Annotated in this window: 51 protein-coding genes, 2 tRNA genes, 2 pseudogenes and 2 riboswitches (1 of these 57 only partly in view); of the genes and pseudogenes, 37 read left to right on the forward strand and 18 right to left on the reverse strand. The window is 64.6% G+C overall.

The window, feature by feature from the left end:
* Positions 1 to 103: 103 nt before the first annotated feature.
* Positions 104 to 1,129, reverse strand: a complete 1,026-nt coding sequence (locus RHIZ70P_RS19330) for a hypothetical protein (protein ID WP_115672103.1) — start codon at positions 1,127 to 1,129, stop codon at positions 104 to 106.
* A gap of 91 nt (positions 1,130 to 1,220) precedes the next feature.
* Positions 1,221 to 1,310: transfer RNA gene (locus tag RHIZ70P_RS19335), tRNA-Ser, on the reverse strand.
* A gap of 297 nt (positions 1,311 to 1,607) precedes the next feature.
* Here RHIZ70P_RS19335 and rplU point away from each other — a divergent pair.
* From rplU to RHIZ70P_RS22835, 15 genes are all read left to right on the forward strand, one after another.
* On the forward strand, positions 1,608 to 1,922 hold the full coding sequence (rplU, locus tag RHIZ70P_RS19340; protein WP_028737292.1) for a 50S ribosomal protein L21: 315 nt from the start codon (positions 1,608 to 1,610) through the stop codon (positions 1,920 to 1,922).
* Between the two features lie 37 nt (positions 1,923 to 1,959).
* Entirely contained in the window at positions 1,960 to 2,232 is a 273-nt protein-coding gene (rpmA, locus tag RHIZ70P_RS19345) for a 50S ribosomal protein L27 (RefSeq protein WP_028737293.1), read from the forward strand.
* 135 nt (positions 2,233 to 2,367) lie between these two features.
* The gene (locus RHIZ70P_RS19350; protein WP_115672104.1) at positions 2,368 to 3,003 is read left to right on the forward strand and encodes a GNAT family N-acetyltransferase; all 636 of its coding nucleotides are present in this window, start codon (positions 2,368 to 2,370) and stop codon (positions 3,001 to 3,003) included.
* Entirely contained in the window at positions 3,003 to 3,572 is a 570-nt protein-coding gene (locus RHIZ70P_RS19355) for a GNAT family N-acetyltransferase (RefSeq protein WP_115672105.1), read from the forward strand. The genes RHIZ70P_RS19350 and RHIZ70P_RS19355 overlap by 1 nt, the downstream gene beginning before the upstream one ends.
* 190 nt (positions 3,573 to 3,762) lie before the next feature.
* Positions 3,763 to 4,824 (forward strand): GTPase ObgE, encoded by a 1,062-nt coding sequence (gene obgE, locus RHIZ70P_RS19360; protein WP_115672106.1) that lies wholly within the window; start codon positions 3,763 to 3,765, stop codon positions 4,822 to 4,824.
* Positions 4,825 to 6,003, forward strand: a complete 1,179-nt coding sequence (proB, locus tag RHIZ70P_RS19365) for a glutamate 5-kinase (RefSeq protein WP_115672107.1) — start codon at positions 4,825 to 4,827, stop codon at positions 6,001 to 6,003.
* Positions 5,996 to 7,282 carry a glutamate-5-semialdehyde dehydrogenase gene (locus RHIZ70P_RS19370; RefSeq protein WP_115672108.1) on the forward strand — a complete coding sequence of 429 codons (1,287 nt, stop codon included), beginning with the start codon at positions 5,996 to 5,998 and terminating at the stop codon, positions 7,280 to 7,282. The genes proB and RHIZ70P_RS19370 overlap by 8 nt, the downstream gene beginning before the upstream one ends.
* Positions 7,283 to 7,319: 37 nt before the next feature.
* Positions 7,320 to 7,907, forward strand: coding sequence for a nicotinate-nucleotide adenylyltransferase (locus RHIZ70P_RS19375; RefSeq protein WP_181904076.1), 588 nt, complete (start codon positions 7,320 to 7,322; stop codon positions 7,905 to 7,907).
* A gap of 58 nt (positions 7,908 to 7,965) precedes the next feature.
* Positions 7,966 to 8,451: a ribosome silencing factor gene (gene rsfS / locus RHIZ70P_RS19380; RefSeq protein ID WP_419178317.1), complete on the forward strand. Its 486-nt coding sequence runs from the start codon at positions 7,966 to 7,968 to the stop codon at positions 8,449 to 8,451.
* A gap of 118 nt (positions 8,452 to 8,569) precedes the next feature.
* Complete coding sequence (gene rlmH, locus RHIZ70P_RS19385; RefSeq protein ID WP_115672111.1) at positions 8,570 to 9,052, forward strand: 23S rRNA (pseudouridine(1915)-N(3))-methyltransferase RlmH; 483 nt, start codon at positions 8,570 to 8,572, stop codon at positions 9,050 to 9,052.
* Positions 9,053 to 9,219: 167 nt separating this feature from the next.
* A complete protein-coding gene (locus tag RHIZ70P_RS19390) occupies positions 9,220 to 10,608 on the forward strand; it encodes a murein hydrolase activator EnvC family protein (RefSeq protein WP_419178318.1) in 1,389 nt (462 codons plus the stop codon).
* Positions 10,598 to 11,920: a S41 family peptidase gene (locus RHIZ70P_RS19395; protein WP_115672112.1), complete on the forward strand. Its 1,323-nt coding sequence runs from the start codon at positions 10,598 to 10,600 to the stop codon at positions 11,918 to 11,920. Before RHIZ70P_RS19390 ends, RHIZ70P_RS19395 begins: the two co-directional genes overlap by 11 nt.
* A 66-nt stretch (positions 11,921 to 11,986) precedes the next feature.
* Positions 11,987 to 13,180 (forward strand): divergent polysaccharide deacetylase family protein, encoded by a 1,194-nt coding sequence (locus tag RHIZ70P_RS19400; RefSeq protein ID WP_235842283.1) that lies wholly within the window; start codon positions 11,987 to 11,989, stop codon positions 13,178 to 13,180.
* A gap of 9 nt (positions 13,181 to 13,189) precedes the next feature.
* The gene (locus RHIZ70P_RS19405) at positions 13,190 to 13,717 is read left to right on the forward strand and encodes an RNA pyrophosphohydrolase (protein WP_115672114.1); all 528 of its coding nucleotides are present in this window, start codon (positions 13,190 to 13,192) and stop codon (positions 13,715 to 13,717) included.
* 384 nt (positions 13,718 to 14,101) lie between these two features.
* Positions 14,102 to 14,629, forward strand: a complete 528-nt coding sequence (locus RHIZ70P_RS22835; protein ID WP_147294026.1) for a hypothetical protein — start codon at positions 14,102 to 14,104, stop codon at positions 14,627 to 14,629.
* Positions 14,630 to 14,999: 370 nt separating this feature from the next.
* Here the strand turns inward: RHIZ70P_RS22835 and bfr are convergent, their stop codons facing one another.
* From bfr to RHIZ70P_RS19430, 4 genes and pseudogenes are all read right to left on the reverse strand, one after another.
* Positions 15,000 to 15,485 (reverse strand): bacterioferritin, encoded by a 486-nt coding sequence (gene bfr / locus RHIZ70P_RS19415; protein ID WP_115672116.1) that lies wholly within the window; start codon positions 15,483 to 15,485, stop codon positions 15,000 to 15,002.
* A gap of 735 nt (positions 15,486 to 16,220) precedes the next feature.
* A pseudogene (locus RHIZ70P_RS19420) lies at positions 16,221 to 16,600 on the reverse strand ((2Fe-2S)-binding protein).
* Positions 16,601 to 16,667: 67 nt separating this feature from the next.
* Complete coding sequence (locus tag RHIZ70P_RS19425; RefSeq protein ID WP_115672118.1) at positions 16,668 to 20,006, reverse strand: error-prone DNA polymerase; 3,339 nt, start codon at positions 20,004 to 20,006, stop codon at positions 16,668 to 16,670.
* Entirely contained in the window at positions 20,003 to 21,610 is a 1,608-nt protein-coding gene (locus RHIZ70P_RS19430; RefSeq protein ID WP_115672119.1) for a Y-family DNA polymerase, read from the reverse strand. Before RHIZ70P_RS19430 ends, RHIZ70P_RS19425 begins: the two co-directional genes overlap by 4 nt.
* Positions 21,611 to 21,683: 73 nt before the next feature.
* On the opposite strand from RHIZ70P_RS19430, the gene RHIZ70P_RS22840 reads away from it, so the two are divergent.
* Complete coding sequence (locus tag RHIZ70P_RS22840) at positions 21,684 to 22,412, forward strand: hypothetical protein (RefSeq protein ID WP_147294027.1); 729 nt, start codon at positions 21,684 to 21,686, stop codon at positions 22,410 to 22,412.
* Positions 22,413 to 22,531: 119 nt separating this feature from the next.
* Positions 22,532 to 22,999 (forward strand): metallopeptidase family protein, encoded by a 468-nt coding sequence (locus RHIZ70P_RS19435; protein WP_115672120.1) that lies wholly within the window; start codon positions 22,532 to 22,534, stop codon positions 22,997 to 22,999.
* Between the two features lie 4 nt (positions 23,000 to 23,003).
* Here the strand turns inward: RHIZ70P_RS19435 and RHIZ70P_RS19440 are convergent, their stop codons facing one another.
* Positions 23,004 to 23,432, reverse strand: coding sequence for a GlcG/HbpS family heme-binding protein (locus RHIZ70P_RS19440; RefSeq protein WP_115672164.1), 429 nt, complete (start codon positions 23,430 to 23,432; stop codon positions 23,004 to 23,006).
* A gap of 250 nt (positions 23,433 to 23,682) precedes the next feature.
* Between RHIZ70P_RS19440 and RHIZ70P_RS19445 the strand changes: the two genes are divergently transcribed.
* Entirely contained in the window at positions 23,683 to 24,432 is a 750-nt protein-coding gene (locus RHIZ70P_RS19445) for an SDR family oxidoreductase (protein ID WP_115672121.1), read from the forward strand.
* A 48-nt stretch (positions 24,433 to 24,480) separates the two neighbouring features.
* Here the strand turns inward: RHIZ70P_RS19445 and RHIZ70P_RS19450 are convergent, their stop codons facing one another.
* Both RHIZ70P_RS19450 and RHIZ70P_RS19455 read right to left on the reverse strand, forming a co-directional pair.
* Positions 24,481 to 24,687 (reverse strand): DUF1737 domain-containing protein, encoded by a 207-nt coding sequence (locus tag RHIZ70P_RS19450; protein ID WP_028737317.1) that lies wholly within the window; start codon positions 24,685 to 24,687, stop codon positions 24,481 to 24,483.
* Positions 24,684 to 25,595 (reverse strand): HpcH/HpaI aldolase/citrate lyase family protein, encoded by a 912-nt coding sequence (locus RHIZ70P_RS19455; protein WP_115672165.1) that lies wholly within the window; start codon positions 25,593 to 25,595, stop codon positions 24,684 to 24,686. The genes RHIZ70P_RS19450 and RHIZ70P_RS19455 overlap by 4 nt, the downstream gene beginning before the upstream one ends.
* 112 nt (positions 25,596 to 25,707) lie before the next feature.
* On the opposite strand from RHIZ70P_RS19455, the gene RHIZ70P_RS19460 reads away from it, so the two are divergent.
* The 5 genes from RHIZ70P_RS19460 to RHIZ70P_RS19480 all read left to right on the forward strand — a co-directional run bounded on the left by RHIZ70P_RS19460 (position 25,708) and on the right by RHIZ70P_RS19480 (position 29,975).
* Positions 25,708 to 25,947, forward strand: a complete 240-nt coding sequence (locus tag RHIZ70P_RS19460; RefSeq protein ID WP_115672122.1) for a hypothetical protein — start codon at positions 25,708 to 25,710, stop codon at positions 25,945 to 25,947.
* A 140-nt stretch (positions 25,948 to 26,087) separates the two neighbouring features.
* Complete coding sequence (leuD, locus tag RHIZ70P_RS19465) at positions 26,088 to 26,693, forward strand: 3-isopropylmalate dehydratase small subunit (RefSeq protein ID WP_115672123.1); 606 nt, start codon at positions 26,088 to 26,090, stop codon at positions 26,691 to 26,693.
* 161 nt (positions 26,694 to 26,854) lie between these two features.
* Entirely contained in the window at positions 26,855 to 27,967 is a 1,113-nt protein-coding gene (gene leuB / locus RHIZ70P_RS19470; RefSeq protein ID WP_115672124.1) for a 3-isopropylmalate dehydrogenase, read from the forward strand.
* 116 nt (positions 27,968 to 28,083) lie between these two features.
* Positions 28,084 to 28,839 carry a phosphatase PAP2 family protein gene (locus tag RHIZ70P_RS19475; protein WP_235842284.1) on the forward strand — a complete coding sequence of 252 codons (756 nt, stop codon included), beginning with the start codon at positions 28,084 to 28,086 and terminating at the stop codon, positions 28,837 to 28,839.
* 260 nt (positions 28,840 to 29,099) lie between these two features.
* Positions 29,100 to 29,975, forward strand: coding sequence for an RNA polymerase factor sigma-32 (locus RHIZ70P_RS19480; RefSeq protein ID WP_115672167.1), 876 nt, complete (start codon positions 29,100 to 29,102; stop codon positions 29,973 to 29,975).
* A 45-nt stretch (positions 29,976 to 30,020) separates the two neighbouring features.
* Here the strand turns inward: RHIZ70P_RS19480 and RHIZ70P_RS19485 are convergent, their stop codons facing one another.
* The 4 genes from RHIZ70P_RS19485 to thiB form a co-directional block, all read right to left on the reverse strand.
* Positions 30,021 to 31,505 (reverse strand): M48 family metalloprotease, encoded by a 1,485-nt coding sequence (locus RHIZ70P_RS19485; RefSeq protein WP_115672168.1) that lies wholly within the window; start codon positions 31,503 to 31,505, stop codon positions 30,021 to 30,023.
* Between the two features lie 312 nt (positions 31,506 to 31,817).
* Entirely contained in the window at positions 31,818 to 32,540 is a 723-nt protein-coding gene (locus RHIZ70P_RS19490) for an ATP-binding cassette domain-containing protein (RefSeq protein WP_115672125.1), read from the reverse strand.
* Positions 32,530 to 34,176 (reverse strand): thiamine/thiamine pyrophosphate ABC transporter permease, encoded by a 1,647-nt coding sequence (gene thiP, locus RHIZ70P_RS19495; protein WP_115672126.1) that lies wholly within the window; start codon positions 34,174 to 34,176, stop codon positions 32,530 to 32,532. Before thiP ends, RHIZ70P_RS19490 begins: the two co-directional genes overlap by 11 nt.
* A 2-nt stretch (positions 34,177 to 34,178) precedes the next feature.
* Positions 34,179 to 35,204 (reverse strand): thiamine ABC transporter substrate binding subunit, encoded by a 1,026-nt coding sequence (thiB, locus tag RHIZ70P_RS19500; RefSeq protein ID WP_115672127.1) that lies wholly within the window; start codon positions 35,202 to 35,204, stop codon positions 34,179 to 34,181.
* Positions 35,205 to 35,251: 47 nt separating this feature from the next.
* A riboswitch (TPP riboswitch) is annotated at positions 35,252 to 35,368 on the reverse strand.
* A 213-nt stretch (positions 35,369 to 35,581) separates the two neighbouring features.
* On the opposite strand from thiB, the gene RHIZ70P_RS19505 reads away from it, so the two are divergent.
* On the forward strand, positions 35,582 to 37,381 hold the full coding sequence (locus tag RHIZ70P_RS19505) for an ABC transporter ATP-binding protein/permease (protein ID WP_115672128.1): 1,800 nt from the start codon (positions 35,582 to 35,584) through the stop codon (positions 37,379 to 37,381).
* A 24-nt stretch (positions 37,382 to 37,405) separates the two neighbouring features.
* Here the strand turns inward: RHIZ70P_RS19505 and RHIZ70P_RS19510 are convergent, their stop codons facing one another.
* The 3 genes from RHIZ70P_RS19510 to RHIZ70P_RS23080 all read right to left on the reverse strand — a co-directional run bounded on the left by RHIZ70P_RS19510 (position 37,406) and on the right by RHIZ70P_RS23080 (position 40,172).
* On the reverse strand, positions 37,406 to 39,238 hold the full coding sequence (locus RHIZ70P_RS19510; protein WP_115672129.1) for an ABC-F family ATP-binding cassette domain-containing protein: 1,833 nt from the start codon (positions 39,236 to 39,238) through the stop codon (positions 37,406 to 37,408).
* Positions 39,239 to 39,240: 2 nt separating this feature from the next.
* Entirely contained in the window at positions 39,241 to 39,891 is a 651-nt protein-coding gene (locus tag RHIZ70P_RS19515) for a thiamine diphosphokinase (RefSeq protein ID WP_115672169.1), read from the reverse strand.
* A 137-nt stretch (positions 39,892 to 40,028) separates the two neighbouring features.
* Positions 40,029 to 40,172: a hypothetical protein gene (locus RHIZ70P_RS23080; protein ID WP_181904074.1), complete on the reverse strand. Its 144-nt coding sequence runs from the start codon at positions 40,170 to 40,172 to the stop codon at positions 40,029 to 40,031.
* A gap of 367 nt (positions 40,173 to 40,539) precedes the next feature.
* Between RHIZ70P_RS23080 and RHIZ70P_RS19520 the strand changes: the two genes are divergently transcribed.
* The 4 genes from RHIZ70P_RS19520 (at position 40,540) to RHIZ70P_RS19535 (ending at position 44,840) form a co-directional block, all read left to right on the forward strand.
* Positions 40,540 to 41,379 carry an AAA family ATPase gene (locus RHIZ70P_RS19520; protein WP_115672130.1) on the forward strand — a complete coding sequence of 280 codons (840 nt, stop codon included), beginning with the start codon at positions 40,540 to 40,542 and terminating at the stop codon, positions 41,377 to 41,379.
* Between the two features lie 114 nt (positions 41,380 to 41,493).
* Positions 41,494 to 41,572, forward strand: a riboswitch (SAM riboswitch).
* Between the two features lie 79 nt (positions 41,573 to 41,651).
* Positions 41,652 to 42,578: a homoserine O-acetyltransferase MetA gene (gene metA / locus RHIZ70P_RS19525; RefSeq protein ID WP_115672131.1), complete on the forward strand. Its 927-nt coding sequence runs from the start codon at positions 41,652 to 41,654 to the stop codon at positions 42,576 to 42,578.
* Between the two features lie 33 nt (positions 42,579 to 42,611).
* Positions 42,612 to 43,796, forward strand: a complete 1,185-nt coding sequence (locus RHIZ70P_RS19530) for a vWA domain-containing protein (protein ID WP_115672132.1) — start codon at positions 42,612 to 42,614, stop codon at positions 43,794 to 43,796.
* 30 nt (positions 43,797 to 43,826) lie between these two features.
* Complete coding sequence (locus RHIZ70P_RS19535) at positions 43,827 to 44,840, forward strand: aldose epimerase family protein (protein ID WP_115672133.1); 1,014 nt, start codon at positions 43,827 to 43,829, stop codon at positions 44,838 to 44,840.
* An 89-nt stretch (positions 44,841 to 44,929) separates the two neighbouring features.
* Here RHIZ70P_RS19535 and RHIZ70P_RS19540 read toward each other — a convergent pair.
* A tRNA-Gly gene (locus tag RHIZ70P_RS19540) sits at positions 44,930 to 45,004 on the reverse strand.
* A 278-nt stretch (positions 45,005 to 45,282) separates the two neighbouring features.
* On the opposite strand from RHIZ70P_RS19540, the gene RHIZ70P_RS19545 reads away from it, so the two are divergent.
* From RHIZ70P_RS19545 to RHIZ70P_RS19560, 4 genes are all read left to right on the forward strand, one after another.
* Positions 45,283 to 45,789, forward strand: a complete 507-nt coding sequence (locus RHIZ70P_RS19545; protein ID WP_115672134.1) for a prolyl-tRNA synthetase associated domain-containing protein — start codon at positions 45,283 to 45,285, stop codon at positions 45,787 to 45,789.
* Between the two features lie 59 nt (positions 45,790 to 45,848).
* Complete coding sequence (gene trxA, locus RHIZ70P_RS19550) at positions 45,849 to 46,823, forward strand: thioredoxin (RefSeq protein ID WP_115672135.1); 975 nt, start codon at positions 45,849 to 45,851, stop codon at positions 46,821 to 46,823.
* 94 nt (positions 46,824 to 46,917) lie between these two features.
* The gene (locus RHIZ70P_RS19555) at positions 46,918 to 47,601 is read left to right on the forward strand and encodes an LON peptidase substrate-binding domain-containing protein (RefSeq protein WP_115672136.1); all 684 of its coding nucleotides are present in this window, start codon (positions 46,918 to 46,920) and stop codon (positions 47,599 to 47,601) included.
* Positions 47,602 to 47,615: 14 nt separating this feature from the next.
* The gene (locus RHIZ70P_RS19560; protein ID WP_115672137.1) at positions 47,616 to 47,804 is read left to right on the forward strand and encodes a Trm112 family protein; all 189 of its coding nucleotides are present in this window, start codon (positions 47,616 to 47,618) and stop codon (positions 47,802 to 47,804) included.
* Positions 47,805 to 48,190: 386 nt separating this feature from the next.
* Here RHIZ70P_RS19560 and RHIZ70P_RS19565 read toward each other — a convergent pair.
* Positions 48,191 to 49,408 (reverse strand): annotated as a pseudogene (locus RHIZ70P_RS19565) (ubiquinone biosynthesis hydroxylase); the annotation flags it as partial.
* A gap of 82 nt (positions 49,409 to 49,490) precedes the next feature.
* Here RHIZ70P_RS19565 and tesB point away from each other — a divergent pair.
* The 5 genes from tesB to RHIZ70P_RS19590 all read left to right on the forward strand — a co-directional run.
* A complete protein-coding gene (gene tesB / locus RHIZ70P_RS19570; protein WP_115672139.1) occupies positions 49,491 to 50,375 on the forward strand; it encodes an acyl-CoA thioesterase II in 885 nt (294 codons plus the stop codon).
* A gap of 223 nt (positions 50,376 to 50,598) precedes the next feature.
* On the forward strand, positions 50,599 to 50,937 hold the full coding sequence (locus RHIZ70P_RS19575) for a P-II family nitrogen regulator (RefSeq protein ID WP_115672140.1): 339 nt from the start codon (positions 50,599 to 50,601) through the stop codon (positions 50,935 to 50,937).
* Between the two features lie 27 nt (positions 50,938 to 50,964).
* Positions 50,965 to 52,398, forward strand: coding sequence for an ammonium transporter (locus RHIZ70P_RS19580; RefSeq protein WP_115672141.1), 1,434 nt, complete (start codon positions 50,965 to 50,967; stop codon positions 52,396 to 52,398).
* Positions 52,399 to 52,646: 248 nt separating this feature from the next.
* Positions 52,647 to 55,334 carry a DNA translocase FtsK gene (locus RHIZ70P_RS19585; protein WP_115672142.1) on the forward strand — a complete coding sequence of 896 codons (2,688 nt, stop codon included), beginning with the start codon at positions 52,647 to 52,649 and terminating at the stop codon, positions 55,332 to 55,334.
* Between the two features lie 123 nt (positions 55,335 to 55,457).
* Positions 55,458 to 55,740, forward strand: the beginning of a protein-coding gene (locus tag RHIZ70P_RS19590) for an outer membrane lipoprotein carrier protein LolA (protein WP_115672143.1). It continues 377 nt past the right edge of the window; the window shows 283 of its 660 coding nt (coding positions 1-283); it begins with the start codon at positions 55,458 to 55,460; its stop codon lies beyond the right edge, outside the window.

Consider the following 55,740-nt stretch of genomic DNA (forward strand, 5'->3'; position numbering starts at 1 on the left):
CTCAGTAACGCCATGTCGATCACTCCAGAGCCCCCGCTGAAACCTCGCGAGGGATGATTGAAACATGGGTCAAATCTCAGTGATAATTTCCCGCAATCCCGGGTCAGTTCTCAGTGCAAAACAACAGCCAATACTTGATGAGATCAATGAAGGCCTGAAGATCGGTTGCCGTGTAGGTGTCGATCGGGTGATCGCCGATAAGCTCGGCGAACAGGTTGAGGCGCATCTCGGCAGTGGCAATATCTTTGTTTTCCTCTGACTTGGAGGACTTTCTTTTCGCGAGATAATTGCTCGCAACGTGACTGAAGAGCGGCTTGCTTGAGGCAGGTCGCTCGACGGTACGCCGATCCAGCTGAAAGGCGGCGGGCACGTCGGCGCTGATCAAGCGCTTGTCCTTGCTGCCGGACTCGGTGTCAGGCTGAGTAAGGGGCGTGGGTTCTGGTAGAGGCGAACTTGATGGTTGATAAGGCACCGGCGAGAGCGGGGCCGATACCGAGGTGTACAGCTCCTCAGAGATAGAAACCGGCGAGGCTGCCGCCTGATATTTGGCTACATGTCGGGAAGCGATAAGTTCGGCATGGTCGGCAATCATCTCGTCATGAGGCTGGCCCGCCTGCTTAGCTGACACCTCACGTCCAATCCGCACGAGGCCGCGCATCATCTCATGCCCCTCCGCTTCGGCAGGCGTCGGCGCACGAGGAGGCTGCACGATGTCGTAGAGCGCGGCCTTGAGGAACACGCTGGCAAAATCGAAAGGCCAGTCCTCGTCAGCAACCCCATCGTCACTGGGGTCTTTTGCAGTTTTCGAATTGGGTCCCCGTTTGCCTGCCTTTCTCTTCTCGATCTCCCTGAAGAGCGTCGGTGCCAAGGCCCCAAGGGCATTGGCAAGCTCTCTCGCCTGTTGGTGCGGAAGCGCGCCCAGGCTCACCCGGATGGGTCGGGAGCCTGCACCGCCACCGATGCGTTTCGGCAGTCTGATCTGGAAGAGATAGGTTCCGCCGCTCCTCACCAGATAGAGTCCGGACGATCTCGTTTTAAGCTTGCGATTCCGTTTCTTTGCGGAAATGATTTCCGCGTCCGGCGATACATCGGACTGTACATCGTGCGATACAATGCGCGATACATTCATGACTTGAGTGCCTCTGGTTGGGGCAGTCTGTCAGGAATTCGCGAGGAAACCCAAGGGCTTGCGGGTCATTGGGGGAGAGTGACCCAATGAATGGCGGAGAGGGTGGGATTCGAACCCACGATACGGTTGCCCGTATGCCGCATTTCGAGTGCGGTGCTTTCGACCACTCAGCCACCTCTCCGCTTTGCTGGTCGGCGCAAGTTGTGCGCGGGCTGTCTCTTAGCGGGCAAATGTCGGGCTTGCAAGGGCGAAAATCCAACTATCTCGCGCTTTCATCTTGACAGTTTTTGGCCCGTCACGTATGCGAGCCTTGAATTAGACATGGGCCAACTGTGTCCTGATTTCTCCGCCCCGGCGGAACTCCACCGGCAGGCGCCGCGATCGTTTTAGATTTCAGGGCCTGCTTTCCTATCGACTGACAAGAAGACGGCCGTCTGGTTGCCAGGCAGAGCCGGAAACGAACATGAAAGGATAACCAATGTTCGCAGTCATCAAGACCGGCGGTAAGCAGTACCGCGTTAGCGCCAACGACGTGCTGACCATCGAAAAGCTGGAAGCCGAAGCAGGCGCGACTATCGAATTCACTGAAGTTCTCATGGTCGGCGTTGGTGCCGATGCCAAGATCGGCCTGCCCTTCGTGGCCGGCGCATCGGTCAAGGCAGAAGTCGTCGAGCAGAACCGTGGCAAGAAGGTGATCGCGTTCAAGAAGCGTCGTCGCCAGAATTCCAAGCGTTCGCGCGGCCACCGCCAGCACCACACCGTCGTTCGCATCACCGACATCGTCGCTGCGTAACGGTCAACGAGACAACAGGTTTTAAAGGAGAACTCCAATGGCACACAAAAAAGCTGGCGGTTCGTCGCGTAACGGTCGCGATTCGAATTCCAAGCGCCTTGGCGTGAAGAAGTTCGGCGGCGAAGCCGTCATTCCGGGCAACATCATCGTTCGTCAGCGCGGCACCCAGTGGCATCCGGACGCCAATGTCGGCATGGGCAAGGATCATACCGTATTTTCGCTCATCGAAGGCAATGTCGCTTACCGTACCAAGGCCAATGGCAAGGTGTACGTGTCGGTGATGCCGAAAGCGGCGGAAGCAGCGGAATAAAGCCGGTAACGCTCTAAACAGCCGGCGTCTCATCGACCCGGCTGGCCGTACCAGGTTCAGTCTAGAAAACAGGGGAGATGGGGCGCCATCTCCCCTTTTTCTTATGCCCTTTTTCAACCAGAAGGAGACTGAACCATGCAGATCGAACTATCGAGGGTCGACCCGTCGCGGTCACCCCAGGACCGGCTGAGGCCGGATCGGTTACGGAGCGATTGCCCCGTCTTGCTGTCGCAGAGGCTCGTCATGCGCGCGCCCCACGAGGAAGACATCGACGCCCTTGCCCATCTCGCCAACAACGCCGCCGTTGCCACCATGGTATCGCGCATGCCGCACCCCTACACGGCACGCGATGCGGCCGATTTCGTGCGACGCACGAGTGCTGGCGAGATTGGCAAATGCGTCTATGCGATCACCAAGGCCGACAACGGCGAATTCCTCGGTTGCTGCGCGCTGGAGCCGCATGTCAACGACGCCGACACGCTGGAGATCGGCTATTGGCTCGGCGAGCCGCACTGGAACAGGGGCTATGCCACGGAAGCCGCCCATGCGCTGATCGACATGGCGTTTCGCACCCGCGACATCGCCCACATCGACGCGCGCTGCCGCGTCACCAACATCGCCTCGCGCCGGGTGATCCAGAAATGCGGCTTCCAGTTCCAGGGCTCGGGCATGGTCGGCAGCCTCGCCATGGGCGGCATGATGCCGGTCGAATGGTACAGGCTCGACCGCAAGACCTGGATGTCGCTGAAGAGCTGGGGGGAGATGCGGTGATGAACGCGCCCCTGATGAAGACCTCACCCTCGATGCCCGGACCCTGCCCGGTCATCGAGACGGCGCGATTGACGCTGCGTCCGCATCGCATGAGCGACGCGTCTGCGATCGCCGAATCGCTCAACGATTACCAGGTCGTGCGCATGCTGGCGCGCGTGCCGGTTCCCTATGACCGGCAGGACGCGACCGACTGGCTGAGCCGGGCAACCTCCGGCATCACGCCCGACTGGTCGCTCGCCATCACCACCGGCGACGATGTCCATCTCGGCGTGGTCTCGATCGAACTGCGCCACGGCCTCTGGCATCTCGGCTACTGGCTGAACCGGTTCTACTGGGGCAAGGGGCTGATGAGCGAAGCGGCGGGTGCGGCGATCGAGCGCTTCTTCCGCCGCATGCCGCAGACGGAGCTTCATTCCGGCGCCTTCGCCGACAATGCGGCGTCGCTGCGCATTCAGGAAAAGCTCGGTTTTTCGATCCTGCGCTGCGGCGATCTCTACTCCCGCGCCCGCAATGCGGTGGCCCCACATATCGAAACGCGGCTGACGGAGGCGGACTTTCGCCGACCGTGACAGACCCGGCCCGGGGCGGCGCATCCTCGCCCTGGGCCTCGCCCAAGGCACTCGGCAAGCCCCGACCGGCGAAGCGCCCACAGCTGCGGGCCGAAGAATATGACGATACTCTTTGACCTCCGGCTCAACCGGCTATATCGATGGCCCAAACAATCCCGCTCATCCCGACCCGCAATCAATTGGCAGAAGCATGAAATTTCTCGACGAGGCAAAGGTCTATATCCGCTCCGGTGACGGTGGCGCCGGCAGCGTCTCCTTCCGCCGCGAAAAATTCATCGAGTTCGGCGGTCCGGACGGCGGCGATGGCGGCCGCGGCGGCGATGTCTGGGTCGAGGCCGTCAACGGCCTCAACACGCTCATCGACTTCCGCTTCCAGCAGCATTTCAAGGCCAAGACCGGTACCCACGGCATGGGCCGCAACCGTACCGGCGCCAATGGCGAAGACGTGACGCTCAAGGTGCCGGTCGGCACGCAGATCTTCGAGGAAGACAACGAGACCCTGATCGTCGACATGACGGTCGAGGGCCAGCGCTTCCGCATCGCCAAGGGCGGCAATGGCGGCTTTGGCAATGCGCATTTCAAGTCGGCGACCAACCAGGCGCCGAACTGGGCCAATCCGGGCCTCGAGGGCGAGGAAAAGACGGTCTGGCTGCGCTTGAAGCTGATCGCCGATGCCGGCCTGGTCGGCCTTCCCAATGCCGGCAAGTCGACCTTCCTCGCCGCCGTCACCCGGGCGCGGCCGAAGATCGCCAACTATCCGTTCACCACCCTGCATCCGAACCTCGGCGTCGCCACCGTCGACGAGCGCGAATTCATCCTCGCCGACATTCCGGGCCTGATCGAGGGCGCCCATGAAGGCGTCGGCATCGGCGACCGCTTCCTCGGCCATGTCGAGCGCACCCGCGTGCTTCTGCATCTCGTTTCCGCACAGGAAGAGCATGTCGGCCAGGCCTATAAGACGGTCAAGCACGAGCTCGAAGCCTACGGTGGCGGCCTGGAAGACAAGCCTGAAATCGTCGCCTTGTCGCAGATCGACGTGCTCGACGAGGAAGGCCTGAAGAAGAAGGCGCAGGAGTTGAAGAAGGCCTGCGGCAGGACGCCGCTCCTTCTCTCCGCCATCACCGGCAAGGGCATGACCGAGGCGCTCCGGCAATTGCGCGACATCATCGTCGCCGAAAGCGGCAATATCCCGCTGCCGGAAAAACGCGACCGCAATCGCAAGCGCGACCAGGAAACGGAAGGCGATGAATAAATGTCGGCCGGAGCCAAGTCGCTGACGCGCTACAAGCGCATCGTCATCAAGATCGGCTCGGCCCTGCTGGTCGATCGGGGAAGCGGCCTGAAGAAGGCCTGGCTCGACGCGATCTGCGACGACATCGCCGCGTTGAAGGCCCGCGGCGTCGACGTGCTGGTCGTCTCCTCGGGCGCGATTGCCCTTGGCCGCACCGTGCTCGACCTGCCCTCCGGCGGCCTGAAACTCGAGGAAAGCCAGGCGGCCGCGGCCGTCGGCCAGATCGCGCTGGCCCGGCACTGGTCGGAAAGCCTGTCGCGGTCGTCGATTGTCGCCGGCCAGATCCTGCTGACGCTCGGCGATACCGAGGAGCGACGCCGTTATCTGAACGCCCGCGCCACGTTGCAGCAACTCCTGAAGATCGGCGCCGTGCCGATCATCAACGAGAACGACACGGTCGCCACCACCGAGATCCGCTATGGCGACAATGATCGCCTCGCCGCTCGCGTCGCCACCATGGCCGGCGCCGACCTTCTGGTCCTGCTGTCCGACATCGACGGGCTCTACACCGCCCCGCCACATCTCGACCCCAATGCCCGCTTCCTCGACACGATCGCCGAGATCACCCCGGAAATCGAGGCCATGGCCGGGGGTGCTGCCTCCGAGCTGTCGCGCGGTGGCATGCGCACCAAGATTGACGCCGGCAAGATCGCCACTGGCGCCGGCTGCGCCATGATCATCGCCTCGGGCAAGTCCGACCATCCGCTGAAAGCCATCGAGACCGGCGCCCGCCATTCGTGGTTCGCCGCCGCGAAGACGCCGGTGACCGCCCGCAAGACCTGGATCGCCGGCCAGCTTCAGGCCGCCGGCGAACTGCATGTCGATTCAGGCGCGCAGACGGCGCTGAAGGCCGGCAAGAGCCTGCTGCCCGCCGGCGTGCGCCAGGTCGTCGGCCAGTTCAGCCGCGGCGACACCGTCTCGGTGATCGGCGTGGAGGGCCGCGAAATCGCCCGCGGACTTGCCGGATACGACGCCGAGGAGGCGCGCCGCATCACCGGGCGCAAATCCTCCGAGATCGAGGACATTCTCGGCTATGCCGGTCGCGCCGCGATGATTCATCGGGACGACCTGGTGATGACCGATCCGGCGCACAAGCACGACGCTACGCAGGCCGACAACAAGGACGAAGCCCATGCTTGACAAGGCAAAAGCCGACCTGACCGACGTCGATGCGTTGATACTGGACATCGGCCGGCGCGCCCGCGCCGCCGCCCGACCCCTGGCGATTGCTTCGACGGAAGCGAAGAACGGCGCGCTTTCCGCCATGGCCGACGCCATTCTCGCCGACGAACAGGCAATCCTCGCCGCCAATGCGATCGACCTTAAGAATGCCGATGATAGCGGCCTTGCCGCCTCCTTCGTCGACCGCCTGACGCTCGATCCGGCCCGCATCAAGGCCATCGCCGAGGGCATCCGCGCGGTTGCCGGGCTGAAGGATCCGGTGGGCGAGGTGATCGCCGCCTGGGACCGGCCGAACGGCCTCAAGATCGAACGCGTGCGCACGCCGCTCGGCGTGATCGGCGTGGTCTACGAAAGCCGCCCCAACGTGACCGCCGATGCCGGCGCGCTCTGCCTCAAATCCGGCAATGCCGTGATCCTGCGCGGCGGCTCGGATTCGCTCAATTCCTCACGCGCCATCCATGCCTGTCTGGTCAAGGGCCTGGAAAAGGCCGGCCTGCCGGCCGATGCCATCCAGCTGGTTCCCGTGCCGGACCGCGCCGCCGTCGGCGCCATGCTGACCGGTCTCGACGGGTCGATCGACGTGATCGTGCCCCGCGGCGGCAAGAGCCTCGTCGCCCGCGTGCAGACGGAGGCGCGCGTTCCGGTCTTTGCCCATCTCGAGGGTCTCTGCCACGTCTATGTCGACGCCTCCGCCGATCTTGAGATGGCCAAGCGCATCGTCGTCAACTCGAAGATGCGCAGAACCGGTATCTGCGGCGCTGCAGAGACGCTGCTGGTCGACAGCGCGGCGCTGGGCACGCATCTCATGCCGATCCTCGAGGCTCTGACCGAAGCCGGCTGCGAGATCCATGCCTCGCCGACCGTGCTGAAGATCCATCCCGGCTTCAAGCCGGCGACGGAGGAGGACTGGCGCACCGAATATCTCGATGCCATCATCGCGGTCGCCATCGTCGACGGCGTCTCCGGCGCGATCGATCACATAGCCCGCTATTCGTCCCATCACACCGAGGCGGTGATCGCCGAGGATCCGGCGGTTGTCGAGCGCTTCTTCAACGAGATCGATTCGGCCATCCTGCTGCACAATGCCTCGACCCAGTTCGCCGATGGCGGCGAATTCGGCATGGGCGCCGAGATCGGCATCGCCACCGGCAAGATGCATGCGCGCGGCCCCGTCGGCGTCGAACAGCTGACCTCGTTCAAGTATCGAGTGCACGGCACCGGACAGGTGCGACCCTAAGGTGGCTGAGGACGCGATCGCCCATCGCCATCGTTTCATGCCGCATGTCGAACCGGGCATGGTCGTCGGCCTGTTCGGCGGCTCGTTCAATCCGCCGCACCAGGGCCATGCGCTGGTTGCCGAAATCGCCCTTCGCCGCCTCGGCCTCGACCAGCTCTGGTGGATTGTCACCCCCGGCAATCCGCTGAAAAGCCGCGGCAACCTGGCGCCGCTATCCGAGCGGCTGGCAAGGTGCGAGGCGCTGGCCGAAGATCCGCGCATCAAGGTCACGGCCTTCGAGCAGACGCTCGGCACCAGCTATACGGCCAAGACGCTCGACCATGTGAAGGCACGCAACCGCGACGCCCGTTTCATCTGGATCATGGGCGCCGACAATCTGGCGAGCTTCCACCGCTGGCAGCACTGGCAACGCATCGCCATGACCTTCCCGATCGCCGTGATCGACCGGCCGGGTTCGACACTCGCCTATCTTTCCTCGAAGATGGCCCGCACCTTCGACTATGCGCGCATTGACGAAGACGACGCCGGCGTTTTGTGGAAGAAGAAGGCTCCGGCCTGGACCTTCATCCACGGCCCCCGCTCGACGCTCTCCTCGACCGCGCTGCGCGAGGCCGCCGCGACCTGAGCGCAAGGGGTGAAAAAACCCGCTCTTTCGGGCCGTCCCTTGAAAGATTAACGGATCGATGCCACCTTCCATGAGGGATTTCCGATTGTGGGAATCACCTTCGTGCTGTTCTGCAAAGAAAGGGAAAACTCTGACAACAGTACACTCCAAGGGAAAGGCGCATGTCGTCATCCCAAAAAGCCCGGAACGTGGCGCCGATGCCGCAGACCGCGCGCTTGAGCTGGTCCTCGCGAGCCTCGAGGACTCCAAGGCAGAAGATATCGTCACCATCAACATTGTCGGAAAATCCGCGCTGGGCGACTACATGGTCGTCGTCTCCGGGCGCTCGAACCGACATGTGGCGGCGATCAGCGAGCACCTGATTTCCGACCTCAAGGACGAGGGCTTCGGTTCTCCCCGCGTCGAGGGCCTGGAAGCCGGCGATTGGGTGCTGATCGATACCGGTGACATCATCGTGCATGTGTTCCGCCCCGAAATCCGCGAGTTCTACAACATCGAAAAGATGTGGGCCGCTCCGGACATCGAGGAAGGCACCCTGCACTGACACCGATGGCCCGCTGCCGCTGACACCGATCACGGCAGCAGCGAAGCCCTGACAAGCGGCAAGCGTCGCGCGCTTTGCCGCCATGAGGGTTGCGCGGCCACGAAGGAAGGATCGAGACATGCGCGTGGGTATTTATGCCGTGGGCCGGCTGAAGGCCGGACCGGAGAAGGAACTCGCGTCCCGTTATCTCGACCGTTTCGCCAAGGCCGGGCCCGCCTGCGGGCTCGAATTCCTCCGCTCGGTCGAAATCGCCGAAAGCCGTGCCTCCAATGCGGCGACCCGCAAGCGCGAGGAAGCGACGGAACTGACGAAAGCCATGCCGGAAGGCGCCCTCGTCATCATCCTCGACGAACGCGGCAAGGCACTCGACAGCCAGGAATTCGCCGACCTGATCGGCGATCACCGCGACCGCGGCCAGCGGGACCTCGCCATCGTCATCGGCGGCGCCGACGGCGTCGATCCGGACCTGCGCGAAAAGACCAAACTCGTCCTCAATCTCGGTCGCATGACCTGGCCGCATCAGCTGGTGCGCATCCTCGTCGCCGAGCAGCTTTATCGCGCCGTGACCATCCTGTCCGGCCATCCCTATCATCGCGCCTGACGCCCGCGAGCTGGCCTCCGCATCACCCGCTTTGCGTGACCGGGCAAATCAGCGTATTTTCCGCCGCGAACCGGGATAGCGCCTTGCGACACGACGATCGTCCATCCATTACAGCCAAAGCAGCCGAACGCCGGCGCAAGGTCCGCGCCGCCGTGCTGGCCTCTGCCGTGCTGTTGGGCGGTCCACTTATCGGCCTGGACGCGCCCGTGATCGCTCAAGGTCCCCCGCCCGCCATAACCGCCCCGCCGGCCCCGGTGGAGGCTGGAAATCCCGCCTCCCCGGATCCGGCAACGGATGACGCGGCCCTTGCGCTTCGCCAGAAGCGCGACGAGGTCGGCCGCGAATTGCAGGAGCTTGCCCGCTCGATGCGGGTGTCGGACGAGAAGGCCGCCGAACTCCAAGAGAGCATCGCCGCCCTTGCCAAGACCTCCGAAAGCCTCAAACAGGCCCTGATCGAATCGGCGGCGCGGCGCAAGGATCTCGAGCGCAAGATCGCCGCCGGCGAGAAGAAGCTCGCCGATCTCGGCATCAGGGAAGACGAGATCCGCGCCTCCTTCAAGGATCGCCGCGCCATCCTCGCCGAGGTGCTGGCCGCCCTGCAGCGGATGGGCCGCAATCCCCCGCCGGCCTTGCTCGTCAGCCCCGAGGATGCGCTCGCCTCGGTCCGCACCGCGATCCTGCTCGGCGCCGTCGTTCCCGGCATACGCCACGAGACGGAGAAGCTTGCCGCCGACCTCGGCGAACTGCTGCGCCTCAGGATGGAAGGCCAGAAGGAAACAGAGACGCTGGTCGCCACCATGTCCAGCCGCCAGGAGGAAGAGCGGCGCATGGACATGCTGCTGGTCGAGAACGACCGGCTGTCGCGGAAAAACACCCTTGAGCTTGCCACCGAGAAGCGCCGCGCCGAGGAACTGGCAGCGCGAGCCTCCAGCATGGAAGGGCTGATTTCCAGCCTCGAGACGGAGATCCGCTCGGTCCGCGAGGCGGCGGAAAAGGCCCGCGCCGAAGAGGAGCGACTGAAGCGGCTGAGCGAAGAGCAACGGCAGAAGGCCCGGGAGCTGGCGGCCTCGTCATCGCCCGATAAAAACCGCATTGCCCCGGCATATGCCTTTTCAGATCTGAAGCAGAAACTGGAACTGCCGGCGGCTGGCGAGATCCTGCGCCAGTTCGGCGATCCGGACGGCACGGGACACGAAGCCAAGGGCATGGTGATCGCCTCGGCACCAGGCTCGCTGGTCACCGCACCCGCGGACGGCTGGGTCGTCTATGCCGGGGAGTTCCGCAGCTACGGGCAGATGATCATCCTGAATACCGGCGATGGCTATCATATGGTCTTGTCCGGCATGGACCGTGTCAGCACCAGCCAGGGCAAGTTCGTTCTTTCCGGCGAGCCCTTGGCGGTGATGGGGGAGAAAAGAGTGGCGAGCGCGACGGCATTGGCGCTGGAAACGGATCGCCCGACCCTCTACATTGAATTTCGGAAAGATGGAAAGCCGGTCGATTCCCGCGAGTGGTGGACCGGAAGCGGCTCTGGAAAGGCACAGAATGATTCGTAGGGCTTCTCTTGTTATCGTCGGTGCGCTGATGGGCGCGACCGCGATGAGCGTTCTCTATTCGGCGGGCGTTCCTGCACAGGCCGCAGGCACCTCCACCTACAAGGAGCTGTCGATTTTCGGCGACGTGTTCGAGCGCATCCGCGCCCAATACGTTACGCCGCCGGACGAGGAAAAGCTGGTCGAGAATGCCATCAACGGCATGCTGACCTCGCTCGATCCGCATTCGGTCTACATGAACGCCAAGGATGCGGCGGACATGCAGACCCAGACGCGCGGCGAGTTCGGCGGCATCGGCATCGAGGTGACGATGGAAGATGACATGGTCAAGGTCATCACCCCGATCGACGACACGCCCGGTGCCAAGGCCGGCATTCTCGCCGGTGACTTCATCGCCGAGATCAACGGCGAATCGGTGCGCGGTCTCAAGCTCGAGGAAGCGGTCGACAAGATGCGCGGCGAGGTCAACACGCCGATCAAGCTGACCATCCTGCGCAAGGGCGCCGACAAGCCGATCGAGCTTTCCATCGTCCGCGAGATCATTCCCATCCGCGCCGTCAAGTCGCGCGTCGAAGGCGATGTCGGCTATCTCCGCGTCATTTCCTTCACCGAGAAGACCTATGACGACCTGGAAGCGGCGATCGAGAAGATCAAGGCGGACGTGCCGGCCGACAAGCTGAAGGGCTACGTCCTCGACCTGCGCCTCAATCCGGGTGGCCTGCTCGACCAGGCGATCTATGTCTCCGACGCCTTCCTTGAGCGCGGCGAAGTGGTCTCCACCCGCTCGCGCGATCCGGAAGACACCCGCCGCTTCAACGCCAGTGCAGGCGACCTCACCGACGGCAAGCCGCTCGTCGTGCTGGTCAACGGTGGCTCGGCGTCCGCGTCGGAAATCGTCGCCGGCGCCTTGCAGGACCTGAAGCGCGCCACCGTCGTCGGCACCCGTTCCTTCGGCAAGGGCTCGGTCCAGACCATCATCCCGATGGGCGAGAAGGGTGCGCTGCGTCTGACCACGGCGCTCTATTACACGCCGTCCGGCAAGTCGATCCAGGGCACCGGCATCGAGCCGGATATCAAGGTCGAACAGCCGCTGCCGGAAGAGCTTCAGGGCAAGGTCCGCGCCGAGGGCGAATCGGCGCTCAAGGGCCACATCAAGGGCCAGAACGAGAACGACGAGGGCTCCGGCTCGGTCGCCTATGTACCGCCGGAAGCCAAGGACGACCTGCAGCTCAACTACGCGCTGGACCTGCTGCGCGGGGTCAAGACCGACCCGTCCTTCCCGGCCGACCCGCAGAAGGCCGTCGTGGCAAAGTAAGAAATGGGGCGCCGGAGCAATCCGGCGCCCGCTTGCATTTGCGAGCCGACGGGAGCCGATAGAACCTTGAGCGCCGATCTCCACGCACCGCTCGGCCAGGGCCGCAAGCCGGCGAAGGGTCCGCGTCGCCGGCCGTCCGCTGCCACCGTACTCGGCAGCCTCGCGCTCGTTTCCGTTCTCGGCCTTTCCACCTATTCCGCCGTCGTTCCGCTGCCGCTGCGCCAGTTTGCCGAGACCGCGCCGCCGGAAAGCGGCGTGGAAGAGCAGACCGGTCAGGTCTCGACCGAACCGGCATCCACTGGCTCCAAAGAGAATTTCACCGCCAGCCGCCCGCTCGGCGGTGCGGTGGTCGAGCGCACGACCACCGACGACGGTTCGGTCGTCACCAAGTTCAGCCCGAAGCCGCGCGACGGCCAGGGCCCTGTCCTGATCGACAACCAGAGGCTGGGCCAGGACAGCCGCGTCGCCGCCCTTCCCAATGACGACCTGCTGGAGGACACGCCGGAAGGCCGCCTGCCGATCATCGGCCCTGATGGCCTGAGGCCGGTCGAGCAATATGCGCGCCCCTGGTCGGGGGCACGCACCACCCGTGTCGCCATCGTCGTCGGGGGCATCGGATTGAGCCAGACCGGCAGCCAGCGTGCCATTCGCGACCTGCCGGAAGAGGTGACGCTGGCCTTTGCCGCCACCGGCAACAGTCTCACGCGCTGGATGCAGGAGGCGCGCCGCAAGGGTCACGAAATCCTGCTGCAGGTTCCCTTCGAGCCCTTCGACTATCCCGCCAACAATCCCGGTCGCGGAACCCTGCTGACGAGCGATTCGCCGGCCGAATCCCTGAAGAAATTGCATCAGGCCATGGGCCGCATCACCAATTACACCGGCATCATGAACTATATGGGCGCGAAATACATGTCGGACGCTACGGCCTTCGAGCCGGTCATGCGCGACATCGGCAGCCGCGGTCTGCTGTTCCTCGACGACGGCTCGACGGCGCGATCGCTCGCCGACAGCTTCGCCAAGGCGATCGGCATGCCTTACGCCCAGGGCACGCTTTTGCTCGACGGACAACCGGAGAAGGCAGCCGTGCTGGTAAAGCTCGACGAGCTGGAACGCATCGCCCGCCGCAACGGTCAGGCCATCGGAACGGCGGCGGCCTTCGACGAGACGATCGCCGCCATCCGCCAGTGGAGCGAGGAGGCGGCCGGGCGGGGGATCGAAATCGTCGGCGTCTCCGCCCTTGCGACGGAAACCGGACAGTAAGAGGACAGGATGGAAAAGACCGTGAGCCCGAAGATCCGTGCCGAAGACCTTCCCTATCGCCCCTGCGTCGGCATCATGGTGCTCAATCCGGCGGGCCTGGTCTGGGCCGGACGGCGCCTACCCGAGGGCAATTCGGAATATGACGGTTCTCCCATGCTCTGGCAGATGCCGCAGGGCGGCATAGACGACGGCGAGGATCCGCTCCAGGCGGCGATCCGCGAACTCTATGAAGAGACCGGCATGAAGAGCGTGTCGCTGCTGGCCGAAGCGAGCCGCTGGATCAATTACGACCTGCCGGCGGAACTGATCGGTATCGGCTTGCGCGGCAAGTATCGCGGCCAGACGCAGCGCTGGTTCGCCTTCCGCTTCGAGGGCGACGAGAGCGAGATCGCCATCGACCCGCCGCCGGGCGGCCATACCGCCGAATTCGACGCCTGGGCGTGGAAGCCGATGAGCGAACTGCCCGAGCTGATCGTGCCGTTCAAGCGCAGCGTCTACGAACAGGTGGTCACCGAATTCCGCCACCTCGCCGGCTAGAGGAAAGAGCCAAGCGCGTCACCTGGAGCCCGACGGTGTCACCGCCTGCGTCCAGGCGATCGGTATTGCGTTTGCCTTCGACGAGACGACTGCCGCCGTGGGCGAATGGAGCGACGAGGCGGCTGGCCGCAGGATCGGAATCGTCGGCGTTTCCGCGCCGCACCCGGTCCAGGAAGGACCTGCGCCGGCCGCAATGGCAGCGTCTCTCGAAACTGTCCGGCCTCGCCGGCGGCTGCACGCCGATCTCCCGGCGCCGCGCGCGTGCCGGGGCACGCCCCTCCCCTTCCCGACAGGCATCGCCCGCCTCCACCCGCGACGACGCGCGCCTATAGCCTCGTCCCGCCAGGCAATGCTATGGGAGGCCGAACACAGGGGACCAGAGCCATGTCGGTTGAATTCTATGCAGATTACGTGCGGCCGCTGCGCGTCCTCCTTGCCGAGCTCGACCAGCATCCCGAGCGGTTCCAGACCTACGACGTGCACATCGAACTCGCAGCCTCCGGCAAACTCGTCGTCTACGAGACGAAGAGGCGTAAAGGCCAGGCCGACAGCCTCTATTATGGCCGCTCCGGTCCGGGCGACAGCCCGCGTCAGATCGCCCAGACGACGGCCTTCGCCGCCATCGACCATTTCATGGCCCTCAGCCAGTTCCTCGCCTTCAACGGCAAGCTGGAAAACCTGGCGGGCGAAGATGCCGCACAGAGCCTCACCATCGGCTCGCAATACCCCTCCTGCGCCGTGCGTTTCGGCTACCGCAGGAAGGGCCAGCCCAAGGCCATGTCCATGTTCATGATCTTCGTCGGCTTCAACGACGATCAGGATGCCGGGCAATATGTCGCAAAGATCGCCGACCCCGCCATCCTGGTGGACAACCGCCCGCTTCGCGCCGACAAGGTCTACGAGTGGAAGTGAGGGCCTGCGTCACCGCAAACGCTTGAGGGCGGGACCCTAACGGGGGTGGCCGAGGCGCCGACAGGTTGGGGCCGGATACCCCAACGGCGGGAGGACTACAAAACATTGCCGGCTATATATCTGGTGTCGCAGGCTACTCCGCGCCCGCCCTCATGCTGAGGTGCCCGAGCATAGCGCGGGCCTCGAAGCATCCGGCGGCGATCAGCCGTCACCGCGCCCCCCACCCGCTCTCGCCCTTGGTCGGTCTTTGGCAGGAAGAGGCCCCAGCTAGACCGGCGCCACAAGCTGCTGCAATCCTAGGGGATCGACCACCAACGAAACCTGTCGGGAATCCGGGGCCCGCCCTCTGCGGACGGACCCCGGCTCATCCTTACTCCGCAGCGTCGGCGGAATCGGCGTTCAGCTGGCCGTATTTCTGCTCGCCGATCTTCGACAGCAGATCGAGCTGGGTTTCGAGGAAGTCGATATGGCCTTCTTCGTCCACCAGCAGCTCTTCGAACAGCTTCATGCTGACATAGTCGCCGGCCTGGTAACAGATGTCGCGCGAGGCCTTGTAGGCGGTACGGGCGTCGTATTCGCCGGCCAGATCGGCCTCCAGCACTTCCTTGACATTCTGGCCGATGCGCAGCGGTGCGACCGTCTGCAGGTTCGGATGCCCTTCGAGGAAGATGATGCGATCGATCAGCTTGTCGGCGTGCTGCATTTCCTCGATCGATTCGGCACGTTCCTTCTTGGCGAGCTTGGCATAGCCCCAGTCACTCAGCAGGCGATAGTGGAGCCAATACTGGTTGACGGCACCAAGCTCCAGGAAAAGCGCTTCGTTCAGCCGTTCGATTACTTTTTGATCGCCCTTCATGATGGGTCCTTTCTCCTGCGATTATGCCTTAGAAACTAGGCCCGTTCGCGCGCGCTGTCGAGATGGACCGGCCCAGTTCGGGTGAAATCCGCTTTCGTTTCAATCTTGTGTGGTGGCGTCGGGCAAAACCCGTCCTTGACGGTGACCGGGAGAAAGGGTGGCGTCACCGCTGAGAGATCCTGCATCCCTGGCCAGCGGGAAAGGGCGCACCCGGCCGCCCCCCCGGCTCGGCTTGCTCTCGCGGACCGGGGAACGGGCGTCGGCAAGAGATCGCCTTTTGGCAGGGCATTCAGGGGAGGAGCGAACCGGGACGGGGCCTGACCGGAAGCGAACCCATCACTGCCTTATGGAATTGGGCCCGCACCAAGGGTGATGGCTCTTGCCGATCGGCGATCGCCCGGACTGATGCCTGATGATCGCGCGATGTTTGCCAGCAAGAATAGAGGGCGGTCTTCGGCCGAAAATGTCCGCCGTGGTTTTCGCCCGCAGACGTTGGAGGATGGCCAAGGGGGTTTCGTTGCTCGATCGGCAGTGGAAAGGTCACGAAACGGCGGGGCACCTGGGTCCTTTCGGCCAGAGCATTTCCGGCGAAGACGCAGAGGCCTTCAAGGCCCTGTCTCTTTGTCTTCACGCCATTCCGGACGCAAAACCGCTTCGCATTCTTGGTGGAATTGCTCGAGGCACGGCTTGCGCCGATCAGGCATGCTGCGCCGGATGGGGCAATGTCAGGCGCTGTCAGGCGACCTGGGCGGCGCGCTGGCGCCGCTCGAGGCTCGCGGCCTTCTGTTCCTCATGGAAGCGCTTCAGGCGTTCCATGAAGTCGACCACTTCCGCGCCGTCCGTCTGACGCGACGCATGATAGTCCTCGGTGGTGCGAATGATGATCTCGACGACATTGGGAAAGCAGCCGCAGCAGCGCCCACGCTTGCCCATGGCATGGTAGACCTTGGACGGGACAATCAACTGCCAACAATCTTCATCGAGGAGCGCGTTGATGACGTCCTTGATGTCCTTGTCGGTGATGTAATTGCAGCTGCAGACCAGCATGGCCCCTACGCTCTTCCAAACATGACTTCCACGCCCTCCTTTCTGCTAAACAGGATGGCCCTTGTCAAGAAAATTTCCAGGACATGCCTCCCGTGGATGCGCGGGCCGAAAACCGGGACGGATCGGCTCCTCGTTTCAATGAAAATTCCGCCCCTTCGGCATGACTTGGCGGACATCGCCGGCAAGCTCCGGCACGTCACGGATCAGCCGCGCCAGGGACCCGGTCGACTTGGTCTCATGCCGGTGCTCGTTGACGGGGCGCCGCACCTCGTCGGCATGGGCAAGACCGCCGAAATCCTTGAGCTGCTCGCGCAAGAGGCCGAGCCGTTCGCTGGCATCGACGAGATGCTCGGCAACCACATGGATCACCCCGTCCGCCTTCTGCAGCCGCCCGCGGATCTTCACCAGCCGGGCGCCCATGACGATGGCGCGGTATTGCTCGAAGGTCTTCGGCCAGACGATGATATTGGCGACGCCGGTCTCGTCCTCGATGGTCATGAAGATCACCCCCTTGGCCGATCCCGGCCGCTGGCGCACCAGGACGAGGCCCGCCACTTCGACGCGCCGTCCATTGGCCGTCTCCTCCAACGCCGAGGAGGCAAGAACGCCGGCCCGGGCGAGGTCCCCGCGCAGGAAGGAAAGCGGATGGGCCTTCAAGGAGAGCGACAGCATGCGATAATCGCTTATCACCTCTTCGCCCGCCGGCATGGGCGGCAGAGCAATCTCGGCCTCCGCCTGGATCTCCCGCCCGCCAGCCTCGGAAAACAACGGCAGATGCTCGACGGCCGCCCGATGGTCGAGCGCCTGCGCCGCCCAGAGCGCCTCGCGACGGCTGAGGCCCAGCGAGGCGAAGGCATCGGCATCCGCGAGCCGCTCGATCGCCGCCCGCGACAAACCTGTCCGCATCCAGAGGTCCCGGACAGAGGTATAGCCGCTGCCGCGCCGCGCCACGAGCAGGTTCATCTCGGCCTCGGACAGGCCCTTGACCTGGTGGAAACCGAGCCGCACCGCCCTGGTGCTGAGGATCACCCTGCGCATCGCCGCATGCCGCGGCGCGACCCGCCTGGCGTCGAAGCCATCCGCCTCCAGCTCGCTGTCCCAGGAGGAGGCATTGACATCGACCGGCCGCACCTCGACCCCGTGCTCGCGCGCGTCGCGCACCAGCTGGGCCGGCGCATAAAAACCCATCGGCTGGGAATTGAGCAGCGCCGCGCAAAAGACGTCGGGATAGAAGGTCTTGACCCAGGCAGAGGCATAGACCAGCAGCGCGAAGGAGGCCGCGTGGCTTTCCGGAAAGCCATATTCGCCGAACCCCTCGATCTGGCTGAAACAATGCTCGGCGAATTCCAGCGCATAGTCCCGCTCGAGCATGCCGTCGATGAAGCGCTGGCGGAAATTGGCGACCTGTCCGGTCCGGCGGAACGTCGCCATGGCCCGGCGCAACCGATCGGCCTCGGCCGGCGTGAAGCCGGCGGCGGTGATCGCGATCTGCATGGCCTGCTCCTGGAACAGCGGCACCCCGAGCGTCCGCTTCAGGACGGCCTCGAGCTCGGGCTTCGGATAGCTAATCGCCCGCCCCTCCTGCACCAGCTTGCGGTTCTTCAGGTAGGGATGCACCATATTGCCCTGGATCGGCCCCGGTCGGACGATCGCCACCTCGATCACCAGGTCGTAGAAGACCCGGGGTTTCAGCCGCGGCAGCATGCTCATCTGCGCCCGGCTTTCGATCTGGAAGACACCGAGCGTATCGGCCCGGCAGATCATGTCATAGACCTCCTCGCGCGGATCCTCGAAAAAACAGGCAAGCGTCATCGGCTTGTCGTAATGGCTGGCGAGCAGCTTGATCGCCTTGGCAAGACAGGTGAGCATGCCGAGCGCCAGGACATCGATCTTCAGGATCTTCAGCGTATCGAGATCGTCCTTGTTCCACTCGACCATGTAGCGACCATCCGCCGTGTTCATGATCGGCACGACCTCGTCCAGCCGGTCGCGGGTGATGACGAAGCCACCGACATGCTGCGACAGATGGCGCGGAAAGCCCATCAGGCTCGAGGCATAGTCGAGCACGCGCCGTGTCGTCGGATCATCGAGGTCGAGGCCGGCGGCCTTGGCCTCGCGCGCCGACAGATCGGCCGTCGACCAGCCCCAGATCGACCCGGACAGCGCGGTTTGCACATCCTCCGACAGACCGAAGACCTTGGCCGTCTCGCGCCCCGCCGAACGCGCCCGGTAGTTGATGACCGCAGCCGTCAGCGCCGCATGCTCGCGTCCATAGGTCTCGTAGATGAAGCGGATCACCTCCTCGCGCCGGTGATGCTCGAAGTCGACGTCGATATCCGGCGGCTCGTCGCGTTCGGTCGAGATGAAGCGATCGAACAGCAGTGTCGTCTTTTCCGGATTCACCTCGGTAATCCCGAGACAATAGCAGACGGCGGAATTGGCGGCCGATCCTCGCCCCTGGCAGAGGATGCCTTCCGAGCGGGCAAAGCCGATGATGCGATGGACGGTGAGGAAATAGGGCTCGTAGCGCTTCTCGCCGATCAGGTTCAGCTCGTATTCCAGGAGGTCGGCGATCTTTTGCGGAATGCCCTCCGGGAACCGCCGGGCCGCGCCCTCATAGGTCAGCCGCCGCAAGGCCCGATCGGGCGTCTCCCCGCCGATCGCCTCGTCGGGATATTGATGACTGAGTTCGTCGAGGGAAAAATCGAGCCGGCCGAAGAACGCGGCCGTCGCGGCGACCGCTTGCGGATAGGCACGAAAGAGCCGGGCCATTTCCGAGGGCTCCTTCAGGTGCCGTTCGGCATGGGCCTGCAGCCGGAAGCCGGCATCGGCCACCGTCACATGTTCGCGAATGGCGGTCACCACGTCGGCGAGCGGCTTGCGCTCCGGCGCGTGATAGAAGGGATCATTGCTGGCGATCAGCGGCAGCGAAAGCCCGCGTCCCATCTCCGCGATCCGGCGGAAAGCCAGGCGATCGAGGCCGTCATAGCGGGGCACGAGCGCAAGGTAGAGCCTGCCGCGGAAAGGGGCCACCAGCCGCGCAAGGCGGGCGTGATAGGCCTCGACCTGCGCATCGCTGGCAAAGCAGGGCACCATCGCCGCGACCATCAGATCCGCCGCCCATTCGACGAGATCGCTTTCGTAGAGCGTGCAGACACCCTTCTGCGAACGCAGATTACCGGCGCTCAGCATGCGGCAGAGGTGTCCCCAGCCCCGCCGGTTCATCGGATAGGCGACGAGTTCCGGCGTCCCGTCGGCAAAGACCAGCCGTGCGCCGGGACGGAAGGCCAGGCCCTTGATCTTCGCCGCCGCATGCAGGCGCACCACCCCGGCCACCGTATTGCGATCGGCAAGCCCAAGGCCGGACAGGCCGATCCGGGTGGCGGTCGCCACCATCTCCTCCGGATGCGAAGCCCCCTCCAGGAAGGAGAAATTGCTGCGGCAGCCGATTTCGAAGAAGGCCGGGGTGCTCATGCGAATATGCCCTGCATGAACCAGCTCGGCCGGGCCGATCCGCGCTCGTAGAGACCCTGGCGAAAGAGCCAGAAACGATGGCCGGCGCTGTCCTCGATGCGGAAATAGTCCCGCGGCGAGGCTTCTTCGCCGTCGATCCACCATTCCGGTGCCAGTCGCTCAGGCCCCTCGGCGCGCACGACCCGATGCTGGGCCCGGCGCCAGCGGAAACTGGCGGGCGGACCGTCGGGTACTTCGGCGGTCACCTCGACGGGTTCTGGATGGGCGAAAAGCCGGATCGGCCGTTCGCTGCGAACCGGCGGGCCTGGCTGCGTATCGGCGGGCAAGGCGGTTGCAGCGGCAAGCGGGGCAAGGCTCGAGGCCCGCTCCGGCCAATGGCTCGGCTGGGCGACGGGCAGCACGAGGCAGCCCTCGCCGAACCGCGCCGTCACCCGGTCGACGAAATCGAGCGCCGCGTCGCCTTTTTCCGCGGCCGCACCGAACCTGCCCTGGCTCTCGGCAAGCGCCTCGCTGCGCAAGACATTGAGCCGAACGATCTCGAAACCGAAACCGGCATCGAGATCGTCGTGCAGCACGGACAGCCGCTCGGCAAACAGGGCCTTGATGCGATCCCCGTCGCGAAGCGGAGAGGCCGCTCCGATCGCGATGCGAAAGACACGCCCGTCCACCCGGAAGAGCAGGAGTTCGAACAGGCGGCCACCTTCCCCCCGCGCCTCCAGCCCGGATTTCAATCCGGCCGCCAGCCGCCCGGCCAGATCGAGGATCACCTCCTCGTCGCGGATCGGCTCGGCAAGCCTACGTTCGACGGAGAGCAGGGCCACCGGCCGGCGCGGCACGATCGCCTCCCCCTCCCGCCCCAGAGCCTGGTCGAGCCGGACAAGCAGATCCGGGCCGAAGCGCCGCGTCAGGGGACCGCGCGGCGCCGCCAGGAGGTCGCCCACCTGCTTGAGCCCGACGCGCGCCAGGGCCGCGGTCACGCCGGCATCGATCCTCAACGCCTTGAGTGGCAGGGGCGACAGCACCGCGATCATCTTGCCGTCGGCCACGACGCGATCCCGGCCAAAGCGGGCGACCCCCCAGGAAAGACCCGGCGTCGAGGAGATCGCACCCCGCGCTTCGAGCCCCAATTGAAAAAGCCGCGCGAGCAGATCCTCGACCAGGGCCGCCTCGCCGCCGAACAGATGCGCACAGCCGGTAATGTCTAGCATCAGCCCGTCTGCACCATCGAGCGCCACCAGCGGCGTATAGCGGTCGCACCAGTCGGCGATCGCCTCGAGAAAGCGCCGGTCGGCCTGCGGATCGTCCTCGGCAACCTCGAGCGTCGGACAAATGGCCCGCGCCTCCGCCAGCGCCTGGCCGGCCTGCAAGCCGATCGCCTCGGCCTCCTCGTCGAGCGCGGTCAGGCGCATGGCATTGGCGACCCGGCCGGCGCAGACGACCGGCGGATGGTCAGGACGCCCGGTCGAACGCCACGACAGCCCCCAGCGCCGGCGCGCCAGCCGGTCGGTCGACAGGCGCGGCAGCCAGAGCGCCAGGACGCGCCGGCCGGAAAACGGGCCGTGCGCCGGCATGAACGGGAGTTGCGGGGTAAAATTGGCGGTCATGGCGGTTCCACTCCAGGATCAGTTCAGGGGGAGCCCCGAGCCGGCTCTTTTCCGGAACGAGGCGAAAGACGGAATGGCCGATGCTGCCGCCAAGCATCGATCCATCAGGCAGAAGCCGCGCTGCCGCCGGCGCGGGTTCGACAAGCAGGCGAAGGGAAGCGCTGCTCGCTTCCTGTTCCCCGCCTTGGCGGACAAGAAGCAGAAAACCGCCGGTGCTTTTGGCCTTCAGGCTGAGACGCCGGCTCTCCGTCAGCCCGAAGCCGCGCGGATTGCCACCGACCTCGAGCATCACCGCCGAAAAAGCCCCGCACGAGAGCGCCGCATCGGCAAGCCAGAGCGCGTCCTCCAGACGGCGCGGTACGGCATGGAGAAGTTCGCCCGGCCGCAGGCCGTAATCGGCAAGCCCTGGCGCATAGGGCAAGCCGGTTTCACGCGCGACGAAACGATCGCCGATCCACAATATCCGCTGATCTGGCCGGGCAGGCCGAGCCGACAGGCAAAGCCCCAGCCCGAAGCCGCTGACCGCGCCCGCATCGCGAAATTGTGCCCCGCGGGCCTCGATCATCGCGCCTTTGGGAAAACCCTCCGGCAGAAGGTTTTCGAGGCGCGCCGGCTCCGCTCTGGCGGACGGGCAAGGTTCGGGCTGCTCGTCGCGGAGTTCGGGGACCGGTTCGAGCCCGCCGGAAAGCGGCTTGCCCTCGATCCTGGCTATGGCCTCGCGCAAGGCAAAAAGCCTCTCCTGCGCCAGAGCGGTCGCGCCCATGACGTCTCTCCTGTCGGAATGTTCTCTATATGTTCCTAGAGATTCCAGAGCTTGCCGGAAGAGTCAACCGGATTCAGTGTGAATTTATTCCTTGACAGGATTCCCACTCGAAAAGCCCGGCCAAAGGTCCTATATGGAAGCGAAGTCAAGGAGTACCGATGGCCCGTATCGACCAGACCGAAGATTGGCGCGAACGCCATGCCCCGACGATCAGCACCTTCGAGTCGCTGGCCATCGAGGCCTATGGTCATCTGCCGGAGGAATTCCGCGCGCTGACCGGCAATCTGATCATCGAGATTTCCGATTTTCCGACCGACGAAGTGTTCGAGGACATGGCGCTCGAAACGCCGTTCGACCTGCTCGGCCTGTTCGAGGGCCGCGGCATTTCCGAGCGTTTCACCATGGAAACCGGCGAAATGCCGAACCGCATCACGCTCTATCGCCGGCCGATCCTCGACTACTGGGCCGAGAACGAAGAAACCCTGGGCGACATCATCACCCATGTGCTGATCCACGAGATCGGCCATCATTTCGGCCTGTCCGACGACGACATGGAGCGCATCGAGGAAAGCGCCGAAGATGCCGCCGCGGAATCCGACGGCATGTCCGCCTCGCTGAAGGACTAATTCCTCAATCGCCGCGCGTCGCGAGGAAATGGGCAATGCCCGCCTCCGCGCAGCTGAGATCCTGCGCCGGCGTGCCCGAGCTGATGCCGATGCCGCCGACCACCTCGCCGTCGATGACGACCGGCAGGCCGCCGCCCACCACCATCAGCCGTCCGCCGATCGCCGAATGAATGCCGAAGGCCGGGCTGCCCGGCTGGCTGGCCGCGCCATATTCATGGGTCGCCTTTTTCGCCGCCGCCGCGGTGAACGCCTTGTCGATGGCGATCGTCGTGCTGGTCACCTTGCCGCCGTCCATGCGCTCGAAGGCGACGAGCTGGCCGCTCTCGTCGGTGATGGCGATGCACATCGGCACGCCGATCTCGCGGGCCTTGTCGGCCGCGCCGGCAATCAGCAGGCGGGCATCGGAAATGTCGAGACGACGGATGGTAAGCACGGGCATTCTCCTGCGATGCGTGGGGGCTCGGGCACCGCCATATCTTTCGGCAGAGGCGCCCGGCCCGGACTATGGCGTCAATCGCCCTCGAAGGACAATGTCGCCCGGCGGAAAAACATCTGTGCGCAGTACGGCATATCGAACGGCCGCCAGGCACGCGGCTTGCGGCGCGCGTGCCGCGTCCGAAAACGGGTGGCTGCCGCCCCATCCCCTCCTCTATCCCTTGGCCTCCGACACAAAGGAGGTTTCCATGACAAGCTTGAACGACAAGGTCGCCATCATCACCGGAGCATCGTCCGGCATCGGCCGCGCCACCGCCCTTCTGTTTGCCGCAGAGGGCGCATCGCTGGTGCTCAATGCCAGGGGCGGTGAGGCTCTCGACGAGGTCGTCGACCGCGTGCGCCGCGCGGGCGGCAAGGCCCAGGCCGTGCGGGGTGATGTCGCCTTGGCCGAAACCCATGAAATGCTGGTGGATGCGGCGGTCAGCCACTACGGCGGCCTCGACATCGCCGTCAACAATACCGGTGCCGTCGGCCCGATCAAGCCGATAGCCGACGTCACCCTGCCCGAATGGCAGGACACGCTCGCCGCAAACCTGACCTCTGCCTTTCTCGCCGCCCGGCTCCAGGTCCCGGCCATGCTGGAGCACGGTTCGGGCGCCCTCGTCTTCGTCTCCACCTTCGTCGGGACGAGCGTCGGCATTCCCGGAATGGGCGCCTATGCCGCCTCCAAGGCTGGCATCATGGGCCTGGTGAAGGCCATCACTGCGGATTACGGCAGCCGGAACATCCGGGCAAACGCGCTGCTGCCGGGCGGCACTGATACGCCAATGGCCGGCGACCAGGCGCAGAAGGACTGGGCGGCAGGCCTGCATGCGCTGAAGCGCATCGCAAAGCCGGAAGAGATCGCCCAGGCCGCCCTGTTTCTGGCCGGCCCGATGGGCAGTTTCGTCGCCGGCTCCGCCCTCTACGCCGACGGCGGCAATTCCGCCGTCAAATGACACGAGGCACCGGGGCGCCCGCCGCACACGACAGGCGCCCCGAGCCTGTCATTGTTCGCCGAGCTTCATGCTCGGATCGTAGTCCTTGCCGTGCACGGTCTTCACCACGGCCTGCCCGCAATGCATCTGGTTGGTCGCGGCATTGAAGGACAGGCTCGGCGCGCCGTGCAACTCCCAGCCCTTGTTGAGCGCATCGGTGACACGATGGCAAAAGGCCGCGTCGTCCGGGCCGGTAAGGAAACGATAGACTTTCATGCTGTCCTGCCTTCTCTTGCTTCGATGACCTGAGCCTTGGCGAGAAGCCGCTCGGCCTGTTCCAGATGCAGCCGCTCGACCATGCGGCCGTCAAGGTTGATGACGTTGAGGTCGACCGTCGCCGGATCGGCAAAGGCGGCGACGATCGTCTTCGCCTCGGCCAGCGCCTGAGGCGAAAAGCCGAAATGCCGGTTGGCGCCGTCGATCTGCGCCGGATGGATCAGCATCTTGCCGTCAAAACCCATGGCGTGGCCTTGCGCGCATTCCGCCTCGTAGGCGTCCAGCGCCTTGAATTCGTTCGACACGCTGTCGATCGCGTCGAGGCCGTAGGCGCGGGCGGCCAGGATCACCTGCATCAGGAACGGCACGAGATAGGTCCGTCCCGGCTCGGGTGCCACGCCGGTCTCCTTGCGCAGATCGTTCAGCCCGACGACGAAGCAATCGAGCAGGCCGCCGGCGGTCCGCCCCGAGCCGGCGATCGCCGCGGCGTTCAACACCCCGCGCGGCGTCTCGATCATCGCCCAGATCCTGAGACTTTCCGTCGCATCCGACTCGGCCAGAAGATCGGCGACATGCTGGATATCGTCCGGCGCGTCCACCTTGGGCAAGAGCACCGCATCCGGCCGGCAGGCGATGACGGCCGCCATGTCGTCGGCGAAGAATTCCGTCTCGAGCCCGTTCACCCGGATGATCGCCTCACGGCCCTGAAGCGGCGTCTCGGCGAAGAAACGCTTGAGATTCTCCCGCGCTTCGGCCTTTTTCTCCGGCGCGACCGAATCCTCGAGATCGAAAATGACGGCATCGCAGGCAAGGCCATGCGTCTTTTCGAGCGCCCGTACATTGATCGCCGGAACGCTGAGGACCGAGCGGCGCAGCCGCGCCGGATGATGGGAATTGATCGCTTTCATGGCCATGAGTTCTGCCAATCTTTGCGCGCCCACGCAAGGCGACATTTGCCGGAAGGCCCTTGCATTTCGAGGGGAGAAGGACCACCTTGGCAGACGAGAAAGGATATCCATCATGCAGAATTTCCGTTCCCTCGCCATTGCCGCCGCCGGTATCGTCGTGCTGGCCATCGCCGCCGTCTTCACCGTCTCGCTGACGCTGATCGCCGGGGCCGTGCTGACGCTGACCCTTGCCGCCCGCATGCTGACCTTGCGGCCGAAGAAGGCTCCGGTTTATGCAAGGGCGAAGACTCAAGGCCAGGCCCGCGAGATTCGCGTATGGAACGACGGCCGCGGCACGATCATCGATCTTTGAGGCGAACCGCCGGCAGGCCCGGAAAAACTGACGCTTCGGCGTCCGAGCGTACCCGTTTGACCAATATAGGCCTTCAAATCCGCGCTATTTTCCTCTAAGGGCTGCTGGAATTCGCCAATTGCATTCCGAAGGCAGGTCTGATGGAAAAGTTCACAAAGCTCACCGGCGTCGCAGCACCGCTTCCGGTCGTCAACGTCGACACCGACATGATCATCCCGAAGGACTATCTGAAGACCATCAAGCGCACCGGTCTCGGCCAGGGCCTGTTCGCCGAGGCGCGCTACAAGGAAGACGGCTCGGAAAACCCCGATTTCGTCCTCAACAAGCCGGCCTATCGCAATGCCCAGATCCTCGTTGCCGGCGACAATTTCGGCTGCGGCTCCTCGCGCGAGCACGCCCCCTGGGCGCTTCTCGACTTCGGCATCCGTTGCGTGATCTCCACCTCGTTTGCCGACATCTTCTACAACAACTGCTTCAAGAACGGCATCCTGCCGATCGTCGTCAGCCCGGAAGATCTGGACAAGCTGATGGACGACGCCAATCGCGGCTCCAATGCCGTTCTGTCGGTTGACCTTGAATCGCAGGAAATCACCGGTCCGGACGGCGGTCGCATCAAGTTCGACATCGACGCCTTCAAGCGCCACTGCCTGCTGAACGGCCTCGACGACATCGGCCTCACGCTGGAAAAGGCCGCAAGCATCGCCGCCTTCGAAAAGACCAACGCCCAGACCCATCCCTGGGCCTGATCGAATGTTGACCGGCGCGACGATGGCTTGCCCGTCTTCGCGCCGAAAACACCCGCTACGGCTGCCTCCCACCGTACCGTTCTGCCGCTGAGTGTCCTTGAAATGCGGGTTTTTGCCCGATAGAAGGCGGCAACTCTTTTCCAAAGCCAGGGAGGCTTCCCATGACACAGCGCAATCTCTTCCTTCTGCCCGGCGACGGCATCGGCCCCGAAGCCATGGGCGAGGTCCGCAAGATCATCGCCTACATGAACGCCGAGCAGGGCGCAGGCTTCGAAACCGACGAAGGTCTGGTCGGCGGATCGGCCTACGACGCCCACGGCGCGGCGATCTCCGAAGGCGACATGGCCAAGGCGATGAATGCCGATGCCGTGCTGTTCGGCGCCGTCGGCGGCCCGAAATGGGACGACGTGCCTTACGAGGTTCGCCCCGAAGCCGGCCTGCTGCGCCTGCGCAAGGATCTCGAACTGTTCGCCAACCTGCGCCCGGCGATCTGCTATCCGGCGCTGGCCTCCGCTTCCTCGTTGAAGCCGGAACTGGTCGAAGGCCTCGACATCCTGATCGTGCGCGAACTGACCGGCGGCGTCTATTTCGGCGAGCCGAAGACCATCACCGATCTCGGCAACGGCCAGAAGCGCGCGATCGACACCCAGGTCTACGACACCTACGAGATCGAGCGCATCGCCTCGGTCGCCTTCGAACTGGCGCGTACCCGCAAGAACCGCGTCTGCTCGATGGAAAAGCGCAACGTCATGAAGTCGGGCGTGTTGTGGAACCAGGTGGTCACCGAAACCCACAAGGCCAAGTATCCGGACGTCCAGCTCGAGCATATGCTCGCCGATGCCGGCGGCATGCAACTCGTTCGTGCGCCAAAACAGTTCGACGTCATCGTCACCGACAACCTGTTCGGCGACATGCTCTCCGACGTCGCGGCCATGCTGACCGGCTCGCTCGGCATGCTGCCCTCGGCCTCGCTCGGCGCCCCGGATGCCAAGACCGGCAAGCGCAAGGCGCTCTACGAGCCGGTGCACGGTTCGGCCCCGGACATCGCCGGCAAGGGCATCGCCAACCCCATCGCCATGATCGCCTCCTTCGCCATGTGCCTTCGCTACTCCTTCAACATGGTGAAGGAAGCCGACAACCTGGAAAAGGCGATCGCCGCCGTGCTCGACAAGGGCATCCGCACCGCCGACATCATGAGCGACGGCGCAACCAAGGTCGGCACCACCGAAATGGGCGACGCCATCCTCGCCGAGTTCAAGGCGCTGTCGGCCTGACGGGCACTTGCATTTGAAAGCCGCGGCAACCATCTTGCCGCGGCTGCATGCCGTTCGTGGAAGCCGTTCCGGCCTGTCCTTCGCCCGGCAAGCTGGAATGAAGCGGAAGGCGATACGTGAGCGGCATCGACAAGATCAGAACCTGGCTGAAGCGGCGCCGTGACCACAACCGTCACCCGCCTGCGCCGCACTACTGGCAGATCTTCGCCATCGTCGCCGCCAATCTGGTCATCCTGTCCTTCCTCATCTTCGACGAGGCGGTCGGCGCCTCGCGCCACCGGGACATCTTCACCCGCTCGCTCGGCCGGATGATCACGGAGTTCGGCAGTTCGGGCTGGATCCTGATGGCCTCGGCCATGCTGGCGCTTACGGGATTCGCCTCGTGGCGGCTGTCGCGCGGCGCAAGGCAGCGCTTCCGCGCCCTCTATCTCGGCCAGATCGGTGCCTATGCCTTCCTCGCCGTGGCGCTCTCCGGCATCCTCGCCAATCTCATCAAGCGGGTCATCGGGCGCGCCCGCCCGCCCCAGTTCGAGGACTGGGGGGCGTTCGGCTTCTCCGCCTTCAGCGGTTCGAAATTCGAGAGCTTTCCCTCCGGTCATGCGACCACGGTGGGCGCCATCTTCATGGTGCTGATCCTGCTTCTGCCGCGCTACCGGCTTGCCTTCATGCTTTTGGCATTGTGGATGGGTTTCAGCCGCGTCATGGTCGGTGCGCATTATCCGAGCGACGTCATTGCCGGGCTGTCCTTCGGCGCCTGGTTCACGCTGCTGCTCGCCAATGTCTTTGCCCGCTACCGCCTGGTCTTCATGCCCGACGCCAAGGGCTGGCCGGTGCCACGGCTGGCGCCCTTGCATCGATCCCCCACCCTCTGAACCACACCGCCTCCGTCGGCTAGAAAGCGCAACGCTTCATCACAACTGCGTGAGAAGACGGCGGCAAGCCGGCATTTGCCATGCGCGTGTCGAACCGGATGCCCATCTTCCCCGTAGTACCTTTTGAACGTGCCGCATTCGGAACCCTTGCCTTTGGGAAACTTCGTCCTACGCGCGATGGAACCCGAATGGCTCTTGCCCGTTCATGCATGAGTGCCGGGACAACACCCATCCTGATCGTACCGCCGATGGAGAAACCGATGAAAGCCATGTCCGCCGACAGACACATCATCCGATTTGCGATGGCCCAACCCTATCTGGAGCGCCAGGAGGAACTGGATCTCGCCAACCGCTGGAAGGACGACAACGATCAGGATGCGCGCAACCGCATCGCCCACGCCCACATGCGCCTGGTGATCGCCATGGCCTCGAAGTTCCGCGGCTTCGGCCTGCCGCTCAACGACCTGATCCAGGAAGGTTATATCGGCCTGCTGGAGGCGGCGGCCCGGTTCGAGCCGGCCCGCGAGGTGCGTTTCTCCACCTATGCCGGCTGGTGGATTCGCGCCTCCATGCAGGATTATATCCTGCGCAACTGGTCGATCGTGCGCGGCGGCACGAGTTCGTCGCAAAAGGCGCTGTTCTTCAACCTGCGCCGCCTGCGCGCCAAGCTCGCTCAGGGCGACAATCGGCTGAGCGACCAGGCCATTCACCAGGAGATCGCCTCGGCGCTCGGCGTCAGCCTGGCCGATGTCCAGTCGATGGATGCCCGGCTCTCGGGCAATGACGCCTCGCTGCAGGCGCCGATCAAGGGCCGCGACGGCGATGGCAGCGAACAGCTGGAAATGCTGGAAAGCGAGGACCTTCCGCCGGACGAGCAGGTGAGCGGCATCATCGACGGAGAACGCTGGCGCGGCTGGCTGAACAACGCCATGACCGAACTCAACGACCGGGAAAACCGCATCATCAAGGCCCGCCGCCTGAGCGAGGACGGCGCGACGCTGGAAGAACTGGGCGCCGAACTCGGCATCTCGAAGGAACGCGTGCGCCAGATCGAGACCCGGGCCCTGGAAAAACTGAAGACCGCGCTCACCCATTACGGCCCGAAGCCGGAGCAGGTCCGCGAAATGGCCTTCTGAGGCCCGCATCGCAATGCCGAAGGGCCGGTTTATCCGGCCCTTTTCTCATTCCGAGATGATCTTGACCTTGGCACCCGGAGACACTGTCGATGTCGGCCCGAGCGCATTGATCAGGCGAAAAAGCTCGAGCTTGCGATCCGTGCCCATCATGCGGGCCGAAAGCGTGGCGATCGTATCGCCTGGCCCCACGGTGACGACACGCACGCGCAGCGGTTTCAGCGTGGCCGCCTCCTGCGGCGTGATGCGCCTGAAGCTCGCCCGCAGTTTTTCCGCGGTCGGCTCCAGCACCGCGCTGCCCTTGGGCACCGCCGTCAGGAAGCGGAAGATCTGCGGACCGATGCGGATGACGGTGATGTCGAAATCCCAGCGCTCGGCCGAGGCGCGCGCCGTGGCCGCCTCCAGCCCGTTGACGGTGATCTCGCGGATCGTTTCCGGCAGGAGCCCCGTCACCCAGCCACTGGAGATGTAATTCGCCAGGCTGCGACGCTCGGCATCGGCCACGCCGTCGAAGCGGATCGCCACATCGCCGGGTCCGGTGGCCAGCACCGCCTCCACCTTGTTGTCGATCTGGAACCCCTCCGGCACCTCGAAGCGGATGCCCAGGCTTCCATGCAGGAAGGTCTGGCCGCGGACATAGCCCTCCTGCGGACTGTCGCCGTAGAGCAAGCCGTCAATGCCCCTGAGATAGTATTCCCGTCCCGATTCGCCATACGTGCCTTCCGGCCCGAAGGCCCGTGCGTGGCGGCGCGCCAGTTCGACGCGCTGCGGCGCGTTCGGATGGCTCGACAGGAAGTCCAGGCTCTGGTCGGCGTCGGGATCGACCGAGGTGAAATGGCTGTAGCGCGCCATCGAATCGAGGAAACGGGCCGCCGCGTAAGGATCGTAGCGGGCCTCGCCAAGCGTGCGCACGCCGATCACGTCGGCCTGCAGTTCCTGCTGCCGGGAAAAGGCCGCGAGGCGAAGCTTGCCGCGCGCCAGCGCCTGCTTGCCGGCCAGATCGCTCGACAGAACTTCGGCGACGACCCGGCTGGCAATGACTTCCGCCTCCTCGCGGCGCTGCCGCTCGATCCCGTGGTTTGCGGTCACATGGGCCATCTCATGGCTGAGCACCGCCGCAACTTCCGATGCGTCATTGGCCAGCGCCAGAAGGCCGCGCGTCACGTAGAGATAGCCGCCGGGCAGGGCAAAGGCATTGATCGCCGGGGAATTGAGAATGGTGATGCGATAGGACTGGTTCGGGTTTTCCGAAACCGCCGTCAGCGCGCCGGTGATCCGGGCCACCAGCTTCTCGGTCTTGTCGTCGTGATATTCGCCGCCATAGCTTGCCACGATCCGCGGATGTTCGCGCGCGCCCATCTGGGCACGCGGGTCGTCCTTCTGCACCTCGTCGACGATCTGCGGATTGTCGGAAGGACCGACGGTCGGCACATAGGCCTGCTCGAACAGCGTCTGGCACGAACTGAGCGCCAGCGACGCGGCAAGCATCGCGACGACCCCGCGCGCGGCGCCGGAACGGCGGCGCAGTCGCATCCGATCGACCGGCAATTGGTCCTTACCGCCCATGACGTACATCCTGCACCGACACCAACGCGCTTCCGAACCCCCTTTTGAAATGCTCGACCCTTCCGCGCAACCGGAAACCGTTCCGGACGACGAAACCTCGCTTCAGTGTGGCCCTTTTAACATCATTCTTTAGATATGGATAAAATTGCATGAGGAAAAAGGGGGAAGCTGAATTGGAAGCAATGAAAGGATAAACTGGCCGACAGGAACCGCGCATGCGACATGCCATTGCTGCACGTCCAAAATAAGGCATGGCTCGGCGCCCGCGGCGAATTGGCCCTAACGATGGCCGAGGAATTCGGCGAGCGAGGCGGGGCCCTCCGCGGCGAAAAACGCCGCCTTTGGCGCACCAAGGACAATGCGCCCGCCCTCGAGGAACAGCACGTCGTTCGCCAGCCGCTCCACCTCCTGCGGATCATGGCTGACGATGACGATCGTGTGACCCGTCTCGCGGTGCAGTTCGAGAAGCAGATCGGCCATGACAGTGCGCAAACCGGGATCGAGCGCGGCAAAGGGCTCGTCCAGCAGCATGACCGGCTTGCGCCGCACCAGGGCGCGGGCAAAGGCCGCCCGTTGCCGTTCGCCACCCGAAAGCGTCGCCGGCAGCCGTTTCTCGAAGCCGCCGAGCCCGACGCGCGAAAGCGCTCGCGACACGGCCTGTCGGTCCGCCGGCTTCAGCCTCAGCGCCGGATCGATGCCGAGCCCGATATTGGTGAAGAGGTCGAGATGGGCAAAGAGATTATTGTCCTGGAACACCAGCGAGACGGGCCGGTAGGCCGGCAAAAGCCGGCTCACCTCCTCGCCTGCGATCAGCACGCGCCCATGATCCGGCTGCTCGAAGCCGGCGATCAGGTTGAGCAGCGTCGACTTGCCTGAACCCGACGGCCCGGCAATCGCGGTGATCGCCCCTTGCGCGATGGCGCAATCGAAATGGAAATCGGCCGAGCCGAGCCGGAGCGAGACATTGTCGAGAACGATGGCGCCTTGTCTTTCAGCCGGCATAGGGGCTCTCCTTCTTCGAAAGCCCGGGCGTCCCCGCCAGCGCCAGCAGCAGGCAGACCAGACCGAGAATGAGCGCCAGCCCGTCCGCATCCTGGCTGCGATAGGCGCCCATCCGGCTGTAGATCAGCCAGGGCAGGGTGACAAGATTCTCCGAACCGAACAGCGCCACCGCGCCGAGATCGCCGAGCGACAGCGCCATGGCAAAGGACAGCGCCGTCAGGATCGGCCGGTGCAGCACCGGCCAGTCGATCAGGCGAAACCGCGCCAGACCGATAATGCCGAGACTGTCGGCCAGCCGGGCGGTGCGCCGGCGGTGCTCCTCGAAAGCGGGCGAAAGGACCCGCATGGCAAAGGGAAGCGCCATCAGCGCATTGATGCAGACGACAACCGCCGGGGCAAAGCGCGCGACGTCACCCTGGGCCCTCAGCACCAGGAACCAGCCCGTGCCGAGCACGGCGGTCGGCACCAGGAGCACGAGCGAGGACACGGCCGCAAGTCCGGCCGAGATCACGCCGGCAAGCGGCAGTGGGCGGCGCCCGGCGCCGAGCGCCGCCTGGGCCCGGATTGCCGCGATACCGACCACCACCGAAACGATCGCGGCCGAAAGGCCGATGGCAAGACTGGTTGCCGCGGCGTCCAGCACCGCCCCGTCCGACAGGAGCCGGCCGAGTTCGGACTTCAGGCCGGCGACGAGCACCTGCCCGAGCGGCAGGCCGAGAAAGAGCGCCGCGGCGACAATCAAGAACCCGTCGCCGATCCGGGTGGACAGCGCCCGTGCGTCGAACCGCCGTGTCGCGCCGCCGAGCGTCGCGCCGGGATCGTCGGGCGCCGGAAACAGCGCCATCGCCCCGAGGATCGCCGCCGTCACGAAGATTTGCAGGAAGGCAAGCGACACGGCACGGGCCGGCTCGAAATCGAGCCGCAGTGCCTGGTAGATCGCCACTTCGATCGTCGTCGCCGCCGGCCCGCCGCCAAGCACAAGGACCAGGGTGAAACTGGTGGCGCAGAGCATGAAGATCAGCCCGGCTATCCCCGGAATGATGCGCCAGAGCACCGGCCATTCGATGAAGCGGAAGACCGCGAAGCCTCCCATGCCGAGGCTGGCGCTGGTGCGCCAGTATTCGGCCGGGATCCGCTCCAGACCCGCCAGCATCAGTCGCGCGGCAAGCGGCATGTTGAAGAACACATGGGCGAGCAGGATGCCCGAAAGCCCGTATATGCTGAACCGCTCGGAAAGTCCGAGTGCGGTCAGACCATCATTCACCAGACCCTGGCGGCCCCAGATGCCGATGATCCCGAGCGCGCCGATCAAGACCGGCAGCCCCATGGGCACCGCCATCAGGCGGATCAGAAACTTGCGGCCGAAAAACTGCGGCTGGCGGGCGAGCGCGCGGGCCACCGGGACGGCCGCCACGACCGAGAGCAGGGTCGACAGCAAGGCCTGCTCGAGCGTGAACCACAGAACCCGGCGTACCACAGGATCGCCGGCAATCGACAGGCCGGACGTCTCGCCACCGACCGAAAGCAGCGAGACGATCGCGGTGCCGATGAAGAAGGCGATCAGGCCGAAGACGAAAAGGCCGCCGGCAATTGCCGGCAGCCTGTCGTTGCTCCGAGATCGCCGCGACAAGGCCATGCTCAGTTGAGGGTCATGGCGGCGAGCCATTCGTCGATCCAGGCCTTGCGATGCGTCGCCACCTCGTCCGGGCTCATCAGGAAGGTCTTCTCCGGCGCAACCAGCTTGCCGAAGGCGTCCGGCAGCGGCTCGGACGTCGCCGCCGCCGGCATCATCCAGTTGTTGGTGGGGATCGTGTCCTGGAAACCGGGGCTGACCATGAAGGCCATGAACTGCCGCGCCAGTTCCTTCTGCGGCGCCGTCCTCAGGATGCCGGCGACCTCGATCTGGATATAGTGGCCTTCCTCGAAGGCTGCCGCCTGGTAGCGCTCGGTCTCTTCCGCAACCATGTGATAGGCCGGCGAGGTGGTGTAGGAGAGCACCATCGGCGCCTCGCCCTTGGTGAACAGGCCATAGGCTTCGGACCAGCCCGGCGTGACGGTCAGCACGCGGGCCTTGAGCTTGGCCCAGGCTTCGTCCGCTTCATCGCCATAGACAGACTTGACCCAGAGCAGCAGGCCGAGCCCCGGCGTCGAGGTGCGCGGATCCTCGATGACGATCTTGTCCTTCGCATCGCCCTCCACCAGCTCCTTCAGGCTTTTCGGCGGCGTCTTCATCGCCTCGGTGTCGTAGACCACGGCGAAGTGGCCATAATCATAGGGCACAAACACATCGTCGGAAAAGCCGCCGGGAACCTTCACCGCGGACACGTCGATGCCGTGCGGCTCGAACTGTCCGGTGGCCTTGGCTTCCGCCACCAGATTGGTATCTAGGCCGAGTACCAGATCCGCCTTGGTGCTCTCGCCCTCCAGCTTCAGCCGGGTGAGAAGCGCCACACCGTCGGCGACGCCGACGAAATCGACCGTGCAGTCGCAGGTCTTCTCGAAGGCTTCCTTGACCTTGGGGCCGGGACCCCATTCGGAAACGAAACTCTCATAGGTGTAGATGGTCAGCGTCTTGTCTGCGGCATCGGCCATACTGGCGGAAAGCGAAAGCGCAAACAGTGCGGCAAGACCGCGGTGAAGATGGTGGTGTCGATGGGTCGACATGAAGTGCCCCTCCTTGGCATGTTGAAAATTCGGGATAGGGCGTCTTCTAGTGACACGCGTCTAATCCCTCCGCCGGTGTTAGCCGGATCAGGTTCCGCGGGTTGGCATCAAAGCCTCTCAGCCTCAGGTCCGTTTGCGGACCGAAGGCACCCCGTTAGAGCAGGAAGAGACATAACGCGCAGGCGCTCGCCTTGCAAGCCGCGGACATGGAGAGGCGGGCGATCGAGACCGCGCGACTGTCATCAGGCCGCAAACGCTTTGCCAATACATTTCTGCCAGACTGAGAGCCCGGAGAAAGCCGGATTTTAGCGGCCTCGCATGGACAAGCGCGGTAGTCATGATATCTGGTATGTCCGATACGGCGAGACAGAGACTGCATGTTCAATACGGCATCCGATACCCCGGCACCCGAGGCGCAGGCCGGCGCGCCGGCGGAGTTGAGTTTCCGCCGACAGTTGGCGATCGCCGGCGACTCCTTCTGGGCCTCGCCGGTGCGCAACCGCATCCTGCTGCTCGCCACGGCCTTGCTGGCAATCATACTGCTCACCGCCTATGGCCAGATCCTGCTCAACCGCTGGAATGCGCCTTTCTACAATTCGCTCGAGCGCCGCGACCTTGACGCCTTCATCGTCGAGCTCGGCAATTTCGGCAAGATCGCCGGCTTCCTGCTTCTCCTGAACGTCATCCAGACCTGGCTCAACCAGATGACTGCGCTCTACATGCGCGAGGGCCTCGCCCGCAACGTGGTCGACGAGTGGCTGACCGACCGGCGGGCCTACCGGTTGATGATGACCAGCCCGCTCGGCGTCAATCCGGACCAGCGCCTGCATGAGGATGCACGCAAGCTGGCCGAGATGACCACGTCGCTGTCGATCGGCCTGGTCCAGGCCACAATCCTACTGGTCAGCTTCATCGGCGTGCTCTGGCAGTTGTCGAGCGGCTTCGTCTTCCACTTCAGGGACTACAGCTTCTCGATCCCCGGCTACATGGTCTGGGGCGCCGTCGCCTATGCCGGCATCGCCTCGCTGTTCAGCCAGGTCGTCGGCTGGAAACTCACCCGGCTCAATGCCGAGCGCTATTCGAACGAAGCGGAACTGCGCTTTTCGCTGATGCGAGCCAACGAGAACCTCGAGGCGATCGCGCTGGCCGGCGGCGAGGAGACCGAGCGCCGCCACATCCACGAAAAGCTCGACGCGGTGCTTGGCTCCATCCGCGCACTCGCGAGGGCGCTCACCAATCTGACCTGGGTCACCGCCGGTTTCGGCTGGCTGGCCATCCTGGTGCCGATCCTGATCGCCGCCCCGGCCTATTTCGCCGGCACCATGACCTTCGGCGGCCTGATGATGGCGGCTGCCGCCTTCAACCAGGTGCATTCGGCGCTCCGCTGGTATGTCGACAATTTCGGCGCCATTGCCGACTGGAAAGCCGCCTTGATGCGCGTCTCGGCGCTGCGCGCCGCACTGATCGACATGGACGACGGCCCGACGGAAGGCCGCATCATTGTGTCGAGGGGCAAGCCTGGGAGCCTGACGCTCGAAGGCATAGCGATCGCCTCGCATGTCGACGGCGACTGCGAACTGGACGGATTCCGCATCAAGGAAGACAACCCGACGATTACCGTCGGCGAGCGCGTGATGATCAACGGCGACCAGGGCGTCAACCGAAAGCTGCTGTTCAATGCCATCGCCGGCCTGTGGCCCTATGGCTCCGGGCGCATCCTGCTGCCGCAGGAAGACGACATCCTGTTCGTGCCGCAGCTCGAATACCTGCCCGAGGGCAAGCTGAGAAGCGTTCTCGCCTATCCGCTCGCCTCCGCCGGCTTCACCGACGATGCGATGGTGGCGGCACTTCAGCGCGTCGGCCTCACCCGCATTGCCGGCAAGCTCGATGAGCGCGCCCGCTGGGACCGTCTGCTCGACAAGGACGAACAGATGGCGCTCGCCTTCGCCGGCCTCATCCTGCGCAAGCCGCGCTGGGTCGTGCTCAACGACGTTCTTGAAGGTCTCGAACCGGATACCGTCACCACGCTCTCCGGTGTGCTCGCCGAGCTCTCCGGCTCGACCCTGATCTATATCGGCCGCTCCGGCGCCTTCTACGACGCGCTCACGCCGAGCCTGCTGCATCTGGAACGAACGCATTGCGCGCCGCCGGACGAAATCGACAAGCCGAAGGCGTGACGCCTGCAGCCGGGCCGGGGACGACTATCCCTCCAGTTCCTCGCGCAGCATTTCCAGCTCCAGCCATTCCTCTTCCATGCGGATAAGGTCGGCGCGCAGCTTCTCCGTCTCGGCCGCGAGCTTGTTGAAGGTCGCCTGGTCCTTGGCGAAGAGGTTCGGATCGGCCATCTTCGCCTCGCGAGCGGCGATGTCCGTCTGCGTCTTCTCCATCTCCTTCGGCAGGTTCTCCAGCGCGAACTTCTGCTTGTAGGAGAGCTTGCCGCGGGCCTTGCCGCCGGTGTCGGAAGGCTTCGCAGCGCCACCGTCGGACGACTTCGCCTTCTCGGCCTTTTCAGCCTTCTTGCGGTCGTCCTCGGCGCCCTTCTTCTGCGCCAGCATGTCGGAATAGCCGCCGGCATATTCGATCCAGCGGCCATCGGGGTGCTCCGGATCGGCCGGCGCGATCGTCGAGGTCACGGTGCGGTCGAGGAAGTCGCGGTCGTGGCTGACCAGGATGACCGTGCCGGAATAGCCGGCGACGATTTCCTGCAACAGGTCGAGCGTCTCGATGTCGAGGTCGTTGGTCGGTTCGTCGAGGATCAAAAGGTTCGACGGCTTGGCCATCATCCGCGCCAGCATCAGCCGGGCGCGTTCGCCGCCGGAAAGGTTCTTGATCGGGGTGCGCGCCTGCTCCGGCTGGAACAGGAATTCCTTCATGTAGCCGGTCACGTGTTTCTGCTCGCCGTTGACGAGAAGGTTCTCGCCGCGCCCGTCGGTCAGGTAATGCGACAGCGTGTCCTCGAGGTTGAGGTCTTCGCGCTTCTGGTCGAGCACGGCGATCTCGAGATTGGTGCCGAGCTTGACCGTGCCGCTGTCGGGCGAAAGCTGGCCGGTCAGCATCCTGAGAAGCGTCGTCTTGCCGGCCCCGTTCGGGCCGATCAGGCCGATGCAGTCGCCGCGATGCACCCGGATCGAGAAGGGCGCGACGATGGTGCGATCGCCATAGGCCTTGGTGATCTTGTCCGCCTCGATCACCAGCTTGCCGCTTTCGCGGCCTTCCGTGGCGCTCGCCTGGATCGTGCCCTGCGGACCCTTGTGGCCGCGATATTCGGCTCGGAGATTCTGCAGGTTGCCGAGGCGGCGCATGTTGCGCTTGCGCCTTGCGGTCACGCCGTAGCGCAGCCAGTGCTCCTCGCGCTGGATCTCCTTGCCGAGCTTGTGCTGCTCGATCTCTTCCTCTTCCAGCACCTTGTCGCGCCATTCCTCGAAATGGCCGAAGCCGCGGTTGAGCCGGCGCGACAGGCCGCGGTCGAGCCAGACGGTGGCGGTCGACACCTTTTCCAGAAAGCGACGGTCATGCGAAATCACCACCAGCGCGCTGCGGCTCTTGGCCAACTCGCCTTCCAGCCATTCGATGGTCGGCAGGTCGAGATGGTTGGTCGGCTCGTCGAGCATCAGGATATCGGGTTCCGGCGCCATGACGCGGGCCAGCGCCGCGCGCCTGGCCTCGCCGCCCGAAAGACTTGCCGGGTCTTCCTGGCCGGACAAGCCCAGATGCTCCAGAAGATAGGTGACGCGGTACGGATCGTCGCCCGGCCCGAGCCCTGACTCGGCATAGGCTTGCACGGTCTTGTGGGCGCCGAAATCGGGCGCCTGCTCGAGATAGCGGATGGTGGCCGCCGGATGGCGGAACACCTCGCCCGACTGCGGCTCGACCATGCCGGCGGCGATCTTCATCAGCGTCGACTTGCCGGACCCGTTGCGGCCGACGAGGCAGATGCGGTCGCCCGGCTCGACCTGCAGGCCGGCGCCGTTGAGCAGCGGTGCGCCGCCGAAGGACAGCACGATGTCGTCGAGTTTGAGAATGGGTGGTGCCAAGGTCAAGCTCCGGAAAAATCGTAAGGGCGGGCGAGGACGACGGCATCGCCGCTTTTCAGCGAGAACCGCACGGGACCTTCCGCGACGTTGGAAATGGTGCGCGACGACCCGAAGGGAAGCGCGAAATCGGTAAGCGGATAGCGGGCATTGCCGATCGACAGCCCGGCAAGCGGGGAGAGGCCGAGCACCGAAAACAGCGAGCCCTTCGGCAAGTCGAGGGTAAAATCGTGCCCAAGCAGCGGAAAGGCCTCTTCGCTGCCGGAGGTCATCATCACCTCGATCCCGCCCTTGGCCAGCGCCACGCCCGACAGCAGATGCATCAGCGCATGGTCCGAGCGCTCGCCGCCGAGCGCCCCGGCCAGCACCAGGCGCCTTGCCCCGCGCGACAGCGCTTCTTCCACGGCGATCTCGCCGTCGGTCGCCGCCTTCTGCGCCGGATAGGGCAGGCGCGGCACGCCGGGGAAATCCTCGACCGGCAGATCGGCGGAACTGTCGAAGTCACCGACCCACAATTCCGGCGAAAGGCCGAGTGCTGCCGCATGGCGCATGCCGCCGTCGGCCGCAATGGCGCGGCTTCCCGCGACCGCGGCTTTCAGCCGTTCGGTCGGGATGAGCGCCCCGCCGAGCAGGATGGTGAAGGTCGTGTCCGTCATGGATGTGCCCATAGCGCATATGGGCCGGGAAGGGAAAGGCCGATTGATTGGGCCCCTCGCCGCCTGACCGCGCGCCTGGGCGCCGATCAGGCCGGGCACGACGCTTGGTCGCAGTATCGCTGGAGGCCGATGGCGCCTCAGCGCTTGGCGGTGCCGTCCTTGGCGGTTTCGGCATTCTTCAGCTGGCTGGCGAAGCCGGTCGCCTTCGGCGCATCGGCCTTGGTCTTGTCCTTCTTGGGTTTTCGCACTTCGCGGTTCGAACGTACCTGACCTTTGGCCATGGGTGTCTTCCTTCGGTGAAGGATCGCGGGCCGCCCTTGATGGCGGCGCTCGATCGGGAACAGGGGATCTTCGGTCGGCTGTCGGTAGAAATCTTCGTCTTTGAAGCGAATGCGGCGGGGATGCCGTTTGCTTGGCAGGACCTGCCGGAAAGTGCGCTCGTCGCTGTCCCGGTCATGAACTTCTTGTCTGGAAACAAGCGCTGGAACACGAACGGGCGGTCTATGTCGCTGGTTTCAGCCTGTCAGATTCCACCGTTTTTACAAGCATTATCTGTGGCTCCAGCATGCCCCGAAGCCGCCCTGCCATCTTGCACTGCATCCGCAGCGCCACTAGGTTCACCGCCAAAGATCAGCCAGGAATATCCGCATGCAGTTCTCCGGTACCGCCGACTATATCGCCGACAAGGACCTGATGGTCGCCGTCAACGCGGCCATCGCGCTTGAGCGGCCGCTGCTCGTCAAGGGCGAGCCCGGCACCGGCAAGACCGAACTCGCCCGGCAGGTGGCGGCAGCGCTCGGCCTCGACATGATCGAATGGAGCATCAAGTCGACCACCAAGGCGCAGCAGGGCCTCTACGAATATGACGCGGTCTCGCGCCTGCGCGACAGCCAGCTCGGCGACGCGCGGGTCAACGACGTCCGCAACTACATCCGGCAGGGCAAGCTCTGGCAGGCCTTCGCCGCCGGCGAGAAGACGGTCCTGCTGATCGACGAGATCGACAAGGCCGATATCGAGTTCCCCAACGACCTGTTGCAGGAACTCGACCGCATGGAATTCCACGTCTACGAGACCGGCGAGACGGTGAAGGCCGCCGTGCGCCCCATCGTCATCATCACCTCGAACAACGAGAAGGAACTGCCGGACGCCTTCCTGCGCCGCTGCTTCTTCCACTATATCCGCTTCCCCGACGCCGACACGCTGACCCGCATCGTCGAGGTCCACTATCCCGGCATCAAGCAGGCGCTGATCCGCTCGGCCCTCACCCAGTTCTACGAGATCCGCGAGACGCCGGGCCTGCGCAAGAAGCCGTCGACCTCCGAAGCCCTCGACTGGATCCGCCTTCTGGTCGCCGAGGACGTCGACCCGGCCGACCTGCGCGCCGACCCGAAACAGGCCCTGCCCAAGCTGCACGGCGCCCTTTTGAAGAACGAGCAGGACGTGCACCTGTTCGAGCGCCTGGCGTTTATGGCAAGGCGCGAGCGCTAGTCCCTGCTCGCTCGTCCAATCGTCTGTTGCTGGGGTTACCCCCCTCTGTCCTGCCGGTCCAGGCACGCATCCGACCGCCCCCCATTGATTCGTCGCCCCAACCGTCGTAAATAGACCCGGTCCCGTGGTGATTTGGCCGGCCGGCTTGCAGCCACGTTAAAGAAGTCGCTAAAGGGGCCGAGGAAAGTCGTCATTTTCCCGAGCACCGGTCGCGATTTCTCGCCGCCGGTTTTATTTTGCGGTTTTTCCGCCGATGCTGGGAATGAGAAACGATGCCGATCAGGATACCCGATACGCTGCCCGCCTTCGAGACCCTCGTGCATGAGGGCGTGCGGGTGATGACCGAGACGATGGCTGTTCGACAGGATATCCGTCCCTTGCAGATCGGCCTGCTCAACCTCATGCCGAACAAGATCAAGACCGAGGTCCAGTTCGCCCGCCTGATCGGCGCCTCGCCGCTGCAGGTCGAGCTTACCCTCGTGCGCGTCGGCGGCCACAAGGCCAAGAACACCTCGGAAGAACATCTGCTGGCCTTCTACCAGACCTGGGAAGAGGTGAAGGACCGCAAGTTCGACGGCTTCATCATCACCGGCGCGCCGGTCGAGAACCTGCCTTACGAGGAGGTGACCTACTGGAACGAAATGCAGCAGATCTTCGACTGGACGGAAACCAACGTCCATTCGACGATGAACGTCTGCTGGGGCGCCATGGCCGCGATCTACCATTTCCACAAGGTGCCGAAGCACGCGCTCAAGGAAAAGGCCTTCGGCGTCTATCGTCACCGCAACCTGTCGCCGGCCTCGGTCTATCTCAACGGCTTTTCCGACGATTTCCAGGTCCCGGTGTCGCGCTGGACGGAAGTGCGCCGCAAAGACATCGAGAAGCATCCGGACCTCGAGATCCTGATGGAATCCGACGAGATGGGCGTCTGCCTCGTGCACGAGAAGCGCGGCAACCGGCTCTACATGTTCAACCACGTCGAATATGATTCGACATCGCTGGGCGAAGAGTATTTCCGCGACGTGAATTCCGGCGTGCCGATCAAGATGCCGCACGACTATTTTCCGCACAACGACCCTACGCTGACCCCGCTCAACCGCTGGCGCAGCCACGCCCATCTCCTGTTCGGCAACTGGATCAACGAGATCTACCAGACGACGCCCTACGACCTGCAGGAGATCGGCGTCGATCGACGCTGACGAAACGCCGCGGCGAGGAGCGCGCGAGACCCGATGTTCATCCCCTTTTTCCTCAAGCTCAAGGAAGCGAAGATACCGGTCACGCTCAGGGAATTCCTCGCCCTTCTCGAAGGCATGGAAAAGGGGCTCGCCGACTTCGACACCGAGGCCTTCTACTTCCTCGCCCGCACGGCGCTCATCAAGGACGAGCGCCATATCGACCGATTCGACCGGGTCTTCGCCGAGATGTTCGGCGGGCTGGAGGCCGTCTCCGGCGCCGATGGCGTCGAGACCGTGCCGATCCCCGAGGAATGGCTCAAAAAGCTCGCGGAAAAGCACCTGTCGGAAGAGGACAGGAAGCTGGTCGAGGCGCTCGGCGGCTTCGACAAGCTGATGGAGACATTGCGCCAGCGTCTCGAAGAGCAGGAAGGACGACACCAGGGCGGCTCGAAATGGATCGGCACCGCCGGCACCTCGCCCTTCGGCGCCTATGGCTACAATCCGGAAGGCGTGCGCATCGGCCAGCATGAAAGCCGCCACCGTCGCGCCGTGAAGGTCTGGGACAAGCGCGAGTTCCGCAATCTCGACGACACGGTCGAACTCGGCACCCGCAACATCAAGGTGGCGCTTCGCCGTCTGCGCCGCTTCATCCGCGAGGGTGCGGCGGACGAATTCGACCTCACCGGCACCATCCGCGCCACCGCCGAACACGGCTATCTCGACGTGAAGACGCAGCCGGAGCGGCGCAATGCCGTCAAGCTCTTGATGTTCTTCGACATCGGCGGCTCGATGGACGACCATGTGCGAACCGTCGAGGAGCTGTTTTCCGCCGCTCGCTCGGAATTCCGCCACATGGACTATTTCTACTTCCACAACTGCCCCTATGAGCGGGTCTGGAAGGACAATCGCCGCCGCATGGCCGAGGTCATCGGCACCGACGACATCATCCGCACCTTCGGCCCGGACTACCGGCTGATCTTCGTCGGCGACGCCTCGATGAGCCCCTACGAGATCCTCCAGCCGGGCGGCTCGGTCGAGCACTGGAACACGGAGCCGGGCGCCGTGTGGATCGACCGGCTGACCAGCCATTTCCGCCGCAGCCTGTGGATCAACCCCTTGAGACAGGACTATTGGGGCTACACCCAGTCGGTCGGCATGATACGCCAGCTGATGGGAAACCGGATGTATCCGTTGACCCTCGGCGGTCTGGAAGACGCGGCGCGCGAACTGTCGAAATAGGCGGCCAAGGGCCGAAATCGGGGAAAAGGTATGACGGGCAGGGAAATCTTCGGCACCACTCTGGCGGGCGAAACGGTCGAACGGGTGACGCTTGTCGGCGGCGGCCTCACCGCACGCATCATCACCTTCGGCGCCGCCATCCAGGATCTGCGGCTCGCCGGCCACCAGGCGCCGCTTGTGCTGGGCTTCGAGCGCTTCGAGGATTATGAGCAGCACTCCCCGTATTTCGGCGCCTCGCCCGGCCGCTGCGCCAACCGCATCGCCCATGGCCGCTTTACGATCGACGGCATGGACTACCAGCTGGAACTGAACGAACGCGGCACCACCCACCTGCATGGCGGCTCGACCGGCACGGCGCGGATGAACTGGACGATTACCGATCTGGGCCACGACCACGTGACGATGGAAGTCACCGATCCAGACGGCCGCGCCGGCTATCCCGGCAATTGCACCATCCGCGCCACCTATGCGCTCAAGGACGACGGCGTGCTTTCTGTCGTCTACGAGAGCAGAACCGACCGTGCCACGCCCGTCAATGTCTGCCAGCACGCCTATTTCAACCTCGACGGCCGCGACGACATCCTCGGCCACGACCTGATGATCGCCGCCGACCACTATCTGCCGGTCGACCGCGACCTGATCCCGACCGGCGAATTGCGCCCCGTCGCCGGAACGCCCTTCGATTTCCGCGAAATGGCCCCGGTCAGGCACCCGGTCGATGGCAAGCAGGTCCCCTACGACCACAACTTCTGCCTGGCCGCCGAACGCGGACCCAAACAGTCGGTGGCGCTCGCCCGCAGCATCAATTCTGGCGTGACGATGGAAGTGCGCACCACCGAACCCGGCGTACAGTTCTATGCCGGCGTCTATCTCGACGTCCCCGTCCCCGGCCTGGACGGCCGCACCTATGGCCCCTTCGCCGGCTTCTGCCTGGAAACCCAGGTCTGGCCGGACGCGATCAACCACGCCGATTTCCCCGAAGCCGTGCTGCGCCCAGGCGAAGTACTGCGCCAGGAAACGGACTACGTGTTTTCGAAGAGCTGAGAAAGGCGGCCTTGGGGCCGCACGCCGGCGAAACGCAAAACAACCGCCAAAGCGGGTTGTCACGTCTTGATTTTCTAGAAGAAGAAAACTGGAGCGGGTGAGGCGATTCGAACGCCCGACCCCAACCTTGGCAAGGTTGTGCTCTACCCCTGAGCTACACCCGCTCATAACCTCGATCCGGGGGTAGACGGTGGATCGGGGGCCGTCCGTTTGTTGCGGCGACGGGCGCTATATGGCCCAACAATTTTTCAAATGCAACAGGGAAATGACGAATTTTTTCGAGAAAAGGACAGCACCCGCTCACCGGCATGGCCAAAGCCCTGGAAACGGGGCATTCCCCCCATTCTCGCCGATTGCCAAGGGCGATGGCCGCACGTATCACTCCCCCGTCCGGGGTTTGCCCCGTCCTTCCATAAGCCTGGACCTGCATGAGGGAGCGCCGATGAGCAACCAGCCCAAGACTGCCGAGGATCTCTACCATTTCCTCGATGAACTCGGCATCCGCCACGTGACGAAGCACCACGAACCGGTCTTCACCGTGGCCGAATCGGTGGCGCTTCGCGACGAGATCACCGGCGGCCATACCAAGAACCTGTTCGTCAAGGACAAGAAGGACCGGTTCTTCCTGCTGACCGTCGAGGAAAACGCCGTCGTCGACCTGAAGACGGTGCACACGCTGATCGGCGCGGCGAGCAAGGTTTCCTTCGGCAAGCCGGAAAAGCTGATGGACTATCTCGGCGTCATCCCGGGCTCGGTCACGGTGTTCGGCGCGATCAACGATACCGGCCACAATGTCACCTTCGTCCTCGATAAAGACCTGATGCAGCATGACATCATCAACGGCCACCCGCTGTCGAACGACGCCACGACCTCGATCGGACGAGACGACCTCTTGCGCTTTCTGGAGGCCACAGGCCACACGCCGCTTGTCTTGAAAGTCACGGCCTGACATACGATCTTAAGCGGCAAACACGCCCCACGAGGGCCTGAAGATGCGGGAGACGACCGATGAGCGACAACAGCAATCCCTATGGCGGCTACGGCGGCCAGATGACCGCCCAGGCGCATTTCGGTGGCACCCCGGCCGCCGCGCCCGCCGCCGCAGCCGGCCTCGTCAAGGACACCACGACCGCGGGCTTTGCCAAGGACGTGCTGGATGAATCCCGCAACCAGCCGGTCCTGGTCGATTTCTGGGCGCCCTGGTGCGGCCCGTGCAAGCAGCTCGCGCCGGTGATCGAGAAGGTGGTCACGGAGGAAAAAGGCCGCGTCAAGCTGGTCAAGCTCAACATCGACGACCATCCGTCCATTCCCGGCCAGCTCGGCATCCAGTCGATCCCGGCCGTCGTCGCCTTTGTCAATGGCCGGCCGGTCGACGGCTTCATGGGAGCGGTGCCCGAGAGCCAGATCCGCCAGTTCATCGACAAGGTCGCCGGTCCCGCCGGCGCCGACCAGGCGGCCGAGATCGAGGCCGCGCTGGAAGAAGCGGGGGCCCTTCTCGCAAGCGGCGACATCAATGGCGCCGCCCAGCTCTACGGCGCCGTGCTGCAGTCCGACCCCGAAAACGCCAAGGCCGCCGCCGGCATGGCCGAATGCATGCTTGCCGCCGGCCAGCATGACCGCGCCCGCGAACTCGTCACCGGCATGCCCGACGAACACAAGAAAGCGCCGGAAGTCCAGGCCGTCTCCAAAAAGATCGAACAGATGGACGAAGCCCGCAAGCTTGGCGATCCGACGGCGCTCGAACATGCGCTGGCCCTCAATCCGGACGACCACGAGGCGCGCCTCAAGCTCGCCAAGATCCTCAATGTGGCCGGCAAGCGCGAGGAGGCGGCCGAGCACCTGCTGCTGATCATGAAGCGCGACCGCAGCTTCGACGACGACGGCGCCCGCCGCCAGTTGCTGGAATTCTTCGAAGCCTGGGGACCGAAGGACCCGGCAACCATCATGGCGCGCCGCAAGCTTTCGTCGATCCTGTTTTCGTGACGCGAGAGCCTGCGCCCTTGAGTTTGCAGCGGCGCGAACCACATTAGGAGGACGTATCGCGGCCCGTCTCGGGCCGCGGGGGGAGTGAAATTCCATGCAAGTCGGAAATGCGCGATACCTGACCGAGAACGACCTGCCGGACGTGCTTCCGGTGTTTCCCATCGCCGGCGTGCTTCTCCTGCCCGGCGGCCAGTTGCCGCTGAACATCTTCGAGCCGCGCTATCTCGCCATGTTCGATGCGGCAATGGCCGGCAACCGGCTGATCGGCATGATCCAGCCGGCACTGAACGAGGGCCTGACCGGCGACATCCTGCCCGAGCGCCCGGCGCTCTGCCAGGTCGGCTGCATCGGCCGCATCACCTCGCTCACCGAGACCGGCGACGGCCGTTACATCACCTCGCTCGGCGGCATCTGTCGGTTTCGCCTGCTCGACGAAGTGAACGGTACCAAGCCCTATCGCAATTTCCGCATCGCCCCCTTCATCACCGATCTCAAGGCCGGCCCGGACGAAGAAGCGGGCGTCGACCGCACGGGCCTGCTTTCAGCCTTCCGCGCCTATCTCGACGCCAACAAGCTTGAGGCCGACTGGGAAAGCGTCGAGCGCGCCAGCAATGTCACCCTGGTCAATTCCCTGTCGATGATGTCGCCTTTCGGCCCGGCGGAAAAGCAGGCCCTGCTCGAGGCGCCCGACCTCAAGACCCGCGCCGAAACCCTGATCGCCATCACCGAGATCGTCCTCGCCCGCACGTTCGGCGACGCCGACACGCGCCTGCAATAGGATCACCGACAGCCATGGACGAGCGGATGAGCAAGGTCGACGTGAAGCTGCTCGAACTGCTGGTCTGCCCGCTGAGCCAAGGCCGGCTGACCTTCGACCGCGAGCGCAACGAACTGGTTTCCGAACGCGCCCGCCTCGCCTATCCGATCCGGGACGGCATCCCGATCATGCTGGTATCGGAAGCGCGCAAGATCGAGGATTAGTGGGGGCAAGGGGCCGGCCGTCCGTCGCGGCGCGCCGCTCTCGGACATCGTCCGCTCCCTTGATACCTTCTCCACCCTTGGCTTGGTCCCCTTGGCGGCCCCGCAGGCTCCGACGACATCTCGCATCGGGTTGCCCCTGCCCCTCACCCTGACCCTCTCCCCGCAAGCAGGGAGAGGGGACGGCCAGCGTTGTGGCCGCCACGGATGCGACGTCAGCGATGTCGCCACGGCGGCGCCGCTCGTCCCTTCTCCCCGCCTGCGGGGATGAGGAGCGGTCGGCGAAGCCGACGAAACGATCCAGTGAATCGTTTCGAACGACGAACGCCCTGAGCAAAAGCGAAGGGCCGGCAGAGGTGCCGGCAGGCGGATGAGGGGCAAGCGCCGCCTCAGATCGCCTGGCCGGCCAGAAGCTTCGGCGCGCCACCGTTTGCCGTGCCGGCCGCCTCGCGGATGAAATAGGATTTCAATCCCGGCAGCCGGTCGACAAGCCCGAGCCCGACATCGCGGATGACCCTGAGTGGCGTGAAATCGTTGGAGAACATCCGGTTCAGCACATCGGTGGTCACACCCATGCGGAACGTGTCGAAGCGGCGCCAGGTCTGGTAGCGCTCAAGCACGTTGAGGTCGCCGATATCCAGCCCCAGTCGGTCAGCATCGACAATGGTTTCGGCCAGCGCCGCCACATCCTTGAAGCCGAGATTGAGGCCCTGCCCGGAGATCGGGTGAATGCCGTGCGCGGCGTCGCCGGCCAGCGCGATGCGCGGGGCGACGAATTCGCGGGCAAGCGTCAACCCGAGCGGAAAGGCCCGCCGGTCGCCGCTTGCGCGAATCTGGCCCAGCTTGTGACCGAAGCGACGCTCGAGTTCCTCCTCGAACACCAGATCGTCGGCGGCGACCAGCCGGTCGGCATCCGCCGTGCGTTCGGTCCACACCAGCGACGAGCGATTGCCCTTGAGCGGCAGGATGGCGAAGGGGCCGGACGGCAGGAAATGCTCTTCCGCCGCGCCATCATGCGGCCGCTCGTGCTCGACCGTCGTGACGATGCCCGACTGGCCGTAGTCCCAGGTGACGGTCTTGATCCCGGCCATGTCGCGCAGCTTGGAGCGCACCCCGTCACAGGCCACGACCAGCCGCGCCGAAACGACCGAACCGTCGGACAGCGAAAGTTCCGCCGAAGGTCCGGTATTCTTGAAACCGACCGCACGCACGCCGTGACGGATGGCGATGCCGGCCTTTTCGCAGGCCTCGCGCAGCGCCCCGACCATGGCGACATTCGGGATCATGTGGGCGAACGGACGCCCCTCTTCCACCGCGCCGTCGAAGGTGAGGAATACCGGGCGCACCGGGTCGGATGTCTTGGAATCGGTGACGATCATCCTGGTGATCGGCTGGGCCTCCGGCGCGATGCGGCCCCAGATGCCGAAAACCTCCATCATCTTGGTCGCGGCAGCAATAATCGCCGAGGCGCGCGGATCCTTTTGCCAGGCGCCTTCCGGCGCCGCCTCGATCACCTCGACGCTGAGATGCGGCGCCGCCTGCTTGACTGCGACGGCGGCCGAAAGGCCGACATAGCCACCGCCGACGATCAGCAAATCCAGCATGGCGAATTTCCTTTGCCCTTGTGCATGTCCTTGCTCCTATATAGATCAGCCTTGAACTAGTTCCTATAAGCGGGGCAGCGCTATTATGCCGAATTCGAGCGAAAATCCCACCGCCATGGACCGGCTGATCGAGACGCTGGATCTCGAAAAGCTGGAGGAAAACCTGTTCCGCGGCAAAAGCCCGCAGAACGGCTGGCAGCGCGTCTTTGGCGGCCAGGTCATCGCCCAGGCGCTGATGGCCGCCCAGCGCTGCGTCGACAACGACCGGCGCGTCCATTCGCTGCACGCCTATTTCGTTCGGCCCGGCGATCCCACCGTGCCGATCATCTTCGAGGTCGAGAGGACCCGCGACGGATCGAGCTTCACCACCCGGCGCGTCGTCGCCGTGCAGCACGGCAAGACCATCTTCGCCATGTCCTGCTCGTTCCAGATCGAGGAACCCGGCTACGATCACCAGATGGCCATGCCCAACGTGGCCGATGCGGGACAACTGGTCGGCGAAAAGGAATTCCGCGAGCTCTTCCTTGCCCAGGCGCCGGAAGGGGTGAGACGCTATTGGGGCCGCGAGCGGCCGATCGAGATCCGGCCGGTATCGCTCACCCACTACATCTCCAACGAGAAACTCGACCCGAACGCGCATATCTGGGTCCGCACCACCGGTCCCGTTCCCGACGATCACCACTATCACTCCGCGGTTCTCGCCTATCTGTCCGACATGACGCTGCTCGACACCTCGCTTTATCCGCACGGCACGTCGATCTTCGATCCGCAGATCCAGCCCGCCAGCCTCGACCACGCCATGTGGTTCCACCGTCCGTCGAAGCTCGACGACTGGCTGCTCTACACCCAGGACAGCCCGAGCGCGTCGGGCGCCCGCGGCATGACGCGCGGCAGCATTTACGGCCGCGACGGAACGCTCATTGCCTCGGTCGCCCAGGAAGGCCTGATCCGCAAAAGAGCAAACGCATAATTTTTTAGCAATCTCGATTTTTTGCTCATTTTTTGTGCGCACATCCGCCGATCAAATGCCCTTTTATTAGGGCGCGATTCTATCGTCTTTATATTTCAATAACTTATCGGCCAATTTCAAACTGGCACATACTTTGAATGTCATCTCTCAGTCACCCGGCGTTTTTCCTGCCGGGGGCAGGAGAGTCGGCTGGGGCCGAGGACAAGCAAAGGATGGGAACCAGATGAAGATTGTGATGGCCATCATCAAGCCGTTCAAGCTGGATGAGGTGCGCGAAGCCCTCACCGCTGTTGGCATTCAGGGCCTGACCGTGACCGAAGTGAAGGGTTACGGCCGCCAGAAGGGGCACACTGAAATCTACCGCGGCACGGAATACGCCGTGAGCTTTCTGCCGAAATTGAAGATCGAGATCGCCGTTGCCTCCGAACTCGCGGACAAGGCCGTCGAAGCGATCGCCGCTGCGGCCAAGACCGGCCAGATCGGCGACGGCAAGATCTTCGTTTACGCGATCGACCAGGCCGTGCGCATCCGCACCGGCGAAACCAATTCTGAAGCTTTGTAAGAACGGCTGTTAGGGGAGTTGTTTCTGATGTCATTTTCCAAGTTTTCTTCCGCTTTCGGGGCCCTGGGCGTGGCCACGGCCGGCGCGCTTGCGCCGGTCATCGCCTTTGCCCAGGAAGCGGCCCCGGCCGCTGCCGAAGCAGTCGCCGCCGCAGCTCCGGCCATGACCGTCGACAAGGGTGACACCACCTGGATGCTCATTTCGTCGATCCTGGTCCTGCTGATGACGGTTCCCGGTCTCGCCCTGTTCTACGGCGGCCTCGTCCGCACCAAGAACATGCTGTCGGTTCTCATGCAGGTGATGATGATCACCGCCGTCGCCATGCTCGTCTGGGTGACCTACGGCTACTCGCTCGCCTTCACCGACGGCGGCTCGCTCAACAGCTTCGTCGGCGGCTTTTCCAAGGTCTTCCTCGCCGGCGTCGACACCACGACCATGGCAGAGAGCTTCTCCAAGGGTGTGGCTATTCCGGAACTGGTCTTCGTCTGCTTCCAGATGACCTTCGCCGCCATCACCCCCGCCCTGATCGTCGGTGCCTTCGCCGAGCGCATCAAGTTCTCCGCCGTTATTCTCTTCACCATCCTGTGGCTCACCTTCGTCTACTTCCCGATGGCGCACATGGTGTGGTTCTGGGGCGGCCCGAGCGCCTATGACGGCCCGACCGGCCTGATCTTCGGCTTCGGCGCCATCGACTTCGCCGGCGGCACGGTCGTCCATATCAATGCGGGTATCGCAGGTCTGGTCGGCGCTCTCATGGTCGGCAAGCGTACCGGCTTCGGCAAGGACATGATGGCTCCGCATTCCATGACCCTCACCATGGTCGGCGCAGCACTGCTCTGGGTTGGCTGGTTCGGCTTCAATGCCGGCTCCAACCTGGAATCCAACGCCTATGCGGCGCTTGCAATGATGAACACCTTCGTCGCGACCGCTGCTGCCATCGTCTCCTGGGCGATCGTCGAAACCCTGTCGCGTGGCAAGGCCTCCATGCTCGGTGCTGCGTCCGGCGCCGTTGCCGGCCTCGTCGTCGTCACCCCGGCCGCCGGCTTTGTCGGTCCGATGGGCGCCATCATCATGGGCCTCATCGTCTCCCCGGTCTGCTACTTCTTCGTCTCCACGGTGAAGAACAAGTTCGGCTATGACGACACGGCCGACGTCTTCGGCGTGCACGGCATCGGCGGCATCATCGGTGCGATCCTCACCGGCGTGTTCGTCAATCCCGCTCTCGGCGGCGCCGGCATCGTCGACTACTCGACGGCCGACTTCGCAGCCGGCTATGCCGGTACCGCGACCCAGGTCTGGGCCCAGCTCAAGGGCGTGATCGTCACCGTTCTCTGGTCGGGCATCCTCTCGGCGATCCTCTACAAGGTCGTCGACCTGATCGTCGGCCTGCGCGTTCCGGTCGAAGCCGAACGCGAAGGTCTCGACCTCGCCTCGCACGGCGAAGCAGCCTACCACTCCTGAGCGCATTCGCCGCGCCGGTTCGCCGGCGCGGCTCCTCCACGCGTCGCGGCCGTCGAGAGACGCGCCGCCCTTGCCCGGACCTCACCGTCCGGGTTTTTTTGTGCCATCCGCCGGGCGCCGCGCAAACGGGATGGTTAATGCTCGATTAACCCTCGCCCGTGTACTGTACCGCAGAGTCATGGCCGGGCGCGTGCGCACGCATCCGGCGACCTCTCGGGCCAGATGCAGTCACACGGATGGGCAGACAGATGAACAGAGGCAATTCCGCCGCGATCGAGGAACAGTCCAGCCGCTTCGCGCTCAGCGCCTTCGTGGTGCGGCAATTGCTGGCGCTCACCGGCTTCGCCTTGTTCCTCGGCCTGGTGATGGCCGTCGCCTCGCTGGCCAGCTGGAACGTCGCCGATCCGAGCCTGTCCTATGCCACCGCCAACGAGCCCACCAACATCCTCGGCTATGGCGGCGCCGTCTTTGCCGACATCATGCTGCAGTTCTTCGGCCTTTCCAGCCTGCTTGCCCTGCTTCCGGTGCTCGCCTGGTCGCTGGCGCTGATCACCGGGCGTCCGCTGTCGCGCATTCCCGCGCGCCTCGGGGCCTGGGCCGTCGGCTCGATCGTCGCCTCCGCCGTGGTCGGCTGCTTCCCCCCGCCCGCCACCTGGCCGATCCCCAATGGCATCGGCGGCGTGTTCGGCGACATGATCCTGCGCTTTCCGGGCCTGTTCATCGGCGCCTATCCGACCGGCACGTTTTCCATGGTGCTGGGAATCATTCTCGCCGTTCCGGCCGCCTGGCTACTGCTGTTCGCCACCGGCCTGATCGGCCGCGAAAGCATCGACGAACCCGCAGCGCAAACCGTTGCGGCCAAGCGCCAGAAGGCCGCGCCGGCACCGGTCGACGACGAGGAGGAAGACGACCGCGAAGGCCCCATCGCCCTTGCGCTCGGCGTCATCGCCCACAACTGGTATACGATCCGCGCCCGCAGCCGCCGCCTGCTCGGCCTCAAGCCCAAGGAACGCACCTCGCGTTTCGAGCAGCCCTATGATTTCAACGAGGACGAGTTCGGCACGCTGAACGAGCCGGTGCGGCCGAAGGCGCCGACGCCGCTCGAGCGCCGCGAACCCTCGCTCGAACCCGCCCCGCTCGCCACCGGCCGCGTCGCCGCGCCGTCGCGCCACATCGTTTCGCCACCGCCGATCAGCGGCGATCTGGACGACAACTTCGACGACGACGTGGACCTGGACATCGACGACCTGCCGCGCCCTGCCGGCATCCTGCCGGACGACGGCTGGACGCCGAAACCGGCCGCACGCGCAGCCGCCGGCGGCCAGGACACGCCCCGTGTCGTCGCGCCGGCGCCACGGCCAAAGCCCGGCGCGCGTGTCGATCGCGATGCCCAGGGCTCGCTGCTGCGGCCCGATGGCTTCCAGCTGCCCTCCGTCCATCTACTGGCAGAGCCGAAGGCCGTCGCCCGCGACGCCACGCTGTCGGCCGACGCGCTCGAGCAGAATGCCCGCATGCTCGAAGGCGTGCTGGAGGATTTCGGCGTCAAGGGCGAGATCATCCAGGTCCGCCCCGGCCCGGTCGTCACCCTCTACGAACTGGAACCGGCACCCGGCATCAAGTCGTCGCGCGTCATCGGCCTGGCCGACGACATCGCCCGTTCGATGAGCGCGATCGCCGCCCGCGTCGCCGTCGTTCCCGGCCGCAACGCCATCGGCATCGAATTGCCGAACCAGAGGCGCGAGACCGTCTATCTGCGCGAACTGATCGGCAGCCAGGACTTCGATGGCAACAAGGCCAAGCTCGCCATCGCGCTCGGTAAGACCATCGGCGGCGAGCCGGTGGTGGTCGACCTCGCCAAGATGCCCCACCTTCTGGTCGCCGGTACCACCGGCTCCGGTAAATCGGTCGCCATCAACACCTTCATCCTGTCGCTGGTCTACCGGCTCGCGCCGGAAAAATGCCGGCTGATCATGATCGACCCGAAAATGCTCGAACTGTCGGTCTATGACGGCATTCCGCATCTGCTCTCGCCGGTGGTCACCGACCCGAAGAAGGCCGTCGTGGCGCTGAAATGGGCGGTGCGCGAGATGGAAGAGCGCTACAAGAAGATGTCGAAGATCGGCGTGCGCAACATCGACGGCTTCAACAGCCGCGTCGAACAGGCGATCGCCAAGGGCGAGATCCTGACCCGCACGGTGCAGACCGGCTTCGACCGCCAGACCGGCGAGGCGATCTACGAAACCGAGGAATTCGATCTCCAGCCTATCCCCTATATCGTCGTCATCATCGACGAAATGGCCGACCTCATGATGGTTGCCGGCAAGGACATCGAAGGCGCGGTCCAGCGGCTCGCCCAGATGGCGCGCGCCGCCGGCATCCACGTCATCATGGCCACACAGCGCCCCTCGGTCGACGTCATCACCGGCACGATCAAGGCCAACTTCCCGACCCGCATCTCCTTCCAGGTCACCTCCAAGATCGACAGCCGTACCATTCTCGGCGAACAGGGCGGCGAACAGCTGCTCGGCATGGGCGACATGCTCTACATGGCCGGCGGCGGCCGCATCCAGCGCGTCCACGGCCCCTTCGTCTCCGACACGGAAGTCGAGGAGATCGTCGCCTACTTGAAAACGCAAGGCTCGCCCCAATATCTGGAAGCGATCACCGTCGACGAGGACGAAGACGAGGATGGCGGCGGACCGGCCGGCACCGCCAATCTCGGCGAATCGGACGACCCCTACGACCAGGCCGTGGCGATCGTGCTGCGCGACGGCAAGGCCTCCACCTCCTACGTCCAGCGCCGCCTCGGCATCGGCTACAACCGCGCCGCCTCGCTGATCGAGCGGATGGAGAAGGAAGGCATCATCAGTGCCGCCAACCACGCCGGAAAGCGCGAGATCCTGGTGCCGACCGAAGCCGACATCATCGAGCGGTGAACCAGGCGGCCCCGCCGGGCGTTGCCTGCCTGGCAGGTCCGTTGGCCCGACCGCGCAGAGCCCGATCGGTCATGAAGACGCCGTCTTCTTGGGCGATTGAGGCAAGATATAGAGGAGTTCCGGATGACTGAACACACAATCGAACGCCTGGCAGGCCTTCCGGCATCGACGACGCGGCGCCAGTTCGTCGCAGGCACCATGGCGGGCCTTGCGCTCGCCGCCCTGCCGATGCCCGCGATCGCCGCCGCCGATCCTGCCGCGGCGCAGAAGATCGCCGATCATTTCTCCTCGGTGAAGACGATGATGGGCGAATTCGTCCAGTTCGGACCGCGTGGCGAACAGACCGGCGGCAAGTTCTTCATCCAGCGCCCCGGCAAGCTGCGCTTCAACTATGAGAAGCCCTCGC

Source organism: Paenirhizobium selenitireducens ATCC BAA-1503 (assembly GCF_900492185.1).
Classification (GTDB): domain Bacteria; phylum Pseudomonadota; class Alphaproteobacteria; order Rhizobiales; family Rhizobiaceae; genus Allorhizobium; species Allorhizobium selenitireducens_A.

Excerpts from the sequence above, each read along its gene's own strand:
- RHIZ70P_RS19330 (WP_115672103.1), bottom strand. The coding sequence starts at position 1,129 with ATGAATGTATCGCGCATTGTATCGCACGATGTACAGTCCGATGTATCG.
- rplU (WP_028737292.1), top strand. The coding sequence starts at position 1,608 with ATGTTCGCAGTCATCAAGACCGGCGGTAAGCAGTACCGCGTTAGCGCC.
- rpmA (WP_028737293.1), top strand. The coding sequence starts at position 1,960 with ATGGCACACAAAAAAGCTGGCGGTTCGTCGCGTAACGGTCGCGATTCG.
- RHIZ70P_RS19350 (WP_115672104.1), top strand. The coding sequence starts at position 2,368 with ATGCAGATCGAACTATCGAGGGTCGACCCGTCGCGGTCACCCCAGGAC.
- RHIZ70P_RS19355 (WP_115672105.1), top strand. The coding sequence starts at position 3,003 with ATGAACGCGCCCCTGATGAAGACCTCACCCTCGATGCCCGGACCCTGC.
- obgE (WP_115672106.1), top strand. The coding sequence starts at position 3,763 with ATGAAATTTCTCGACGAGGCAAAGGTCTATATCCGCTCCGGTGACGGT.
- proB (WP_115672107.1), top strand. The coding sequence starts at position 4,825 with ATGTCGGCCGGAGCCAAGTCGCTGACGCGCTACAAGCGCATCGTCATC.
- RHIZ70P_RS19370 (WP_115672108.1), top strand. The coding sequence starts at position 5,996 with ATGCTTGACAAGGCAAAAGCCGACCTGACCGACGTCGATGCGTTGATA.
- RHIZ70P_RS19375 (WP_181904076.1), top strand. The coding sequence starts at position 7,320 with ATGCCGCATGTCGAACCGGGCATGGTCGTCGGCCTGTTCGGCGGCTCG.
- rsfS (WP_419178317.1), top strand. The coding sequence starts at position 7,966 with ATGCCACCTTCCATGAGGGATTTCCGATTGTGGGAATCACCTTCGTGC.
- rlmH (WP_115672111.1), top strand. The coding sequence starts at position 8,570 with ATGCGCGTGGGTATTTATGCCGTGGGCCGGCTGAAGGCCGGACCGGAG.
- RHIZ70P_RS19395 (WP_115672112.1), top strand. The coding sequence starts at position 10,598 with ATGATTCGTAGGGCTTCTCTTGTTATCGTCGGTGCGCTGATGGGCGCG.
- RHIZ70P_RS19405 (WP_115672114.1), top strand. The coding sequence starts at position 13,190 with ATGGAAAAGACCGTGAGCCCGAAGATCCGTGCCGAAGACCTTCCCTAT.
- RHIZ70P_RS22835 (WP_147294026.1), top strand. The coding sequence starts at position 14,102 with ATGTCGGTTGAATTCTATGCAGATTACGTGCGGCCGCTGCGCGTCCTC.
- bfr (WP_115672116.1), bottom strand. The coding sequence starts at position 15,485 with ATGAAGGGCGATCAAAAAGTAATCGAACGGCTGAACGAAGCGCTTTTC.
- RHIZ70P_RS19425 (WP_115672118.1), bottom strand. The coding sequence starts at position 20,006 with ATGAGCACCCCGGCCTTCTTCGAAATCGGCTGCCGCAGCAATTTCTCC.
- RHIZ70P_RS19430 (WP_115672119.1), bottom strand. The coding sequence starts at position 21,610 with ATGACCGCCAATTTTACCCCGCAACTCCCGTTCATGCCGGCGCACGGC.
- RHIZ70P_RS22840 (WP_147294027.1), top strand. The coding sequence starts at position 21,684 with ATGGCCGATGCTGCCGCCAAGCATCGATCCATCAGGCAGAAGCCGCGC.
- RHIZ70P_RS19435 (WP_115672120.1), top strand. The coding sequence starts at position 22,532 with ATGGCCCGTATCGACCAGACCGAAGATTGGCGCGAACGCCATGCCCCG.
- RHIZ70P_RS19445 (WP_115672121.1), top strand. The coding sequence starts at position 23,683 with ATGACAAGCTTGAACGACAAGGTCGCCATCATCACCGGAGCATCGTCC.
- RHIZ70P_RS19450 (WP_028737317.1), bottom strand. The coding sequence starts at position 24,687 with ATGAAAGTCTATCGTTTCCTTACCGGCCCGGACGACGCGGCCTTTTGC.
- RHIZ70P_RS19455 (WP_115672165.1), bottom strand. The coding sequence starts at position 25,595 with ATGAAAGCGATCAATTCCCATCATCCGGCGCGGCTGCGCCGCTCGGTC.
- RHIZ70P_RS19460 (WP_115672122.1), top strand. The coding sequence starts at position 25,708 with ATGCAGAATTTCCGTTCCCTCGCCATTGCCGCCGCCGGTATCGTCGTG.
- leuD (WP_115672123.1), top strand. The coding sequence starts at position 26,088 with ATGGAAAAGTTCACAAAGCTCACCGGCGTCGCAGCACCGCTTCCGGTC.
- leuB (WP_115672124.1), top strand. The coding sequence starts at position 26,855 with ATGACACAGCGCAATCTCTTCCTTCTGCCCGGCGACGGCATCGGCCCC.
- RHIZ70P_RS19480 (WP_115672167.1), top strand. The coding sequence starts at position 29,100 with ATGAAAGCCATGTCCGCCGACAGACACATCATCCGATTTGCGATGGCC.
- RHIZ70P_RS19485 (WP_115672168.1), bottom strand. The coding sequence starts at position 31,505 with ATGCGACTGCGCCGCCGTTCCGGCGCCGCGCGCGGGGTCGTCGCGATG.
- RHIZ70P_RS19490 (WP_115672125.1), bottom strand. The coding sequence starts at position 32,540 with ATGCCGGCTGAAAGACAAGGCGCCATCGTTCTCGACAATGTCTCGCTC.
- thiP (WP_115672126.1), bottom strand. The coding sequence starts at position 34,176 with ATGGCCTTGTCGCGGCGATCTCGGAGCAACGACAGGCTGCCGGCAATT.
- thiB (WP_115672127.1), bottom strand. The coding sequence starts at position 35,204 with ATGTCGACCCATCGACACCACCATCTTCACCGCGGTCTTGCCGCACTG.
- RHIZ70P_RS19505 (WP_115672128.1), top strand. The coding sequence starts at position 35,582 with ATGTTCAATACGGCATCCGATACCCCGGCACCCGAGGCGCAGGCCGGC.
- RHIZ70P_RS19515 (WP_115672169.1), bottom strand. The coding sequence starts at position 39,891 with ATGACGGACACGACCTTCACCATCCTGCTCGGCGGGGCGCTCATCCCG.
- RHIZ70P_RS23080 (WP_181904074.1), bottom strand. The coding sequence starts at position 40,172 with ATGGCCAAAGGTCAGGTACGTTCGAACCGCGAAGTGCGAAAACCCAAG.
- RHIZ70P_RS19520 (WP_115672130.1), top strand. The coding sequence starts at position 40,540 with ATGCAGTTCTCCGGTACCGCCGACTATATCGCCGACAAGGACCTGATG.
- metA (WP_115672131.1), top strand. The coding sequence starts at position 41,652 with ATGCCGATCAGGATACCCGATACGCTGCCCGCCTTCGAGACCCTCGTG.
- RHIZ70P_RS19530 (WP_115672132.1), top strand. The coding sequence starts at position 42,612 with ATGTTCATCCCCTTTTTCCTCAAGCTCAAGGAAGCGAAGATACCGGTC.
- RHIZ70P_RS19535 (WP_115672133.1), top strand. The coding sequence starts at position 43,827 with ATGACGGGCAGGGAAATCTTCGGCACCACTCTGGCGGGCGAAACGGTC.
- RHIZ70P_RS19545 (WP_115672134.1), top strand. The coding sequence starts at position 45,283 with ATGAGCAACCAGCCCAAGACTGCCGAGGATCTCTACCATTTCCTCGAT.
- trxA (WP_115672135.1), top strand. The coding sequence starts at position 45,849 with ATGAGCGACAACAGCAATCCCTATGGCGGCTACGGCGGCCAGATGACC.
- RHIZ70P_RS19555 (WP_115672136.1), top strand. The coding sequence starts at position 46,918 with ATGCAAGTCGGAAATGCGCGATACCTGACCGAGAACGACCTGCCGGAC.
- RHIZ70P_RS19560 (WP_115672137.1), top strand. The coding sequence starts at position 47,616 with ATGGACGAGCGGATGAGCAAGGTCGACGTGAAGCTGCTCGAACTGCTG.
- tesB (WP_115672139.1), top strand. The coding sequence starts at position 49,491 with ATGCCGAATTCGAGCGAAAATCCCACCGCCATGGACCGGCTGATCGAG.
- RHIZ70P_RS19575 (WP_115672140.1), top strand. The coding sequence starts at position 50,599 with ATGAAGATTGTGATGGCCATCATCAAGCCGTTCAAGCTGGATGAGGTG.
- RHIZ70P_RS19580 (WP_115672141.1), top strand. The coding sequence starts at position 50,965 with ATGTCATTTTCCAAGTTTTCTTCCGCTTTCGGGGCCCTGGGCGTGGCC.
- RHIZ70P_RS19585 (WP_115672142.1), top strand. The coding sequence starts at position 52,647 with ATGAACAGAGGCAATTCCGCCGCGATCGAGGAACAGTCCAGCCGCTTC.